The following is a 45207-nucleotide window of genomic DNA, read 5'->3' as shown; positions in this document are numbered from 1 at the left end:
AGACCGCGACGCATGTCAGCAGCGGGCCGGGCACCATGTCGGGGCCCGTCGCCGCAGACCAGCCGGGACCCGGCGGGCCGGGCGGGCCGGGTGGTTCGGCCGCCGACGACACGGACCTGCAGGAGCTGGTGTCCTCCGCCGACAACCGCTGGGCCGCTGCCAGCGTGGGGTCGATGAGTGCGGGCGGTCTCGAGCTGCAGACGGGTGCGTCGGTGATGGCGATCGGTGGTTTCAACGGCGGCGATGACGCGCCCACCCTCGAACAGTTCCAGGCCTATGTGGCCGACGGGCAGGTTCGCTACTTCATCGCCTCCGATGGCCCCGGCGGCCCCGGTGGGCGAGATGGTCCCGGTGGTGCGGGCGGGGGTGGCAGTGCGTCCAGCCAGATCACCGCATGGGTGCAGCAGAACTTCGTCCCGATGGAGGTCGGCGGCGCCACGGTCTACGACCTGCAGGCCTGAGTAGCCCGCGAGACTGAGCTTGTGTGCGAGAAGTCCGCCCGATTTCGCACGCAAGCTCAGTCTCGGCTGCGTTGACAGGCAGGCCCGGCCCAGCAATAATCCCCACCAAGATAATAAATCTGGTCAGACGTACCAACTTTACGGGGAAACATGACAGCCACCGACGAGATCGTCCACAACGCCGGGCGCTACGAGCTGAGCCATCTGCGTGCGCTGGAGGCCGAGGCCATCCACATCATCAGGGAGGTGGCCGCCGAGTTCGAACGGCCCGTGCTGCTGTTCTCCGGCGGCAAGGACTCCATCGTGATGCTGCAACTGGCGATCAAGGCGTTCCGTCCCGGCCGGCTGCCGTTCCCGGTGATGCACGTCGACACCGGGCACAACTTCGAAGAAGTCATCGCCACTCGCGACGCTCTGGTCGCCGAGCACGGCGTGCGCCTGGTCGTGGCCAGCGTCGAGGACGACATCGCCGCCGGACGGGTCGTCGACAGCGGCTCATCGCGCAACCCGCTGCAGACCGTGACGTTGTTGCGCGGCATCCGGGAGAACAGGTTCGACGCCGCCTTCGGCGGGGCGCGGCGTGACGAGGAGAAGGCACGCGCCAAGGAGCGGGTGTTCAGCTTCCGCGACGAGTTCGGCCAGTGGGACCCCAAGAACCAGCGCCCGGAGGTGTGGCACCTCTACAACGGCCGGCACCGCAAGGGTGAGCACATCCGGGCCTTCCCGCTGTCCAACTGGACCGAGTTCGACATCTGGTCCTACATCGGCGCCGAGAAGATCACCTTGCCCTCGATCTACTACGCGCACCGCCGCAAGGTCTTCGAGCGCGACGGCATGCTGCTGGCCGTGCACGAGTATCTGCAACCCGGCCCCGACGAACCGGTGATCGAGAAGTCGGTGCGCTTCCGCACCGTCGGCGATGTCACCTGCACCGGCTGCGTGGAGTCCGAGGCGGCCACCGTCGCCGAGGTGATCGCCGAGACCGCGGTGTCCCGGCTCACCGAGCGTGGAGCCACCCGCGCCGACGACCGGATCTCCGAAGCAGGCATGGAAGACCGCAAGCGTGAGGGGTACTTCTGATGAGCGCTTGCGCGAAGAACAGAGGACTTCTGATGAGCGCTTGCGCGAAGAAGCGAGGATTCTGATGAGTACGACCGAAACCCGGGCCGCGGAAGCCACGCTGACCAAGCCCACCGCGACGCTGTTGCGGATCGCGACCGCCGGATCGGTCGACGATGGCAAGTCCACCCTGATCGGCCGGCTGCTGTTCGACTCCAAGGCCGTCATGGAAGACCAGCTGGCCTCGGTCGAGCGGACCTCGCGGGAACGCGGACACGACTTCACCGACCTCGCTCTGGTGACCGACGGCCTGCGCGCCGAACGCGAACAGGGCATCACGATCGACGTCGCCTACCGCTACTTCGCAACCGCCAAACGCAAATTCATCATCGCCGACACCCCCGGCCACATCCAGTACACCCGCAACATGGTCACCGGCACGTCGACCGCGCACCTGGCGATCGTGCTGGTCGATGCCCGCCACGGGCTGCTCGAACAGTCGCGCCGGCACGCGTTCCTGGCGTCGCTGCTGGGCGTCCAGCACGTTGTGCTGGCCGTCAACAAGATGGACCTGATCGACTGGGACGAAGCACGATTCGAGAAGATCCGCGACGACTTCCACGACTTCGCCGCGCGTCTGGACGTCCACGACGTCACGACCATCCCGCTCTCGGCGCTCAACGGCGACAACGTGGTCACCAAATCCGCCGCCTCCCCGTGGTACGACGGGCCCACGCTGCTGAGTCACCTCGAAGACGTCTACGTCGCCGGCGACCGCAACCTGGTCGACGTCCGATTCCCGGTGCAGTACGTGATCCGGCCGCAGACCCGCGACCATCACGACCACCGCAGCTACGCCGGCAGCGTGGCCAGCGGCGTGATGCGGGTGGGCGACGAGGTCGCGGTCCTGCCGGTGGGCCGGACCAGTCACATCGCCGCGATCGAGGGACCCGGCGGCCCCATCGACGAGGCGTTCCCGCCGATGGCGGTGTCGATCAGCCTGGCCGACGACATCGACATCTCCCGTGGCGACATGATCGCCCGCCCGAACAACCAGCCGCGCATCGCGCAGGAGTTCGACGCCACGGTGTGCTGGATGGCCGACGGCTCCTCGCTGGAGCCCGGACGGGACTACGTCATCAAGCACACCACCCGCACCACCCGGGTCAAGGTCACCGGCCTGGACTACCGGCTCGACGTGAACACGTTGCACCGGGACAAGTCCGCGACCGCGCTCAAGCTCAACGAGCTGGGCCGGATTTCGCTGCGGTCCCAGGTGCCGCTGCTGATCGACGAGTACAGCCGCATCGCGGCGACCGGCTCGTTCATCCTGATCGACCCGAACACCAACGTCACGGTGGCGGCCGGCATGGTGCTGCCCTCGGTGACCGCGCGCAGCGCGAGCCCGAACACGGTGCGGCACGAGTCGCTGTGCACGTCCGAGGACAGGCTGAGCAAGGGCAGGATGATCTGGTTCACCGGCCTGTCCGGTTCGGGCAAGTCCTCGGTGGCGATGCTGGTCGAACAGAAGCTGCTCGAAAAGGGAGTTCCCGCCTACGTTCTCGACGGCGACAACCTGCGGCACGGGCTGAACGCCGACCTGGGCTTCTCGATGGCCGACCGCTCGGAGAACCTGCGGCGCCTGGCGCATGTGGCGGCGATACTCGCCGACTCCGGACAGGTCGTGCTGGTCCCGGCGATCAGCCCGCTGGAAGAGCATCGGGAACTGGCTCGCGCCGTGGCACAGGACGCGGGTGTCGACTTCCTCGAGGTCTTCTGCGACACCCCGCTCGACGATTGTGAGAGGCGCGATCCGAAGGGTCTGTACGCCAAGGCGCGCTCGGGTGAGATCACCCATTTCACCGGTATCGACAGCCCCTATCAGCGGCCGAAGAACCCTGATCTGCGGCTCACCCCGGAGCGCTCACCCGACGAGCTGGCAGCCGAGGTCATCGGACTGCTCGAGGGCCGCGACCGGTGAACGATCACGAACTGGCGGCGCGACTGGCCGCCGAGGCAGGCAGACTGCTGCTCGACGTCCGCACCGAATTCGCCGACGCCGAGGCCACTGAGCGGAAAGCGGCGGGTGACAAGCGCTCTCACGACTTCCTGATGGCAGCGCTGGCCGCCGAGCGGCCCGATGACGCCGTCTTGTCCGAAGAAGGGGTCGATGATCCGGTCAGGCTGTCGTCGCAACGGGTCTGGATCGTCGATCCGCTCGACGGAACCAGGGAATTCTCCGAACTCGGCCGCACCGACTGGGCCGTGCACGTCGCGCTGTGGGAAGCAGGCGAACTGATCGCGGGCGCGGTCGCGCTGCCGGCGCAGGACATGACGCTGGCGACTCCCACGGTCGGTGCCCCACCGCCGGCGCCGGAGGTGGCGCGCGTCGTGGTGTCGCGGACCCGGCCACCGGCGATCGCGCTCTCGGTCAGAGACGCACTCGGCGGCGAACTCGTCGAGATGGGTTCGGCCGGAGCCAAAGTCGCCTCAGTCGTGCAGGGACTCTCCGACGTCTACGTGCACGCCGGCGGTCAGTACGAGTGGGATTCCGCCGCGCCGGTCGCGGTGGCGCGCGCCGCCGGACTGCACACCTCACGCATCGACGGTTCGCCGCTGATCTACAACCAGCGCGACTCGAAGCTGCCCGACCTGGTCGTGTGCCGCCCCGAGCTCGCCGAGGCCGTGCTGGCCGTCACCGCCGGCTGATCGGTCGGGGCACGCGCCCGCGGGTGCTTGCGTCACGAGCGACGGGGGATAGAGTCGGCCCGAAGTCTCTCCGCCGCCGGCTTGGTGCGCGGACCGTAAGGGGTGGTGATTGTGCGTTACGCCGTCGCAGCGGTGGTCCTCGGCCTGAGTCTGGCCGGCTGCGGATCCGAGGACGCCGCCCCGCCTCCGTCGCCCGCCGAGTCGTCGAGCACTGCCGCCGAGTCGTCAGCCCCCGAATCGTCAGCCCCGGCTGCCACGGCGGGTTCCGACGAACAGCAGATCCGCGCGCTCGTCGCCGCCCAGACCGATGCCATCGCCGACGGCGACTGGGACGCCCTGGCGGATCTGACCTGCTTGCAGTACCGCGAACAGGCCCGCGACCCGGGAGCCAACCTGGTTCCGCCGATCAGTCAGTTCGGCCCGCGCGAGCAGGTCTCGACGCTGGACCCGGAGGTGGTCGCCGACCAGCTCGGCCAGCAGTTCGGTGGTGGTGCCTCACCGCAGACCCTCGACCAGGTCGCGCAGGCGATCGTCGACTACGACCAGCAGGCCTACCAGGACGGCATGCTCGAGCTGCTGACCCAATCCCTGACGTTGACCGTCGACAGCGTAGACAACATCCAGGTCGCCGGCGACACGGCCAGCGCGGACGTCACCGCCACCCGCCAGATGGGCGACAACCCGCCGCAGACCAGCACCGAGAACACCCCCTATGTCCGCGAGGACGGACAGTGGCTGGACTGCGCCGACCCGTCGGGCGGGGCCTGACGACCTCGCCGACGGCGATCCGGCGACCGGGTGTGGCGCGGCGCGCGCCGACCCGTTCACCGTCGTGGTCCCCGAATCCGCCGACCGACCCGACTAACCTTGGCCCATGCGGATGTCGGCGAAGGCGGAGTACGCCGTCCGCGCCATGATCCAGCTGGCCACCGTGGACGCCGGCACCCTGGTCAAAACCGAGGACCTGGCCAGGGCACAGGGCATCCCGGCGCAGTTCCTCGTCGACATCCTGTCCGACCTGCGCACCGACCGGCTGGTACGCAGCCACCGGGGCCGCGACGGGGGCTACGAACTGGGCCGCCCGGCCGCCGACATCAGCATCGCCGACGTGTTGCGCTGTATCGACGGCCCGCTGGCCAGCGTGCGCGACATCGGCCTCGGGGACCTGCCGTACTCGGGCCCGACCGCCGCCCTGACCGATGTCTGGCGCGCCCTCCGGGCCAGCATGCGGTCGGTCCTGGAACAGACCAGTCTGGCCGCCGTCGCCGCCGGCGAGCTACCCGAACATGTCCGGGGTTTCGCCGCCGACTACCGCAGCCAGGAGGAAGCGCGCGGGCATTCCGACCTCTGAGCCGGCGTGGTAGGAATTGCCTGTGGCGTTCGATGTCCGCGATCTCGCTGCCCCGATCCTCATCGCGCCGATGGCCGGGGGCCCGTCGACGCCCGAACTCGCCGCAGCCGGATCGAACGCTGGCGGGCTCGGCTTCGTCGCCGCCGGCTACCTGTCCGCCGACGCGTTCGCCGAGCGCCTGACCGCGGCGCGCCGACTCACCTCGGGACCACTCGGCGCCAATCTGTTCGTCCCGCACCCCAGCGCGGCCACCCCCGACGCGATCGACCGCTACGCCGGCGCGCTGTCCGGGGAGGCGCAACGCTACGGCGTCACCCTCGGCGAGCCCCGGTTCAGCGACGACCACTGGTCCGCCAAGCTCGACGTGCTGGTCGAACTCGCACCCGAGGTGGTGTCGTTCACCTTCGGGCTCCCCGGTGCCGAGGATCTGTGCCGGCTCAGCGCGGCCGGCATCACCACCGTCGCGACGGTGACCACCCTGGACGAAGCGCGTCGTGCCGCCGGCTGCGGGGTGGATTGCCTTGCTGTCCAGGGGCCTCGGGCCGGTGGGCACCGCGGCACCTTCGATCCCACCGCAACCCCGTCCGATGAGCCGCTCGAGCACCTGCTGGCGGCCGTCGTCGCGGATCTCGACGTGCCGGTGGTGGCGGCCGGCGGGTTGATGAACGCCGAGGACGTGGCGCGGGTCCGGCGGTGCGGAGCGGTCGCGGCACAGCTGGGGACGGCTTTCCTGCTGGCCGACGAAGCGGGCAGCAGCGCCGTGCACCGGGCCGCGCTGACCGACCCGGCGTTCACCGAAACCGTTGTGACCAAGTCGTTTTCCGGCCGGTATGCCCGGGGGCTGCGGAACAGGTTCATCGACGAGCACGACGTCGACGCTCCGTTCGGCTACCCCGAGGTGCACTACCTGACCAGCCCGGTGCGCGCCGCGGCGGTGCGGGCCGGGGATCCGAACGGGGTCAATGTGTGGGCCGGCACCGGTTACGCGAAGGCGCAACCGGCTCCGGCGGCCGCGATCATCCGAGCACTGATCTCTTCCCACTGATGGCTGAGCTGACCCGCCGCGCGTTCGCACTGGGATTCGGTGCGCTGGTGGCCGCGCCGTGGGTGGGGGGATGCGCCGGCGGTGCGCAGGACGGCGGCGCCGACCACGTCGTCGTGGTGGGAGCCGGCATGGCCGGCCTGGCCGCCGCACGGCGGCTGGCCGACTCGGGGGTCGCGGTGACGGTACTCGAGGCGCGCAGCCGGATCGGCGGGCGTACCTGGACGGACACCTCGCTCGGGGTGCCCGTCGACCTGGGTGCGGCCTGGATCCACGGCACCCAGGGCAACCCGCTGACCGAGCTGGCCGCCCAAGCGGGCGCCCGGACGGTCGAAACCGACTTCGACAACGTCGCCGTCCTGCAAGACGGCAGGCCGGTCCCGGAGGCCGACCTGGCCGCCGCGGCCCGTAGCTGGGAAGCCACTATGGGCCAGGTCTATGAGGCGGCCGGGGACGCCGGACCGTACGCGTCGCTGGCGAGCGCGCTGGCGCGCTTCGCCGACCGCGACGATCCGCTGATCCAGTGGGCCATCGCGTCGAGCATCACCGCCGAATACGCCGCCGACCCGGACGAACTGTCGCTGCGCTGGTTCGGCAGCGAGGGTGAGCTCGACGGCCCCGATGTGCTGCTGCCGAACGGCTACGGACAACTCGTCCAACACCTTTCGCGGGGCCTGCAGATCCAGTTGGATACCGAGGTCACCGGCATCGACTACGGCGGCGCCCAGGTCGCGGTGCAGACCAGCCACGGCACGGTCGAGGCCGACCGGGTGATCGTGACGGTCCCGCTCGGCGTGCTCAAGGCAGGTGTCATCGACTTCTACCCGCCGCTGCGGTCAGATCAGCGGCGCGCCATCGAACGGCTGGGATTCGGGGTACTCGACAAGGTCGTGCTGAGGTTCGACGAGGCGACCTGGCCCGAGGACGTCGACGTGTTCGGAGTCGCCGGTCGTGGCCAGCCCGTCTCAGATCTGGTCAACGGCCTGCGCTTCGCCCAGACCCCGCTTCTGGTCGGCTTGCGGGGCGGCGTCGCCGCGCAGACCCGCGAGAAACTCTCCGACCGGGAGGCGGTCGACGAGGTGCTTGCGGCGCTGGGCCTGGGGCAACCCGTCGGCGCGCTGGTGACCCGGTGGGCGGCCGACCCGTACGCGCGGGGCTCCTACAGTTTCCTCGCTGCGGGGTCGAGCCCCCGCGATCAGCGGGCGCTGGCCGAACCGGCGGGGAAACGCCTGTCTTTCGCCGGAGAGGCGACACACGAGGAGTTCTTCGCGACCGTGCACGGGGCCTACCTCAGCGGGCTGCGCGCGGCGGACCGGATCCTGAGTTAGTCCAGCGGCTCGACGACGACGTCGCCGTCGTCCGAGCGGGCCGTGATCACCGACGCGGCGTCGGCGGTGTCACGAGTCTGGGGAACCGTCACCATCGTGGAACCCCATGGCTGGCCGGTCGTCGCGTTCACCACGTACGGACCGGGAGCCGGTACTGCGAGAACGACCTCGCCGTTGCCGGTCTGGGTGTCGACGACCGGTGGTGGCGCGGCGAAGTCGACGCTGATGTCGCCGGTAGCGGTGACTGCGCGAAACGATTCGCTCACCGAGATCGCCGCGCGGGTGTGGACGTCGCCGTGATCGTTGGAGATGTCGATGTGGCGCGCCGATCCGTTGAGCACGACGGCGCCTTCTTCGGTCCTGGCCACCAGCGCGTCGAGGTCGGCATCGGCGAACACCAACCCCATCTTCTGGTTCGTCGTGACAGTGAGGTTGCCAGCCAGCTCGGGTGGCAGGATGACCCGGATCTCCCCGGCTCTGCCCCAGTGCAGCAACGGCGATGCTTCCGACTTGATGCTCACCTGGGCCGTGGCGCCGTCCTCGCTGAGTGCCCACGGTTGTGAGCCCGCTCGGGTGGCGGTGACCATCCGCATGTCGATGCGCGGTTCGGTGGCGTCGCGGTCGCCGATGATGCGGATGGCGACTGGCACCGTGCCGGTGTCGACGGCGAGGGTGCTCATGGTGGCGGGCAGCGCGATGGTGTCGGCGAGCACCCGGAACCTGCTCAGCCCCCACGCCAGACTGGCCAGCGACACCACGACGCCCAGGATCACGGCGCACGCGATGGCGATCAGCAGCACACGCACCGCGGTGCGTCCGCCGGGCGACAGCGGAGGCGGTGGCGAGGCCGGCTCAGGGGGAGCGGCGGTGGGTGCGGTCACAGCAGAGTCCTCTCGGGTCCGTTGTCTACGTTCAGGATTCGAGGTAACGCAGAACGGCCAGCACGCGGCGGTTCTCGCTCTCGTCGGGGATGAGATCGAGCTTGGAGAAGATCGAGGCGATGTGCTTCTCGGCCGACCCGACCGAGATGTGCAGCGCCGTCGCGATGGCCGAATTGGTTCTTCCCTCGGCCATAAGCTGCAGCACTTCGTGTTCGCGGGGCGTCAACGCGTCGAGGACGTTGCGCCGGTGCGACCGGATCAGGATCTGGGACACCACCTCGGGATCGAGCACGGTGCCACCGTTGCCGACGACCTGCACGGCGTCGAGGAAGGCGGGGACATCGGCCACCCGGTCCTTGAGGAGATAGCCGAATCCCTTGGTGTCCGCGGCGATGAGATCGGCGGCATAGCGTTCCTCGACATAGTGCGACAGCACCAGTACCGCGGATTCCGGATTCTGGGAGCGCAGCAGGGCGGCGGCCCTGATGCCTTCGTCGGTGAACGTCGGCGGCATCCGGACGTCGACGATCGCCAGATCGGGACGGTGCTCGTTGACCAGCCGCAGCAGGTTGGTGGCGTCGGGCACCCCGGCGATCACCTCGTGGCCGGCGTCGGTCAGGATCCGTTCGATCCCGGTGCGCAGCAGTGCGGAGTCTTCGGCGATCACGATGCGCATGGCAGCACCGCGGTGATGATCGTGGGTCCGGTGACCGGGCTGGACACCGTGAACGTGCCGCGGGCGGCCCGCACCCGCTCGTCGAGGCCGCGCAGCCCGGTGGCGTCACCGTCGTCGGTGATGTGTGCCCCGCCGTGCCCGTCGTCGAACACGGTGACGTGCAGGTGGTTCGACGCTTCATCGAGCCGCACGGTGACCGCTGCGTGCGTGGCGCCGGAATGTCTGGTGACGTTCGTCAGTGCCTCGGCCACCACGAAGTAGGCGCATGCCTCGATCTCGTCGGGCAGCCGACGCGGCAGCTCCACGCTCAGCGTCGTCGGTACCCCGGAGTTCGCGGTGCGCTGCACCACCGAGGACAGTGCGGCGTCCAGGCCGCGGTCGGACAGGATGGTCGGGGCGATACCGCGCACGACGTTGCGCAGCTCGACCAGGGCACTCTTGGCGTCCTCGTGCGCCTCGGCGATCAGCGACTTCGCCGCGGGGAGATCGCTGTCGAACTTGGTCTGCGCCAGCCCGATCGTCATCGCCAGCGACACCAGCCGCGGTTGGACGCTGTCGTGCAGGTCTCGTTCGATGCGGTGGCGCTCGGTCTGCGCCGAGGTCACCGCGCCCTCCCGGGCGTCGGCCAGCGCACTGACCTGATACTGCAGTGCGGCGGTCGGCGACGGGCTGAGCAGCCAGCGATCGATGGTGGCATCCAAGGCCGGGGCGAACACCAGCATCGTCGCCGCGGCCGCCAGTGCGACGATCGCGAGCGCAACGGCCACCGGGGTCGGTAGGAACGACAGCCCGCTCTCGGGGTCACTGTTGCCGATCGCGATCGCGGCCGCCGGCGCGAGGAAGGTGAACCCCAGCAGCACGAACGTCAGGCCGGTGACCAACCCGTCGTAGATCATGCGCAGGTAGTGGTGGGTCACCGACTTCCAGAATCGGGCGCTGCTGAGGTCGAGCCACAGTTGGTGCGCCCAGCGCGCAAAGCCGCTGTACGGGGAAAGCCGTCTCGGGGGGATGCCGATGTCCATGCCGAACACCGCTTGACTGCGAACCCGTTCGACCCGGTCGACGCCGCGCATCAGATAGATGAACACCACTCCGGCGACCAGGAATCCGACGATGCTGGGTATCGACGAGATACCGATCAGCACGATTCCCAACGGAATCCAGAACCACACCACCGCCAGTGCGCCCCCGGCGATCAACGACGCGGTGGGTACCACGCCGAATGCGCGTGGGCGCGGCTTGGCGGCGTCGGCGGGAACCGTCTCGGCGACGGTGTCCAGATCAGTCACTACGGCCATGCACCCAACCTATGGACCCGCGGGCGCCGGGGACACAGCGTTTTCCCGAGACACGGGTGGGGGTTTTCCTCCAGTGACGGCACGGCGGTGCGACGACACCTTTGTGCACAACCCGAGCCGACAATGGCCATACTGGCACCCATGACCGCCGACACGACCGGCCGACGGCCCACAATACTCGGATACATCGGCCCGAACTGGTTCGCCTCGGTGATGGGCACCGGGATCGTGGCCACCGCCGGCGCCTCCCTGCCTGTGCACGTCCCTGGACTGCGGGCGTTCGCCCAATTGGTGTGGGTGGTCGCGGCCGCGTGGCTGGTGGTGCTCATCGTCGCGACGGTTGCGCATTGGGTGCGTAACTCCGAGATGGCCCGCAGCCACGTCCGCAACCCGCAGATGGCCCACTTCTACGGGGCCGCCCCGATGGCGCTGCTGACCGTCGGCGCCGGGGCGCTGCTGGTCGGCGTGGACCTGATCGGCATGCGGACCGCGGTGAATCTGGCCTGGATCCTGTGGATCACCGGCACCATCGGTGGCCTGTACACCGCGCTGAGCATCCCGTATCTGATGTTCACCCAGTACCGGGTGGAGCCCGACGCCGCGTTCGGCGGCTGGCTGATGCCGGTGGTGCCGCCGATGGTCGCGGCGGCCACCGGCGCATTGTTGATCCCGCACATGGCCGAGGGTGTCGGTCGCGCCACCATGCTCTACGGCTGTTACGCGATGTTCGGGCTGTCGCTGGTCGCGTCGCTGATCATCATCACGATGGTGTGGAGCCGGCTGGCGCACTTCGGCACCTCGGGCACCGCGCGCGTGCCCACGTTGTGGATCGTGCTGGGCCCGCTGGGCCAGTCGATCACCGTGGCCGGACTGCTCGGCACCGACGCCGCGCTGGCCGTCGACGAGCACCTGGCCGAAGGGATGAGCGTGTTCGCGGTGCTCTACGGCGTCCCGGTGTGGGGCTTTTCGGTGCTGTGGATCGCGTTGGCCACCGCATTGACGGTGCGCACGCTGCGCCGGGGGATGCCGTTCGCCCTGACGTGGTGGAGCCTGACGTTCCCGGTCGGCACCTTCGTCACCGGAACCACCCAGCTGGCCGTGCACACCGAACTGCCGGCCTTCCGGTATGCCGCCGCGATCGCCTATCTGGGCCTGTTGTGCACCTGGATGCTGGTGGCGGTGCGCACCTTGCGCTACGGGCTGCGCGGCGTGCTGTTCAACCCGCCGGCCCCCGACCCGATCCGGGCCCGCAAGGATTAGGCGCGAAACGGGAGGGTCGTTCTGCGCGCCGGATCCGCGCGGCATGCCAGAATCGCCGACGTGCGAATCGGGATGACGATGCCGGTGATGGAACCCGATCTGGACCGTACGACGCTGAAATCCTGGGCGCAGCTCGTCGACGGCGGCCCGTTCTCGTCGCTGTGCTGGGGTGAGCGCATCGCGTTCGACAACCCGGAGAGCCTCACCCTGCTCGGCGCGCTGGGCGCCTGGACCGACCGGGTGCGGTTGGTGACCACCGTGGTGATCCCGCAGCTGCACGACCCGGTGATGCTCGCCAAGGCGCTGGCCACCGGCGATGTCCTCAGTGGCGGACGGCTCACCGTCGGTGTCGGGGTGGGCGGGCGCCATGAGGACTACCGGGCCGTCGGCGCCGATCCTGCGACCCAGACCATGCGGCAGATGGCCGATCGGGTGGCGGTGATGAAGCGCGTGTGGGCGGGGGAGAAGGTCACCGATTCGACGCTGCCGGTGGGTCCTGCGCCGGTGCAGGCGGGCGGACCGCAGCTGCTGGTCGGCACGATGGGGCCCAAGACGGTGCGCAGCGCGGCGGCGTGGGCCGACGGGTTGGCCGGCATCACCCTGGACCTCGACGTGGCCCGGGACGGCGAGCTGTTCGACGTCGCCCGCGAGGCCTGGCGGCAACAGGGCAAGGCCGCACCCCACCTGGCGACCTCGTTCTGGTTCGCCCTCGGCGACGGCGACGCCCCCCGCGAGCAGGTGCGCCGCCACCTGCTGCGATACATGAACTGGATACCGCCGGAGGTGGTGGAGGCGATGGCCCCGACCACCGGCTGGGCCGGCACCGAGGACGAGCTGCGCGCCGTGCTGGAACGGTTCGCCGAGGTCGGCACCGATGAGATCCACCTGATTCCGACGAGTTCGGACATCGACCAGGTGCGTCGTGTCGCCGAAGTCGTCGAGGATTTCGGCCGGCTGGGCGACAATCTGCAGACATGACGACAACCTGGCGTGCCCGCGCCGCGCGGACATGGGAGTCGCTGAGCAAGCAGGCTCCGGCACCACTGGCCCCACCCGACACCTATCCTGTGGGCGAGGTCGCGCAGATGCTGCGCGACCTCGGCATCGCGCTGGTGGAGGTCCAGGTTCCCAGCGGTTTCGTGAACTCGATCCTGACCCACGTCGCCGCGCGCTACACCACCGAGCCGGCCCGAATCGTCGTGTTGCCGACGGTGCTGATCGTCCAGGTGGGCAGCACCGCTCACGAGGTGACGACCTCGACGCACGGCACCACGCAACTCGATCGCGCCGGAAAGATCGACAAGATCGTCCGGCTGGCCTCGGCGGGTGCGATCACGCCGACGGACGCGGTGCACGCCGTCGCCGAGGCGCGCACCGCACGGCCCCGCTTCGGCCCGTTCACCACGCTGGTCGGCTATGTCATCACCACCCTCGGGTTCGGCATCGTGATGAATCCGGCATGGACGGCGTTGTGGGCCTACCTGTTTCTCGGTGCCGTGGTCGGGGGCATCGTCGTCGCCGCCGCCAAGGTGCCGACATTGGCCGTCGTCGTGCCGTCGTTGTCCGCGGCGGTGGTGACGACCTTGGCCATCTGGTTCGTCGCCGACGCCGCCGGCGACGAGCTGATCAGGATCATCGCCCCGGCCCTGGTGGCCACGCTGCCGGGGCTGTCGCTGACGATCGGTGCCCTGGAACTTGCCGGCGGCGCGGTCATGGCGGGGTCGAGCCGGTTGGTGTACGGCCTCGTGCAGTTGATGCTGCTGGTGTTCGGGGTGGTGATCGGCATTTCCATCGCCGGGAAGGTGACCCCGCACCCCACGGCGACCCAGATCGGTCCGGTTTCGTTCTACGTGGCCATCGCCGTCATCGGAATCGGCCTTTATTTGTATCTTTCGGCCCCGCGCGGTTCCTTGCCGTGGCTGACGGCCGCCGTGGCGGTAGCCCTGGTCGGTCAGCAGGTGGGTGGCCTGTTTCTGTCGTCGGCACACTCCGGGGCCGTGGGTGCGCTGCTGGTCTTCCCGTTCGCCATGATCGCGGCCAGGATGAAGACCGCGCCGCCGATGTACGTCATGCTTCTCGCCGCCTTCTGGTCGCTGGTGCCCGGAGGCCTGGGCTTCGAATCGCTCAGCGAGGCCACCGCGGGCCACTCGTTCAACGCCATGACGCTGGCCACCACCTTCTCCGCCGTCTTCTCGATCGCGCTGGGCACGCTGCTGGCCTGGAGCATCTTCGACACCATCCAGGCGCGGACCAAGGCCAGGATCCCGGGCGGCGTCGGCACCGGCGGCAAGGTTGTGCTGTGACCGACAGCCGACCGCTGCCGCCGATCGTGTCCCGGTCCGAATGGGATACGGCGCGAGCCGAACTGCTGGTGCTGGAGAAAGAACTCATCCGGGCCAAGGATGCGGTGAGCGCGGCGCGCCGCCGCCTGCCGATGGTCGAGATCGACACCCCGTACGTGTTCGAACACGAATCCGGCCCGCTGACGCTGGCGGACCTGTTCGAGGGCCGCAGTCAGCTCATCGTGCAGCACTTCATGTTCGGGCCCGACTGGGACGAGGGCTGCGCGGGATGCTCGATGATGGCCGACCACGTCGGGCCGCTCTCGCATCTGTACGCCAAGGACACCTCGTTCGTGCTGGTGTCCCGCGCGCCGGTGGGCAAGCTGGTGGCGTTCAAGGATCGGATGGGCTGGGATCTGCCGTGGGTTTCGTCGGGCGGGTCGACGTTCAACGACGACTTCCACGTCACAGTCGACGGACAGGAGCGGCACTCGATCAGCGTGTTCCTGCGCGACGGTGATCGGGTGTTCCACACCTGGCAGACGTTCGACCGCGGCGAGGAACCCTTCATGGTGGTGTTCGACCTGCTCGACCTCACGCCGTACGGACGCCAGGAGACCTGGGAGAACTCACCGCAGGGCTGGCCGCAGCAGCCGCCCTACGAGTGGATCCGGTTGCACGACGCGTACTGAGCGGGGCCCGCCGGCCGGTCGCGGGAGTACGCATTGTGACCAAATTCGTCGATTTTTCGTCAACAAGCGGACGCTCGGCATCGGGAACCCGGTGGGGCGGCGCCGTGTCTGGCCTAGTGTTTAGGGCCGTGTGCACCCGCGTGTTGTGGAACTCCAATGACCTTGCGGTACTGACCGGTCGCAGCATGGACTGGCCGGAATCTACCGAACCGCTGATCGTGGCGTTCCCAGCGGGCCGCGCACGCGATGGCGGCGCACTGGCCGGCGTCGACGTCGTTCCGCGCAATCCGCTGCGCTGGACCAGCCGCTACACCAGCCTGGTCACCACGGTCTACGGGCTGGGCGGCATCGACGGGTTCAACGAGAAGGGCCTGGCCGGGCACGGGCTGTACCTGAAATCCACCGACTTCGGACTGCGTAACCCCGCCGAGCCCGGCGTACACGCGGGCATGTGGCTGCAGTACCTGCTCGATCAGGCCGCCACCGTGGACGAAGCGCTGGCGTTGATGGACGGAATCGACGTGGTGATGGTCGGCGCGCACGGTCACGACGCGACGATCCACCTCGCGTTGGAGGACGTGACGGGCGACTCGGCGATCATCGAGTTCGACCACGGCAACCCGGTGATCCATCACGGCCGCCAGTTCACCTTGATGACCAACGATCCCAGCTATGACGAGCAGCTGGCGCTGCTGGCCGCGCAGGACTTCTCCCACCCGTCCCGGGACATGCCGTTGCCCGGCAACGTCAACGCCGTCGACCGGTTCCAGCGCGCGGCATACTATTCCGCGCTGCTTCCCGATCCTGCGAACGAACGCCAGGCGGTCGCCGGGGTGATGGCGGTGATGCGCAACGTTTCGGTGCCGTTCGGGGCGCCCTATGGCGAATTCGGCGTCTACAACACCGAATACCGCACCGTCTGTGATCTGACCAATCGCGTCTACTTCTTCGAGCTGACCACCAGCCCCAACACCATCTGGGTGCGCTTCGACGGGCTCGACCTCGCCGCCGGCGGCGATCCGCTGGTGGCCAACCCGTACGACGAGACGATGATCGGCGACGTGACGGCCCGGTTGGCGCCGGGCCCCATCGGTTTCTGACGAGGACTCGAGGACGAGGAGGCGCACGTGCTGGAGATCATCTCGAAAGGGTCGGCCGCCGAAGATCATTCGACCCCGTTGCTGTTCGTGCACGGCGCCTGGCACGGCGCCTGGTGCTGGGACGAGCACTTTCTGGACTATTTCGCCGAGCGCGGCTACGCATGCTTGGCGCCCAGTCTGCGGGGGCACGCCGGAAGCCCTGGAATCGAGCGGTTGCGCCGGACTCGGATTCGCGACTACGTGGACGATCTGATCGGGCTGGTCGATTCGCTGCCGGTGCCGCCGGTCCTGGTTGGCCACTCGATGGGCGGTTTCGTCGTCCAGAAGTTCCTCGAGCGCCGGCGGTGCGCCGGAGCGGTTCTGCTCGCGGCGATCCCGCCGGCCGGTGCGCTGGGGGCGACGCTGCGCACCGCGCGGCACCACCCGATGCCGTTCCTCAAGGCCAATGCCGAGCTCCGCTTGGGGCCGATGGTCGCCACCCCGGACCTCGCGCGTCAGCTGTTCCTCTCCGCGGCCACTCCCGACGCCGACGTCGTCGGGTTTCAGCGCCGCCTGCAGGACGAGTCCTACCTGGCCTACCTGGACATGGTGATGCTTGACCTGGTCAGGACGAAACGGGTGGCGTCGGTGCCCATGCTGGTTCTCGGGGCGGAGAACGACGTCATCGTCTCGGTGCGCGAGGTCCGTCGCACCGGTGAGGTGTACGGAACCGAGGCCGAGATCTTCCCGGCCATGGCCCACGACATGATGCTCGAACCACAGTGGAGCGCCGTGGCCGACCGGATCGCCGCCTGGTTGGAGAGCCAGGGCCGGTAGCGCCTAGACCGTCACGACCTCGTAGTCGTCGAGATGGCCGATGAGCACGTGCAGCTGATCCTGCGAGGACCCCAGCGTGTTCTCGATCGCGGTCAGCCGGGCCGCGTAGTGGCCCACCGGGTACTCGGCCGTGACGCCGATGCCGCCGTGCAGCTGAATGGCCTCCTGGCTGATGTGCCGTCCCGAGCGACCGATCTGCAGCTTGGCCCGCGCGGCGATCGTCGGGTCCAGGTTGCCGTCGGCGATCGACATGGCCGCATACAGCGTCATACTGCGGGCCAGCTCGAGTGAGACGTACATGTCCGCGGCGCGCTGGGTCAGCGTTTGGAACGTGTTGAGCGTGACGCCGAACTGCTTGCGCTGGGTGAGGTATTCGGTGGTCAGCCGCAGCGCTTCCTCCATCGCCCCGAGTGCTTCGGCGCACAGGGCCGAGGAGATGCGAACCAGCGCATGGCTGATGGCGGCGGAGGCGTCGACGGCCTCACCGAGGGGCTGGGCGGACACCGCGTCCAGGTCGAGCTGGGCTCCGCGCTGACCGTCGAACGTGCGGTAGGGCTCCCGGCGCACAGCGCCGGCATCGACGAGGAACACCCCGGTGCCGCCGTCGGGCAGCGCGGCGCTGACCACCAGTGTGTCCGCGCAGTCGCCGGCCAGAACGGGATTCTTGCACCCGGTCAGCGCCCACGAATCACCCTGGCGGACAGCCTTCGTCGCGACCTGGCCGGCTGGCAGGCGCATCCCCGGCTCGGAATGCGCGAACGCCAGCAGCCGTTCCCCGGCGGCCACCTCGTCGAGCAGCGCCCGCTGCTCGGCGGTGCCCACCTCGGCGATCAGCGAGCCCGGCCCCAGCGCGGCGTGCACCACGGGCTCGGGGGCCAGGCGGCGGCCGATCTCGGTCAGCGCGGCCTGGATCTCGATCTGGCCGCCCGCGTCTTCCTCGAAACCCAATCCCAGGATGCCGATCTCGGCGAGCTGGCTCCAGACGTCGCGGCTCCAACCGAGTTCACTGTCGAGGACTTTGAGCCGGTGTTCGATGTCGTAGGTGCGGGACACCACCTCCCGGGTGGTGTCCCGCAGCAGGACCTGCTCTTCGCTGAGTTGAAAATCCATGGTGGCGCTCACACTCCGAGGATGGTTGACGAGATGATGGTGCGCTGGACCTCGTTGCTGCCGCCGTAGATCGAGGTCTTGCGGTAGTTCAGATAGTGCGGTGCGCTGTGCTGTGCCCACTCGGGTGAGGTGATCGCCGTCCCCGCCTCGAACGGCAGCGCGTCGGCGCCGGCGACCTCGACCATCAGCTCGGTGGCGAGCTGCTGCAGTTGGCTGCCGCGCAGTTTCAGCACCGAGGACGCCGGGTTGGGTTTGCCGCCCTCCGAGCTCGAGGTGACCCGCATCTGGGTGAGTTCGAGGGCCAGGATGTCGTTCTCGGCCTCGGCGAGCCGGGCGGCGAACAGCGGATCGTCGAGCAGTCCGCTGGCTTTGGCCCGCGCCTTGACGTCGGAGAGCCGCAGCTTGGTGCGCCCGACCTGGGCGATGCCGGTGCGTTCGTTGCCCAGGAGGAACTTGGCGTAGCTCCAGCCCTGGTTCTCCTCGCCGACGAGCTGGTCGGCGGGCACCCGGACGTCTTCGAAGAAGACCTCGTTGACCTCGAAGCTGCCGTCGATGAGTTTGATCGGCCGCAGCGTGATGCCGGGGGTGTTCATGTCGAAGAGCAGGAACGAGATGCCGGCCTGTTTCTTCGGGGCGTTGGGGTCGGTGCGGACCAGGCAGAAGATCCAGTCGGCGTACTGGCCCAGCGTGGTCCAGGTCTTCTGGCCGTTGACGACGTAGCTGTCGCCGTCGCGCAGCGCGGTGGTCCGCAGCGACGCCAGGTCCGAGCCGGCTTCGGGTTCGGAGAAGCCCTGGCACCACCAGATGTCCAGCGCGGCGGTGGGGGGCAGGAATCGCTCCTTGAGCTCCTGGGACCCGAATTCGGCGACCACCGGGCCGACCATGCTGGCATTGAACGTCAGTGGCTCGGGCACGCTGGCCAGCTGCATCTCGTCCAGCCAGATCTGCTTCTGGGTGGGTGTCCAGTCCTTGCCGCCCCACTCGACCGGCCAGTTCGGCACCGCCAGCCCGTGCTCGTGGAGGATCTTGTGGGTGGTGACGATGTCGTCGCGGTCGATCTCGCCGCCCTTGCGGCTGCGTTCCCGGATCTCGGCGGGGATCTCGGTGCGGAAGAACGTCCGAAGCTCGTCGCGGAACGCGGCTTCCTCGGGTGTCAGCGCCAGCTGCATGGCGGCCTCCTGGTCCGGTGGGTGGATCTAGTGCCAGACTAACCACCCGGTTGGTCGGCTGGCACGGGTATATCTCGACGCCGGTCAAACCGGCTGGTCAGCGACTAACTGCGCAGGGTGAACCCCGCGTCGAGCGGCCAGCAGGTGCCGGTGATGAACCTGCCCGCCTCGGAGACCAGCCAGGCCACCGCAACGGCGATGTCTTCGGGTTGAACCAGCGCGATCGGCAGCGCGTTCTGCTGGGCCATCAGCCACGGATCGGCGGCGGCGGCCAGCGCCATCGTCGACTCGTTCATGACCATGTCGGTGGCCACACCGCTGGGGTGGATGGTGTTCACCCGGATCGAGTGCGGCGCCAGCTGGCGCGCCCACCCCTGCATCAGGGCGACCAGGGCGCGTTTGGACGCGGCGTAGGCCTGCAGCCCGGCCCGGTTGGTGTCGGAGGCCCGCAGCCCCTGGGTGGAACTCGTCAGCACGATCGACCCGCCGCGACCGCCCCCGATCAGGGCCGGTATCGCGGCGTCGACGGTGTTCCACGCCCCGATCAGGTTGACCTCGATGATCTCGCGGAAGTCCCGGCGGCGTTCGGCGCTGTCGGTCACCCGGATCACGCCCGCGTTGGCGATGACGATGTCGAGCCGGCCGAACTCCTGGAGACCTTCTGCGACCGCGGCATCGACAGCGTCGGCATCGCGCACGTCGGTTTGGCGGGCGAGGACGCGGCGGCCCCGGGCCTCGACGAGTCTGGTGGTCTCGTCGAGATCGTCGGGGGTGGCGCCGGGGTAGTCGGTGAAGTCGAACCCGGAGCAGATGTCGAGCGCGATGATGTCAGCGCCGTTGCCGGCAAGCTGCACCGCGTGCGCGCGCCCCATGCCGCGCGCGGCACCGGTGACGAGCGCAACCTGGCCGTCGAGGTCACCCATCTTCAATCCCCGGTGCTTTCGCTCCTCGCGTCCGCGGCGGGAACTCGACGTCTTTGGTGACCGCTTCCCACTCGTCGATCGACGCCGAGAACGCGGCGAGCTTGTCCCGCACGGCTTTCAGCACGTCACGCCCGAGCAGTAGCCGCAACGGAGGTTCGTCGAGGGCGGCCACCATCAGCACCGCCTCGGCGACCTTGCGGGGGTCGCCCGGCAGATGGTCGGCGAACTCCTTGATCAGCGTCTTTCGTGAGCCGACACTGTCGTCGTAGTCGCTGATCGGCGTCTCGGACTCCCACATCGACCTGGCCGCCCAGTCGGTACGGAACGCGCCGGGCTCGATCGCGGTCACCTTGATGCCGAACGGCGCGACCTCCTGTGCCAGCGCCTCGGTCAGCGCCTCGAGCGCGAACTTGGTCGACGAGTAGTACGCGTTGGGCGGGTTGGCCACCAGGCCGGTCATCGACGAGATGTTCACGATGTGCCCCGATCTGGCGGCCCGCATGCCGGGCAGCGCCGCCTTGATCATGTCGACGACGCCGAAATAGTTGGTGTCGAACAGCTTTCGGACCTGCTCGTCCTCACCCTCCTCGATGGCGGACAGATAGCCGTTGCCGGCGTTGTTGACCAGCACGTCGATGCCGCCGAACGAGTCGGACGCGGCCCGGACCGCGGCGGCGATCTGGTCCTTGTCGGTGACGTCGAGCGCGACGGTCACCGCACGGCCACCGAACTCGCCGGCGAGGTCGGCGACCGATTCGGTGCGGCGAGCCGTCACCACCACCGAATGGCCGGCCTGCAATGCGGCGCGGGCGATCTCGCGTCCGATTCCGGTGGAACAGCCGGTGATCAACCAACGCGCCATGTCAGATCCTCTCCGGAAGCCGACGCAGGTACGCCGCGCGACGTTCGGCCAGCTCGGTGGCCCGTTCCCGGGCCGACACCCGTTTCAGGGTGGGCACCGTCTTCTCCAATTCGTCCAGAGCGACCACCCGCCCGTGTGCGCCCAGGTCCTCCCGAGGGCCGTGCTCGCCGAACTCGGCCATCCGCAGGGTCAGGATGCCCTCACGCAGTCCGTCGGAGTCGATCCAGTTCGCGACGCCGGGGTCGGTGGGTGAGATCACGTAGGTGTAGGTGCCGTCCTCGTTGGGCACCGACTGTGCCTTGTTGAGGCTGCCGGTGCGGTCGCAGATCTCGAGCGTGGTGCCCCAGATGTTGCTCAGCGGAACGGTGAAGTATTCGGCGCCGCCGTCGCTGACGTCGACGACGAACGCCTCGCCGGGCTTCAGGTCGAACCGGCCCATCACGTAGACCTGATTGCGCATCGCCCCCACCTTGTCGGCCGACCAGGCGAGGTTGAACTGGTTGGCCGGCATCTTGTAGATGCCGTGGCTGAGCTTTCCGGTGAAGTTGGCGAAGTGCGCCATCATCGCCGCGGTCGCATCGGCCTGTTCGTCGAGTGTGCGCGGCGCAGTGCCCGGTTCGGCACCCAGCCGCCGCACTGACAGGTGGTTGGGGTCGTCGCGGTCCCAGTGCAGCAGCACATCGCGGATGTAGAACTCGTGCGCCTCTGCCGTGCTCTGCACGTGGTTGGGCCGCCCGTTCGCCGGGGCGGAGTCGACGGTGATGGTGAACGAGCCGTCGTCCTCAACGGCCATGGTGCGCCCGTTGAGGACGGCGACGGTTCCCATGTCGCCGTTCCAGAGAGTGAAGTAGTTCTCGGTCATCCGGTTGGCGCCGACCCGCCCGCGGATCTCATAACGCTCGTCGCCGGAAATCGGGATGACCCGGTAGACGCTGTCCGGATTGTCGATGCCCCAGCGTGATCCGGGAATCGGGTGGCCCGCGACCGGATGGCTCAAGCGGGTGATGCAGCTGACCTCGGGGCGGAGTTTGTCCTGATTGGACGACCACACCGCCGCGGAGAACATCACTTCGGCGAAGGCGTCGTCGAAACGCTCGCGCATGGCCTGCGACGGCTTGGCCCGGCTCAGCCAGGTTTCGGCCACGCTGCGGTAGGCGGCCTGCACGGTCGGGTGGTCGGTGAGAGCCAGCGCAGCGAGCTCTTGTCGGTGTTGTGACGCGGTCGCCACCGGATCGCCGGTGAACTCAGCCATGAACGTCCTCCTGGCTTGCGGGTGACATCAGATCCTCCTCGAGGTGGTTGCGGCAGCAGCGCGGAACCGGGCGTTGTACGCCGTGAAGCGTTCGGCGATGCGGTCGTCTGTCAGCCCGAAATCCCCGGATCCGTAAGGCGCCCGGGCAGGTTCGCGGGGCCGCTCGATCAGCCAGCGACGCATCGCCGCTTCGGCGTCGCGCGTCAGAGGCACACCGATCGCGTCGTACACCCGGGCGACCTGGCCGATCGGATCGGCGACGGCGTCGGCGAATTCGATGTCGGTGCACCGGGCGGCCTCATCGGACCAGCCGTCGCGGGCCCTCATCGCACGGTCGTTGGCCCAGCCCATCCGTTGCAGCCACTGCGCACCCACCCGGTGACGGTCCACCCCGTCGGCGTGCATGGCGTGCAGCGTGGCGTTCAGGCCGGCGCCCGACGGGATCGTCTCGCGCGGATCGCGATGCATGTGCACCAGGTGCAGATCGGGAAACCGGGCCCGCAGGGTGTCGAGATAGCCGAGGTGGGCCGGGGATTTGAGCACCCAGCGACGGGCGCCGGGATCTCCGTGCCCCGCCCGCTGCTTCTGCCACTGCAGGAACTGCAGCATCCGATACAGATAGTCGTATGCCGGGGTGAAGTCCTGACCGTCGATCCACGACCGGTAGACGGGCAGGTGGGCGCCGGATTCGGGCACGTGGGACAGGAACGCGTCGGAGAGGAAGACGATCTCCTCCTCGGCCTCGCGCGCATACATCGGGTGGATGGCGAACAACTCGGGGGCCAGCTCGCGCGAGACCGCTTCGCGCTTCTCGCTGATGGCGATGCGCGGGTCCTCCGCGCTGGACCAGTCGTGGTCGAGGCGGGGTGCGACTTCGACGACCTCCCAGCCATAGGCGCAGTGGAACCGGTTGTCGGCGGCCAGGAGCCGCTGCAGCAGGGTGGTACCGCTGCGCATCATCCCGACGATGACGATCGGCGCGGCGATCACCTCCCGGGTGATCTCGGGATGGCGGTTGATCCACTCCTGCGCACGGAGTCTCATTCGCAGGCTGTGCAGCAGACCCGACCGCAGGATGTGCACGCCGACATCGTTGAGAGCGGCGCGCGAGTAGTCCTGCGCCAGCACACCCAGCGGTTCGGCGAACGGCAGCGGACCCCAGTCGGTCAGCCCCTCCTTCTGCTGCGCGGCACTCAGCAGCGCCGCGGCATCGAAGGGGGCGGCCACGGCGGTCAGAACTTCAGGTGATGGCTGGTGTCGCCGACCTGGTCGACGAACATGATCCGGGTGTCGAACCACCACACACCGTCGACCCGGTGAAAGGTGTCGCGGTAGTGGCCGGTCACGATCACCTGCAGGGGCAACTCCGCCGTGGCCTGCGTGACGCAGTAGTAGGCACTGCCCTGCGCGGTACCCGCGCTCTCGTCGACGGTGATCCGCACGTTGGTGGTGAAGTGCCTGGTCTTGGGGGTGCCGTCGTCGTAGAGGCGGGTGGCCAGGTCGTACATCTGCCGGACCCGCGTCGTGCCTTCGAACACGGTCTCCGGTGGGCCGTCTTCCATCCCGCAGATCCGGCCGTGCGCGAACAGCGCGGCGACTCCGTCCAGGTCACCCGCGTCGATGCGCTCGGCGTAGGTGTACACGAGGTTCTCGATCTCGCGGGCGGCGTCGCTCACGGCGGTAGACAACCAGCGAAAAAGTGTCATGTCAACGTTTTGGGCCAGCCGGTGCAGCGCTAGCCTCGCACGATGACTTCCGAATGGTCGGTGAACCGACTCGGCGACATGACCGGCACGCGGGCGATCGTCACCGGCGCCACCAACGGCGTCGGGCTGGCGACCGCGACGGCGCTGGCCAGAGCCGGTGCCCACGTGATTCTGGCGGTGCGCAACCTCGAGCTGGGGGCGCAGCGGGCCGCCGGGATGGGTGGCGACACGGAGGTGGTCAAGCTCGACCTCGCCGACCAGGCGTCGGTGCGCGCCTTTCCCGGCCTGTTCGACGGCGAGGTGGACATCCTGGTCAACAACGCCGGTCTGGTCGCCCAGCATCGCAGCGACACCGTCGACGGTTTCGAGATGACGCTGGGAACCAACTTTCTCGGCCCGTTCGCGCTGACCAACCTGCTGTTCAGCAGGGTCCGGTCGAAGATCGTCAACGTCGGGTCCGACGCCCACAAGCGCGCGTCGATAGCCTTCGACGATCCGCACCTACGCACCCGAAAGTGGTCGTCGTTCCCGGCCTACGCCCGCTCGAAGCTCGCGGTGATGCTGTGGGGACTCGAACTCGACCGGCGGCTGCGGGAATCCGGGTCGTCGGTGAGCACGTACCTGACCCATCCGGGCTGGGTGGCGTCGAACCTGGCGAATGTGTCCGACACCCCGATCATGTCGGCGTTCAACTCGGTGGCCACCGCGGCGGCCAACCGGATCGGCAACGACATCGACGCCGGCGCCGCGCCCACGCTGTACTGCCTAACCGAGCCCATCCCGCCGGGCAGCTACGTCGGCATCAACGGCCGCTTCGGGTTCAAGGGCGGCCCGACGCTCAGCGGCCGCACCGCGAACGCGTGTGACTACGCCGACGCCCGCCGGCTGTGGGAGTTCGCCGAACGCGAGACCGGCACCGCGCTGACGCTCTAAACCCTGACGACCGCCGGCGGGTGCCAGAGCCCGTCGAGGATCTCGCGCCGCGGTGCATACAGGCGCATCGTTACGCCGAGGGTCCCCAGCGGTGCGGGCAGCCAGTTGGACACCTTATCGGGGCCGGGGTTGGCGTGCTGCAGGAACAGATCCAGGGACCCGTCGGGGTTGTAGGTCAGGTCGTCGCGGTCACCGAGGGCGAATCGGTCCAGCTCGTTGGCGCTCGGAAAACCCTCTTCGTCGTACATGGTCACCGACCAGAACGCGTCGACCGGCGGCAGCGCGCCGGCATCGAAATGAAGCACGTAGTCGTTGTCGCCGGTCAGCGGCGCTCCCGCGCTGTCGGCCAGCACGATCGGGTACACGGCGTCCTCGGGCGGGTTGGCTCCCAGCCCGATCAGGGTGATGACGGCGCGGCGCAGATAGGCGTTGCCGTAGACGCCCATGCCCTCATTCAGCGTCATCCAGCCGTTGGTGATCGTGCCCATCCTCGGTGTGGCGGCCGGCAGTGCTGCCAGAGCGTCCTGCCTGCCCGCCTCGATCTCGGCGAGCTCGTCGGCCGAGAACCGCGCTGCGTCAAAGGGTTTGCCTTCCTCGATGCCGAGGTTGGCCAGCCGGGCGAGGATCGAGAAGTCGGTCGGATGTGGCGGGTTGACCGCCAGCAGGTCAGCGGCGTATGCGAGGAAGTCCGTGGCCGGCATCTCGTTGACGACGCGCATCGGCTCGGTGGTGCTGTCGTAGCTGGGGTCTCTGGTGAACGGGGTCTGGACTGTGGGCGTGAGCAGGTATCCGTCCTGCACGGCGTGCACCGCCGGATAGTCGGACGGGCCGTTGGTCTGGGTGCGGCCGATGATCCACACATAGGGGGTGGGGGCGGTGATGACCTCGACATCGGGCGGCAGCGACCCGGTGTGGCCGGGTCCGACGATGAGGTACTCCTGCGCGCCGGTGCCAGAGGTGCGTTTGCCGGGGTTGGCGAACACGTCGGTCCACATGTCCAGCATCGGCAGCATGAAGTAGCGGTCTGCGGTGTCCGGGACCGTCATCGTGACCGGCCCTTCGGTGAGGTCCAGCCAGGCCGAGGAGTACAGCGTGTCGAAATTGGGCCGCACCACCGCCCGGAAGTTGGCGTCGGGGTAGGCGCGGATGTGGTTGAAGACATTGGGTGGCGCGGACATCGAGGTGGCCCCGTTGAGGGACTGCAGTCGCGTGACGTCCATCGTCACCAGCGGATAGAAGTACAGGAACGCCTCATGGCTCAGCGTCCGCAGATCGGCCGACAGCGTGCTCACGGTCACCCTCCTTGCTTGGGGTGTCGGGGGAGAGCCGACCTTACCGGCTGTCGGTGTCTGGACGGGGACCAACCGCGACCGCGGTGAAGCCCACGTGCGCGGAGCCGGGGTGCCGTTAGATTCGGTGCATGACGGACACGGTGTGGAACTTCGACGCCTCCGACAGCGAGTTGCAGCTGGAAACCGGAGTGACCGGGAGAGCGGCCGCCATGGGGCACCGGCTGACCATCGCGGTCGGTGACTGGCAGGCGGTGCTGCACTGGGCGCACGGGCAGCCCACCGAGTTGGAGCTGACGGTGCAGGTGGACTCGCTCGAGGTCGTGCACGGTGAAGGCGGGGTGAAGGGGCTGTCGGGTCCGGAGAAGACGCTGGCCCGCTCGAACGCTCTGGGGGTGCTGAAGGCCGGCAAGTTCCCCGAGATCTGCTTCCGATCCGCCGACATCGCGGCCACCGAGGGCGGATACCGCATCGCCGGGACGTTGGAGATCTGCGGCACCGCGCGTCCGCAAGTGGTCGACCTGCAGGTGACCGATGCCGGTGAGCAGTGGCAGCTGTCTGCTCGGACCGAGGTTCGGCATTCCGATTTCGGGCTCAAGCCGTACTCGATGTTCCTCGGCGCGATGAAGGTCGCCGACGCGGTGAGCGTGTCGTTCAGCGCGCGGCGCGACAATCCCGATCGCAACTGACAGCCACCGACATCCAGGCCGCTCGCCCGGCCGGGGCCGTGGCCCCGGTGACGGTCGGGCGATCCCGGCGTTTGCCGAGCTAACAGCCTGGCAAAGCGCTGCGGCGGGGGCGGTGGCCGACCCCGGCAAAACAGGTTGCCGCACATCTGCCAGCAAACATAGTGACACTTCGGTTCCTGCGCTGTTGCGATCGCAAACGTGTGCTAGCGTCCGGTTCGAGCATGCCGTTGTGGCGGGCTACCTCAACGACTATTGCTGGAAGTGGCAACCCACGGTGTCTTCATTTGTCTCCGATGAGCAGGTGTCTTCGCCGCCCCCGCGTGGGACGTTGGCGTCTGGGCGCCTCCCTCGAGTGGTGCCGCCGCTGCACCGGGTCCGTCGTACCTTCCGCTCCACCCGGGAACGCTGGCAGGCCACATATGCAAAGAAGGTGTTTTTCAGCGACCTCGTTGTCATTTGCGTGGCCGTCTTCACCGCGCAGATCATCCGGTTCGAACGGATCGGCGACACCACTGACTTGGACTGGGAACTGCGCGCCGGCATCGACTACACGGCCGTGTCGATCGCCCTGGTGGTCCTGTGGATGGCGCTGCTGGGGTTCGTCAACGGTCGGGCCCCGCGCATCCTCGGTCGGGGTGTGGAGGAGTACCGCCGGGCGGTCTCGGCGACCTTCATGTTCTTCGGGGTGCTGTCGATCTTCTTCGCGTTCGTTCTCAACGTCGACTTCGACCGCGCCTACCTGGCCATCTCGCTGTCCATCGGTCTGGTCGGCCTGCTGCTCAGCCGGGGAATGTGGCGGGTCTTGGCGGCGTGGGCGCGCAGCAACGGGAGGTCGCAGACCTCGGTGCTCGTCGTCGGGAGCGAACCGCTGGCCGCCAGCATCGCCGAGAACTTTGCCGGCGAGCACAGAATGGGATTCCGGGTGGTCGGGATCTGCACACCCCGAGGGCCGAGTGCCGAGACACCCGCCCTCGACGTCGCGGGCGCACCGATACCGATCGTCGGCACCGACACGACCATCGTCGATGCGGTGAAGATGACCGGAGCCGACACGGTCGCCGTCGCGCCGACCCAGCGGCTGGGAGCCGCTGAGACGCGCCGACTGATGTGGGACCTGGAGGCGCTGGGCGTCGACCTGATCCTCACCGCGGGGCTGATCGACACCGCCGACAACCGCATCACCTGTCAGCCGGTGGGCCACATGGCGGTGCTGTATGTGGAGCGGCCCCAATACGATCGCGCGAACTCGTGGTCCAAGCGGGGGTTCGACATCACCTTCGCGCTGGGCGCGATGCTGGTGGTGGCCCCGGTGATGATCGCCGCCGCCGTGGCGGTCAAGCTCGCGAGTCCGGGGCCGATCCTCTACTGCGCCGAACGGATCGGCATGGACGGGCGCACCTTCCGGATGTACAAGTTCCGCTCGATGTACGTCGATGCCGAGGCCCAGCATGCCGCGCTGATGCGGGCGGCCGGCGCCGACGCGCTGTTCTTCAAGGTCAAAGACGATCCGCGGGTCACTCCCGCCGGCCGGATCATGCGCAAATTCAGCATCGACGAGCTGCCGCAGTTCCTCAACGTCCTCAAAGGCGACATGAGCGTCGTCGGGCCGCGCCCCCAGGTCCAGCGAGAGGTCGAGTCCTACGACGACCTGATGGGCACCCGGCTGTTCGTCCGCCCCGGCATCACCGGGCTCTGGCAGGTCAGCGGTCGCTCCGATCTGTCGGTCGAGGACTCCATCCGGCTCGACATGTCCTATGTGGAGAACTGGTCGATGGCACTGGACCTGGCCATCATCGTCAAGACGCTGCGTGTCGTGGTGATGGGCGACGGCGCCTACTGAGCGATTCCCGAGCCTCGCCGGGACATCGGACTGGCGATCCAGCGTCAGCGTCACCTGTCAGACCAGGTTGTGTGGGGTGCCCCCGGCAGGATTCGAATTAGCTGCTCCGATGGTTGCCCAGTTCTTCCAGGACCAGCGCAAATGGCCGGTTACCTGCTGTGATGGTGAACCTACACTAGTTGCAGGAGTTCGTAGGACAAAGCCGGAGATGACACGCGGATAACACGCGAATAGCACGGCAGCGGCCAGTAGTCTGCTCACGTGGTCGGCAAGAAGGGGCATCGAGGGTGGGGCTGGATCCGGCAACTCCCGAGCAAGCGTTATCAGGCGTCGTACGTCGGTCCCGATCTGGTTCGGCACAAGGCGCCAACCACGTTCGGCGCCCGAATCGATGCCGAGGGATGGCTGTCACAGGAACGGCGCAAGATCGAGCTCGATACCTGGACCCCGCCGGCGCAACGGGCTGCGGAAGTGAAGGCGAAAGCTGTCACGCTGGGGGACTACGCGTCGAAATGGATCGAGCACCGAAACGTCAAGCCACGGACCCGATCGGCCTACCGCGACATCTTCCGGCTTCACATCGAGTCGCGGCTGGGTGGCCTGGCGCTGAAGAACCTGACCGGTGAGGTGGTGCGTTCTTGGTACGCGGGACTCGGTACGGACCACCCTCGCCGCAACAGCCACGCTTATGGGCTGCTGCACGCCGTGTGTTCGACGGCCGTCGCGGACGGGCTTCTCCCGTCGAACCCGTGCAACATTCCGCGAGCGATGAACCCTCCGCGCCGCCGGGAGCCGGTGATCCTCGCCGTGCCCGAAGTCGCAGCCCTCGCCGATGCCATCGAACCGCAGCGGCTCCGATGTCTGGTGCTTCTGGCGGCTTGGTGTGGCGTGCGTTGGGGTGAGGTGTCGGAGCTGCGTCGCAAGGACGTCGGCGAGGGCAGCGAGGTGTTGTACGTGTCTCGTGCAGTCACGCGGCGGGACGGGGTGTATCGCGTCGACACTCCGAAGAGCGGGAAGGGTCGCACCGTTGTGATTCCGCCGCATGTCCGTGCGGACTTGACCGAGCACCTGGAGTCCAACGTGGGCCGGAACCCTGAAGCCCTGCTGTTCCCGGCTGCGCGCGGGGGTCACATGAACGACCGGGTGTTTAGCCGCGAGTACTTCGCCGATGCGTTGGAGGCGATCGGTCGGAAGGGTGTCCGTGTGCATGACCTGCGCCACTTCGCTGGCACGCAGACAGCGCGGGTCGCCAATCTGTCGGAGTCCATGGCGCGGCTCGGCCACAGCACCGTCAAGGCGAGCCTGATCTACCAGGGCTTGGTGACGGGCCGGGATGCTGCTATCGCTGAGGCACTTTCACAACTCGCAGCGGGAAGCTGACCAGACTTTGAGAGAGGGAGTCGAACTCCAACATGGGGGGTGTGTGCGGGGTCGTCGATGTCATCCCACGCCAGCAGCGGATACCACCCAGATCGGGCGGCCCGGGCCGCGGTGATCCGCGAAGGTTCGGCCCGCGACCTCATGCCTCTGCTGGGCTATGAGCGGTGGGAGCGCTTCGCCGATGCGATCGGACGCGCCAAGGTCGCCGCCCACAACGCCGGATACATCGTGGCAGAGCAAATTCCCGGCGCCGCGAAAATGGGTCAACACCGGCAGCGGCGCGCGCCGCCGGATCGAGCACTACCACCTGTCCCGCTACGCCTTGGCCATGCTCAGGGGGTCTGGGACGTGGGCTTTTGAACGCCCCCGACGACACAGAAGGGTGCACGACTGCGCAGCGCCCTGCTACTGTCGATTTTCGTACCGGATCCACAATCGGGCGCACGCAACGGCAGCCCTTCGGTCACCAGACATCCGGCGGAACCACGAGCGCCGAGGCGATCAGCCAGACACAGCAGCGGATAGTCGCTGCGCAAACGCGCTTAATTTGGCACACGTGCGCTCGACGTCGCACACGTGTGCTAACGTTGAGTCCGTCTCGGAGCTATTGACAACGTATGCCCAAATTGGCGTTTGTCCTTGGGGTCCCGGCGTAACGACGTCGCCGGAGTAGGTAGCAGATGGTGGTTCCACGGCACCGGAACGAGAGTCAACAAGTTGCGATGATTGCTGTCCGCTAGCCGCGAGTTAGTTGGCAATCACTCGAAGCGCTCCCCGCCGATGTTTATTGGCGAAGGGGGCGTTTCTCGTTTCCAAACGCAAGGTTCGAAAGAAATGGGAAGGTCGGCGATGGCTAAGAAACTGAAAACCTTGAAAGAGACCGCCGAGGCGTTCGGCGTCACCCACCACACGGTCCGTAGGTGGATCGCAGAGGGCCGACTTCGAGCATATCGCGTGGGGGCGAGGGCAATTCGCGTTGATGCGGATGACGCCGCAGCGCTTCTGGAGTCGATGACGATAGGCGGTGGCGCCGCCTGACGATTCAACAGCGCAACTGGATGCACCCCGGCGAGTTCCGGGGATTTTTTATGCCCGAAATAGGAAGAGACCCACCTACCGAAAGCGAACCATCCCCATGCCCGATTCCGAAACGCCCAGCACAAATGCGGCCGTCACCGCAGCCGACGCCTTGAAGTACGCGGCCGCGCTCGCCCGCTACACGTCCGAGTTCCCGGTCGACTCGATCTCTGGCTCTTGCTGCGACGGTGACCACGACGCCGAGCTCGACGCGGTGCACGCCATGGTTGATGAGATCGAAGCGCTGGCCGGCAGGTTCGGACATCCGAATCTCTATACCGATGGCCGCCGGGTGCGGACCAGCGCCTGGATCCTGGACAACGAGCTTCGCACCACTCACGTCTGGCATCCGGACCCTTCGGCCGAGGAGCCGCGCTCTTGGCGCGGCCATCTGTCGTCCGGAGGCCCCGGGCTGCCATCTCCGGGTGTCTACGAGGTCACTACTGACCCGGTCACGCAACAGATTCATAGCCGTGTCGTTCGGGTGAGTTCGTGAGATCCCCCCTGGGAGGCCGCGGCCTGATGGCTTCGAGCACTCGCCGGTGCGACAACAGTCGGTCACATCGTCCGGATGTGTGTCTTGTTGCAGGCTCTCCGGATTCATTCGGGGTGGGTTCGACGTCCCTTGGGGTACGTCGCCGTGACGAACGCTACGCCCCCAGTCAACAAAGCTACCGGTCGATCGCTGCGCCGTACGGCCTGAACAAGTTCCGTGTTGGTGCCATTGCGCGGCGGCAGATCTCGGGCCCGCGTCGCATGCCTCAGTCTTATCATCCCGACTGCGCGATCGCGCGAGAGGTCGCCGAGTAGTGGCGCAGAAGGACCGTCGTCTCTACGGCAAGTTCACGCTAGATATGCCGAACAACCAGAAGATCGCGATCCTGTCGGATGCGGCGTTTCGGTGCCTTGTCGAGGCGACGTTGTGGTCCCGGGAACAGCTGTCTGACGGGTTGCTAGCGCGTCGCTACGCGGTCGCTAGGTGGGGGCTAGACGTTTTGCAAGAACTCTGCCACAACGATGACGAGAATCCGTCCCTGATCGAGGTTGAAAAGGGTTGGATCATACATGATTACGCCTATCATCAGGACACTAGGGCAGAGGTCGAGGCCAGGTCTGAGCGCAACAAGGCGGCAGGTCAGAAGGGTGGCCTAGCGAAGGCCAGGCGGCCTGCCAAGCGCGGAGCTAAGCGACCCGCTAGCGCGACGCTGAGCGAAAACCTAGCAGAGACAGAGACAGAGACAGAGACACATGAAGAACCCCCTAGCGGGGGTTCTTCCCGCGCGAAACAGCCGCAGCGGCTACAGCCGTCGTTCACCGAACAGCTCCGCGGCGAACCCGATACGCCGCCACCCACACCGCCAGATGACCGCCAACACCGCCCGGTCGCCTCCACGGCCGCCGCAACCATCGTCCGTGAGGTCATCCCCGCCAACAGCTACCCGCCGGCCGTCCTGACCGAGCTGAGGCTGCGCGTCAGCCTGATGCTCAACGAGGACGCCCCCGAGCACCTCGTCCGGGAAGCGCTGCGCCTCTGGCACGAACGCGACGGCGGACCGGGACTCCTGCCTTACATGCTCGCCGACGCCGCCAAGAGCCTCCGCCCGACTCCGCGCGCCGGCCCCAACGTCACCGCACCCGGCGAGGCCAAGGTCCTCGGCTGGGCGGAACTCGGCAACCCCAACCCCGACACTCGAAAGGCCATCGGACAGTGAACGACGCCCACGACACCGCAGCCAAGGCCCTCGCGAAATGCGCCGCCTACGACCCGTGGTTCCCCCAACCCAACCGGGCCACGGTGCAGGCGTGGGCCGAACAGATCACCCGCTACGAGATCGACCTGCCCGACGCGCTCGCCGGGGTCACGAAGATGTACAGCGACCACGGGTCGGGATTCCGGCCGCTGCCCAAGGATCTCACCGATGCCGCTCGGGCTGTCCGGATCGACCGCCGTCAGCGCGAGCCTGAGTCCGCTCGCAGGGCGCACGAAGCGGCGATCGACGCGAAAGCCGAAGGTCGCGTGAGATCCATCTCGGAGTTCACCGAGAAATTCGGCGGGCTGACAGCTGTCGAGTGAACGATGTCCGATGAGCCGACCGTTTGCTGGTGGTTCGGGTCGGGGTCAGGCTCGGCGGTGTCGACGCTGCGCGAACGACGAACTCAGACGTGCGAATCATGATATGCGGTCGTGAGCGGACGCCGGAGGACGCGAACGACTACAGCCCGCTTCAGGCTGTCACCGGCCAGCCGCTCGGCTGGTACTCGGGTGACGACGGCGAGGTCTGCCCGGAGTGCATGACCAAGACGATTCGGGGGCAGTGATGAGCACCGAAACCTTGGACCGCCCGGATACCGTGCCGGCCGACACGGACAGTGACCGCCCGAAGGTGTTCCACTACGTGAAGAAAGACCAGATCGCCCAGTCGGCGGTTGAGGGCACTCATGTGGTGGCGTTGTGCGGGGAGACGTTCCCGGTGACGAGGTCGGCGAAGCCGGGTTCGCCGGTGTGCCCGGACTGCGAGCGCGTCTACAAGGCGATGAAGAAATGACGGCTGACTCAGTGGCGGGCACGACCCCGCAGTGCAGCTACATCGGCGGCCACGCCGCTGGGTTCGATCCCGAATGTGCCTGGTGCTATCGGGCCACCCTCGTACAGCGTGCGAAGGGTGCGTTGTCCGGTGTCACCGAGGGGGAATGGAGTGTGCAATACGAATGGTGCGACTGCGGCGGCGGCATGCCATGCAGCCACGGCCGCTACCCGTACGCCATTCACGGACCGGCCGACGAGTCGACGCTCAACAGCAACAACTGCAGCGACGACTACAAGCGGGAATACGGGCACCAGATCACCGAGATTGTGGGGCTGTCTGACGCAGACGCGGAGTTCATTGCTCAGTCCAGGTGGTTGGTTCCCGAGCTGGTTTCCGCGTTGGAGCGCGCGAACCTTGTGACCGCAGAGCTGCGGCGCCGTGACGAGTCGGCATCCCGTGTCATCGCGGTACTCACCTCCGAGGCTTTTGACCGACGATTTCGTGCCGATGAGGTGGCCGACGCGTTGTTGGGGGCCGAGGAGGTACTTGAGGTGTTACACGAGCGGGGGACTCGGGGCGTCGAAGCGTCCTGCAGCGCAGGACGTATCGCCGATGTCGGGCGCCCCGGCTGGCGATGGGGTTGGCTGCCGGTCAGCTGGCCTGGTCGGTGGTGAAGCGACTGCACGGCGCGGCTCGGGAGCGGTCGACGTTCACGGTGAAGGTGTTGTCCACCGACGACGTGTACGACGACTTGCACGAGTGGGTGCTGAGCTTGTTGCCGTCTGAGCGGCAGCGAGCGTTGGTGGCGTGGACGTCGAAACGGGACGATCACAGCATCCCGATGCCGGAGGATGGGCCCGTTCCGCCGCCGCGGGTGCGGTTGCGCTACGACGGTTCCCGTGAGCAGACGGTGTCGATCGGCGGGCATCGGGTGCGTGTGGTGGTGGCCGACGGCGACCAGGAGGACCGCGGGAAGAGGTGGAAGCCCGCCGAGATCGTGTTCACGGTGTCGTCGTTGGAGGCGCAGCGGGCGCTGATCGGCGAGATCGGAGAGGTGGCGGTCCGCTGCCGGGAGTCGAAGCGCCGGCCCCGGTTCCGCATGCTGACCGAGTGGGGTGACTGGCAGACGTTGGACGAGTTGCCGTCCCGCGACATCGACTCGGTGATTCTCGCGGCCGGGCAGCTGGACCGCCTGATCGCCGACGTGGAGGGCTTCCTGGCCGCCGAGCAGGACTATCTGCGGCGCTGCATACCATGGCATCGCGGCCACCTCTACGAGGGCCCACCGGGGACGGGGAAAACGTCGGTTGCGCGGGCGCTGGCCAGTCACTTCGGGTTGGACGTCTTGAGGTGAGCCCCTCGGAGTGGTCCAGTCGTTGTGGGACTCTGTTGCTCGAGTGTTCGGGCAGGAAGAATCGGCAACGACATGACATCGAAGAAGCGCCGCCGGCACACCCCGGATCAGATCATCCGCAAGCTCGCCGAGGGCAACAAGCTGCTGGCGGCGGGCCAGGAACTCGACGAGGTGTGCCGTCACCTGGAGATCGCCGAGTCGACCTGGCATCGCTGGATGGCGCAGTACGGCGGCATGAAAGCCAACGACGCCAAGCGGCTCAAGGAACTGGAAGCCGAGAACGCCCGGCTCAAGAAAATGGTGGCCAACCAGGCCCTCGACATCGACATGCTCAAGGAGATCTCGGCGGGAAACTTCTAACCCCGAACCGCAAGCGCAGCGCCGTGACGATGCTGCGCGACCGGTTCGGGGTGTCCCAACGGCGCGCCTGCACCGTGGTAGGCCTACACCGCTCCACGATGCGCCTGACGCCACCGCCGATCAGCACCGAGGAGGCTGAGCTGCGTGCCTGGCTGCGCCGGTTCTCCACCGACCGGCCCCGCTGGGGATGGCGCCGAGCAGCCAAAATGGCCCGCCGAGCGGGCTGGCAGGTCAACAACAAACGCATCCGCCGACTCTGGCGTGCTGAGGGCCTGCGGGTGCCCGAGCGTCGCCGTAAGAAGCCGTTGACCGGCATCGGCGTCGTTGTTGGGGCGATGTCGCCGATCCGGCCTAACGTGATCTGGGCGATGGACTTCGCATTCGACACCACCGCCGACGGCCGCACGCTCAAGATGCTCAACGTCATCGACGAGTTCACCCGCGAGGCGCTCGCGATCGAGGTCGACCGATCCATCAACGCCGACGGCGTCGTCAACGTGCTGCACCGCCTGGCCCTCACCCACGGCGCACCGACCTACGTGCGCTTCGACAACGGACCTGAGTTTGTGGCTCACGCCGTCAACGACTGGTGCCGATTCAACAGCGCTGCTTCATTATTCATCGATCCCGGCTCACCCTGGCAGAACGCCTGGGTCGAATCGTTCAACGGCCGGCTGCGCGACGAACTGCTCAACGCGTGGCGATTCGATTCCTTGCTCGAAGCCCGGGTGATCATCGAAGACTGGCGCCGCGACTACAACGCCAACCGACCCCACAGCGCCCACGGCGAACTCACCCCCACCGAGTTCGCTCTACAGTGGACCACGACCCACCAACCCCAAGTCGCATAGCGACTGGACCACCATTGGGGTCCCTCTCAGTCTGGTATCTGCCGCTGTCGGATGTGAAGAAGGACTGCAACCTGCTGGCGGCGATGGCCCGCATAACACCGCGGTCGATGCTGCTGTTGGAGGACGCCGACGTGTTCCACGCGGCGACGAACCGCGAGGACGGCGCCGGCGTCACCTTGTCGGGGCTGCTGAACGCGTTGGACGGCATCGCCACCCCGCACGGCCTGCTGACGGTGTTGACGACGAACACCCCGGAGATCCTCGACGCGGCGGTGGTGCGGGCCGGACGCGTGGATCTGGTGGAGCACTTCGGGTTGGCCGACAACGACCAGGTGACCCGCCTGCTGGCCCGCTGGTACGGACAGCCCGTCCCGGCGGCCGGTGTGGACGCAGTCTCCCCGGCGGAGGTCATCGAGGCGTGCAAGCGGCACGACGACCCAGCAGCAGCCCTGGCTGATCTTCGCGGACGCACCGTGCCGGGAGGGCAATAGTTGGTCGAGATCGAAAGAGAAAAGCACAGAGTGGGCGTCGTTGATGCGCAACCATATGACGATGCAAGATAGTGACTGGTCTGATGCCGACTACCAAACTTACCGAGAAGCCGTGGAAGCGGCTAGCGAGGTCACCGTGGTTCGCCCTATCGGACCGCCCACAGCTTCGGGTCGCGACGCGGCAATCGTTTTGGTGTTGGACACTCCGGTGAAGATGACCCAGCCGTACCTCAGACTCGAGCTCGACGACACCCTTGGGCCGTTGGACGAATCGAATCAATCGACGTCGGTGCCGTTCACGACTTCAGGTTTTGGCAGTGGAAAGCTAGCCTGCGGCGGTACCAGCGGCAATTCCTGGATTGATCTCATTGTCTGGATCTCCACTGCTGCGTCTAGTGGCGTGGTCGGTGGTGCAGCCTGGGAGGGAATGAAAGCTCTAGCGTCGCGAGTGGGAGCTATCAGGGAACAACCACTCGCACTCGCCGCTCTTACGGCACAAGAGGCAGAACAACGCGCGCGCACCATGGCACATAATTCGTTCCCTCGCCACTCGGCCGGTCTTGTCGTCGTCTCTGTGACCCTGGATGGGGCGGACGCAACGGTAGTAATGGTGGCCGAAGACGGCTCGACGTTTACGGCGAAACCGACCCTTGTGGATGGCGGCTCACTAGGTGTGATTACACGAGTGCACCCGCAGCGTCAGCCGGATTGACGGAGACGAAATCGTGGGTGTCCGTCTCGCTCGGGAATGCCTGCATCGCAGATCGAGGTGTAGCGAGCGGGGCAACACGCCAAATTTGATTGAGACTCCAGCAGTAGCGCCGAAGGACGCCTGATTCACCGCGAAAACCGCCAGTAGCGCATGGTTATCGGCATAGTGGGGACATGAATGGTGCAAAATTCATCACCGTGGAGCGTGGCCCCACGACTTTCGTGTACCGGATCGACGGCACTAAGACCCACCCCTTGACGGGGCGTATCACGTTCAATATGACTGCACTGGAAGCTACGATAAGACCTGTGCCGCTCAAGTTTCCGGCACCGTTGAGAGAACTTGGCAGTAAGCCGGAAGGATTCGACTTCCACTGGGAATCATTGACGTACTTGTTCGATCTCGCCGACCCGGCCAAATTTCCCGTCGTACGGCCCGCGCTCGATGCCGCGGAACATGCGCTCGCTGGGCGATTCGTCACCACCTGCAGGAATTTGGCCACCTATTCGGTCATAAACGATGCGGGAAAGATGACCTTCTCAGCAGATCCCAATGGGGGGCGGAAGGTGACTGCCGACATGCCAAGCCACGAAGCGTTTGCCGGGTTCTCTGTGACGTTCCGTCAGATTCACAACGCCAAGGATGAGGCCAGCTTCTCAAAGGTCGTCAAGGTGATCGAGCGGGCAACAAGTCAACTTGACGGAGTGCAGGCAACGGAAGCCAAGGACACGCTGAGGCGCTGGCAGAAGGCGCGGGGAACATTAATGAACAAGATGGTGGCGACTCTGGTATGTGAGCGGCTCCAGCCTCCGAACCGCCCAGATATACCAAAGAGCTTTCAAGGTGTGAAGCCTGATGAAGTTATCCTCAACTTCAACTACGGCGACACTCTCCACTGGGGAGCGCATAAAGAGCCTTTGGCTGCAATGACCGATGACCCGGACGATGAAGTTTTCTACAAGCACGCTTGCATTGTGGCGATGATTCAGTTGAGCCATCTTTACTTCGGGTTCGCGCAGCTGGTTTTATCTGCGCTGGGTCAGAATGGACAGCAGGCCACGTCAACGACGTGACTCGGCTTGCACCACGCTCAACTCGACGTTTAGGGGTGCTGCTACCGGCGAGTATCAAGGCTCTGAAAGGTCCTGAATGACATCGCTGTAAGTCTGTGCTAGTTTTGAGTCCGTCCAGGAGCTACTGACGACGCATGCGTAGGCTCCGATTCGAGGCCCGCCGACCAGGGGAAACGCACCTGATCGTGGCGGGCCTTTCTCGTTCCCGTTGAGCGGAAGCTGCACCTGATGAAACCGCCCGCCACTGTCGACGTGCCTTGCCCGCACTGCACCCGGATGATCGTGTGCACGCTGCAGATGTCGCCGCGGCCGCCGAAGCCTGGCGGTCGGGACGCCGAGTATCGGGCGACTGTCCCGGATCTGGCTGACCAGTTCGCCGCGCATTACCGCGACGCCGGCCACGTATGACCCGTCGCCGGGTCCGAACGTTCTACATCTCCACGGACCCGATGGGTGTCGGGCGCCGCTTCTGGTTCATCCTGCGGGTGTATCCGACGACGAAGCAGATGCAGGCCGCCGCCACCCGGTACAGCCCGCGTGAGGACTTCACCAACGCGGGCGGAGTGTTCCACGGCCGGTTCTCGTCGTGGCGGAACAACGAGACCGGCCGGCTGACTCGGCACCCGTCGACGGCGTTCATCGGTGTGATGCGGCTGTCACGCCAGTACCTCGAACCGCATGTCGTGATCCACGAGTCGACGCACGCGGCGATCACTCTGGTCCAGGCGCAGAACCTCGTCGGGGAGCTGCGGTTGGGCCGCACACGGGTGCAGATGGACCGCACCGAGGAGCCGCTGTGCCACGCAGTGCACGAGATCTCCCAGGCGGTGCTGCGCGCCACAGACCTGATGCCTCAAGGGGGGTGACGACGTGGCCGACACAAGCCCTGGTGATGGCCCGGCGGATCGCCTGAAGCGTTATTGGGCGTTCGGTGAGGGCGCGGTGAAGATCCGTTGGAACACCCCTGGTGACTTCAACCGCTGTGTACGCAAGCTGCGCGGCAAGCTCCGTGACCCGGAGGGCTACTGCAACGTGATCCACCAGATGGCCACCGGACACCCGCCGGGAACGCATTGAGATCAGGTCGACAAATCGGTCGGCTTCCGCCACGACTCTTTAATCAGCAACTGGATGAATGCGACAGCCGCGCTGCCAGCAATGCCGAAAAGAATTCCCGCCCAGAAGAAGTTGATGGAGTTCTTCTCGACGAGATGATTCCGCACCCCGAAGGCCGGTGGAGGTGGCAAGATCGATTTGGTGGAGTCGGCGCCCCCAAGGCTGTACTCCCACAGTCCACCCTCGCTATTCAAGACAGCAGGTTCCGTGCCTGACCAATCGAATTCCTCGGCATCCGGAAGGGATACCTGGCTCCTGACGCGAACCGCTTCATCTGGGAGGAACCAGATCCCCGTATACGATTGACCCGGCAGGAAAGTTTCGTTCAGCGGGAGCCCGACGTACGGGAATCGGAAGGCAGCTCGGGAAGCATTCCACCCGACCGTGAGCCCATCACTGGCGCCACGTAGATCTACCGTAAAGCCGAAGACGTACTCGTTCTCCGGCAGGTGGCGAGTTACCTCGACAACCTCTCGTGACAAGATTTGCTCAGCAGGCGGCCGCTCGATCATCCGTGGGCGACAAACGGAGCCAGGTGCCTCGCACTTGTCGAACGAGACGCCTGGAGGCAAATTTAGCCTTACCACGAAGTCATCCGCCGGAGAGGCCCGGAAGGTGACGAGAACATTTACCCGGGTGACGTTGTCCGGGACCGGGTCAGGAAGCCTATCTTCAGGCGGCACGTCTACGGGCTTGTAGTACTCTAAGTCCGGTCCTGTCGAGCCCTCATGTAGCTCCAACCACTGAACCTCCGATATCTGAACCTCCGGTATCCCGCTCGGCCCTCCGAAGGAGGCTGGTATCTCGATAACCACACGGTCCGGCAACCGAATCTCTGGGTCGACGTCAGGAATACGCTCACGGCCCCAAAGCGACAAACCGACACTCAACACAAACAGCACAACAAGTTGAGCAGCGAATCGCCAACGTCGAGAAAACCAACGCTCAAGTTTTCCTGGCTGCGGGGGAGCGATACCCCATAGAACCCGCCGACTTCTGCTGATGCCCGTTCCCCGCGCGGCGCACATGGGCAAAGGATAGACACACATGGTCGGCCAGGACGGACGAAGGCGAACACGATGCCCCGCGCACCCCGCCGCTGCCCAGGAGGCAACGGCAACTGCACTGAGCTGATCACCGACACGCGATACTGCGACGAGCACACAGTCGCGTGGAAGGGTGAACGCACAGCGTCGAGCCGAGTAACGTCGGAGCGGCGGTGGAAAGAGCAGGTCCGCCCGAAGGTCCTGCGCGACGCCGGATACCAGTGCCAGATCCGATACGAGGGCATCTGCACCGGGTACGCCGACACGGTCGACAAGATCGAACCCGCAGCGCGGCGCCCAGACCTCGCACACGACCCGTCGAACTGGCAGGCAGCATGCGACGCCTGCAACGAGCACAAAGCCCGCACAGGCGATCGTGGCCGCAGCAATCGGCATCCCTGAGCCGGTCCCAGCGCGCCGCCCAGACCCCCTGGCCTCCACCCCCTCCCCCGGGTAAGACCGGGACGCCGCGTAGTTCTGTGAAAAATGCTCTGTACGGGTTAGGGAAAAATTCGGGGTGCGGAGCACTGGCGGCAATTCAACTGCCCCGCAACAGCTTTCAAAGCGTCGTAATTCGTTGCGGCGCAATGCCTTTCCCGCCATGGGAGCTGCATCTTTCCTGACATAGGAGCCCCGCATGCCCGGACCACCTGCGAAGGACGCCTCTACTCGCGGTCGGCGCAACAAGACGACGACCCGCGCAGTGATCAGCAAGCCTGACAAGACGGCCGACGATGTTGCCGAAGAACCCGCTGGGGATGACGAGGCACCGCCGAAGCTGCCGTCCAGCATCGAGTGGTACGACGAGGTCCAGGCATGGTGGGACGACCTGTGGGAGTCCGAGCCGCGCAGCGAGTGGATCGACGTCGACATTCACCTGCTCTACGTCGCGGCGCGGCTGTATCAGATGATGCTCGACCCGCGCACGAAGGCCACGACGGCGAAGGCGCTGGCCGGCGAGTACCGGCAGATCCTGGTGCAGTTCGGCCTGACGCCGATGGCGCGCCGGTCGTTGCAGTGGGAAGTCCAGCGCAACCCCAAGACGCCGGCGCGCAAGGCGGTCGGCCAGTCGACGTCATCGGCGAAGGCGACCCCAGGAGCGGCAGCGCGCACTGATCCTCGCAAGAGGCGCCTGCAGTCCGTGAAGTAGCCGCCGCGTGGAGCTGATCGTCCCCCCGGACACGAAGGTGCTGTGGCCGACGCTCGGCGAACAGGTCTGCGACTTCCTGGAAGCCCACTCTGTGTTCGGACCGGGCGACCTCAAAGGTCAGCCCTACACGATGGCCGAGGACTGGCAGTACGTCACCTACCGGTCCTATGAGCACTGGCCGAAGGGGTCGAACCGTGCTGGCCGGCGCCGGTTCCAGCGGACGAACGTTTCGATCCGAAAAGGCGCGGCCAAGACCGAGTTCCTCGGCCAGATCGCGTTCGCGGAGCTGCACCCGCATGCGCCAGTGCGTTTCAACGGCTACAACCGCAACGGTTCCCTGGCGCCGGGGCGGCCGGTGGTCGATCCGTTCATCCCGCTGCTGGCCAACGCCAAGATCCAGGTCGAGGAGCTGGCCTACGGCGCGCTGAAGGTCATCTGCGAGAACTGCCGGATTGCGCGGTGCTTCTGCCCGGAGTGCGACGGCGATCGGTGCCACTGGTGCGGCGAGGACTGCATCGGGCCGGACGCATTCGACATCGGCGTCGACCGGATCATCCGCAAGGGCCCGGACGGCAAGGCCGACGGCAAGTGCGTTCCGGTGGCGACAGCACCGGATACGAACGACGGCGGCCGCACCACTTTCAACGGCTACGACGAAACACACCGCCTGTACCTGCCGTCTGAAAAGTCCGCGGTGACCACCATGGACGAGAACCTGGGCAAGAGGTACGCCCAGGACCCGTGGGGCATGGCGGTGACCACCGTGGGTGAGCCCGGCCAGGAATCCGTGGCCGAGGACGACCACTTCGAGGCCGAGGCCATCGCCCGTGGTGAGGTCGACCGGCCGGACGTGTTCTACTTCCACCGCCAGGCCGGCGACAACTGGGACATGCGCAAGTTCGCCGACCGTGTCGAGGCGATCCGCGAAGCCTCCGGGCCGGATCTCGCCTCCCGCACCGATCTCGAGCGGATCGCCGCGCGGTGGGACAAGCCGAAAGCCAACAAGGCCTATCTCGAGCGGGTCTGGTGCAACCGGTGGCTGCAGCAGTCGGCGCAGGCGTTCGACATCGAGCGTTGGAACACGCTGTTCGTCGAGGACGTGATCCCGCCGAAAGCGTTTGTCACGATCGGGTTCGACGGGGCGCGGAAGCGAGACGCGACCGGGTTCGTCGTCACCGACGTCAAGACCGGTCTACAGCAACGCGAAGGCATCTGGGAGAAGCCCTCCAACGCGGGCCCGGAATGGGAAGTCGACCAGCTTGAGGTCAACGAGAAGCGCAGGGAACTGTACCGCCGGTTCCGTGTGCTCAAGCTCTACGCCGACCCGCCGCACTGGAATGACACCGTGGGCGAGTGGTGGGCCGAACACCCAGACACCGTCGAGGAGTTCTGGACCAACCAGCGCCGCCGGATGTTCAAAGCCATCCAGGCCTACGAAGATGCGATCGCGTCGGGCAGCGTGAAGCACAACAGCCCGACAGGGGACAACGACGGCGACCTGGCCGCGGTGGGGGACCTGACCCGCCACCTGCGCAACGCCGGCCGCCGCTACACCAACCTCGTCGCCGACGAGGAAACCGGTGAACGGGTGTGGATTCTGACCAAGATCCACCCCGACCGGAAGTTCGACCTGGCGATGGCCGCGATCCTGTCGTGGCAGGCCCGCATGGATGTGCTGCCCCACGTGCCGAAGCCGAAGAAACGCGTGTTCGCTCGAATCAGATAGGGAGGGTGAGGACTTGGCTGATCTCTCCCCCCAGGATTGGTTCGACAAGCTCAACGCCCGCTTCACGAAGGCGACCCGCCCACAGTGGTCGGACAAGCTGCACCGACCGGTCGCGATCAGGCCCCGGAACGAGGTCCTGGACACGCTGTGGTCGTACAACATCGGCGATGCACCGCTGCCGCAGGTCGCCGACGGCTACGAAGACGCCTTCCGTGACGTGATCCGGCAGGGTCGCTGCAACTACGCGCCGATGTGTGTCGGCGCGATGCTGGACCGGATGGAGTTGCACGCAGTCTCCACGCTGATCGACAACGACGCCGGCGGCGACGACATTGCGGCCAAGATCATGGACGAGTCCGGCTTCAGCGCGATGGCCAAGGACCTGTTCGGCTATCAGTTTTCGATGGGCGAAGCGTTCGCTATGGCTGTCGACAACGGCGCCGACACGCCGACGGCGCATGCGATCGACCCGCGCCGCTGCATCGGGATACCGGATAGCACCAACCCGATCCGTCTGCAGGCGGCGGTGGTCAAGGACTACGACCCCGTCCAGGAGGTGGAGAAGGCTCACCTGTTCCTCCCGGGAAATCGCTGGGATGTCGAATACAACGGCACATCTTGGACAGTGCTCAAACCGGATGAGCCCGAATTGGTTCGGGTGCCGAAGAAGCTGGGCGGTATCCCGATCGTGCGGTTTCTCAACCCGCACGGACTCGGCGAGTACGAACGCCACCTCGACCTGCTGGACCGGATCAACGACATGACGTTGAAGCGGCTGATCATCGTCGCTTACCAGGCATTCCGGCAGCGAGCGATCATCGGTGACGACAAGACCGAAGACGACGATGACGATGACACCGACGACGTCGTCGACTGGGACGCGCTGGCTGCCACCGTGTTCAAGGCCAACCCGGGTTCGCTGTGGAAGGTCCCCGACGGGTTCAAGTTCTGGGAATCCGCGGCGATGGACCTGGGGTCGATCCTCAACGCCAAGCGTGACGACGTCAAAGAGTTCGCCGCCGTCACCAGCACCCCGCTGCACCTGATCACCCCGGACGCTGCGAATGGCTCCGCAGAGGGCGCGGGACTGATGCGGGAATCGGCTACGTCGAAGATCCGGGACCGCCGGGCGAGGGTGACGCCGCAGATGAAGCTGTTGTGGCGGATCCTCTTCGCGTTCGCGGGCGAGGCGGACCGGGGGACGGCGGTGAAGCTGCACTGGGGTCCGATCGAGTTCCGCACCCTGGCGGAGAAGGCTTCGGCTGCGTCGCAAGCGGTGGGCACCCTGTCGCTGCAGCAGCGCTGCGAGCAGATCTTCGAGATGACGCCGGAGGAGACCGAGGCGAACATCAACCAGATGGCCGCGGAGCAGATCCTGCTGCCGAACGCCCCGACCACTCCCACATCCCCGACGACCCCGCCGCCGGCGGCCGAGCAGGCGGATGTCGACGCCGCTTAGCGCGCCCACCACCTACCAGCAGGCGCTGGCCATGGCCGCCGAAGCGGCAGCGGCGAAGTCGTCGACCTCGGCCGCCGAGCACGCCCTGGCGGTCACCGCCGTAGCGGCGGACGGTGTCATCGCCGCCCGGGACCGCGCGGCCGCCCACGCCAAGCA

49 protein-coding genes are annotated in these 45207 nt (G+C 66.9%); 37 read left to right on the top strand and 12 right to left on the bottom strand.

What is annotated here, in order from left to right; all coding sequences use genetic code 11:
* The 8 genes from ACXAID_RS09710 to ACXAID_RS09675 all read left to right on the top strand — a co-directional run.
* Positions 1-461 (top strand): mannosyltransferase YkcB-related protein (locus ACXAID_RS09710; RefSeq protein WP_475021990.1); only part of this gene is annotated, 461 nt, incomplete at its 5' end.
* Positions 462-611: 150 nt separating this feature from the next.
* The gene (gene cysD, locus ACXAID_RS09705; protein WP_475021989.1) at positions 612-1541 is read left to right on the top strand and encodes a sulfate adenylyltransferase subunit CysD; all 930 of its coding nucleotides are present in this window, start codon (positions 612-614) and stop codon (positions 1539-1541) included.
* Positions 1542-1605: 64 nt separating this feature from the next.
* Entirely contained in the window at positions 1606-3501 is a 1896-nt protein-coding gene (gene cysC / locus ACXAID_RS09700; protein ID WP_475021988.1) for an adenylyl-sulfate kinase, read from the top strand.
* On the top strand, positions 3498-4229 hold the full coding sequence (locus ACXAID_RS09695) for a 3'(2'),5'-bisphosphate nucleotidase CysQ (protein ID WP_475021987.1): 732 nt from the start codon (positions 3498-3500) through the stop codon (positions 4227-4229). The genes cysC and ACXAID_RS09695 overlap by 4 nt, the downstream gene beginning before the upstream one ends.
* 111 nt (positions 4230-4340) lie before the next feature.
* Positions 4341-4997, top strand: a complete 657-nt coding sequence (locus tag ACXAID_RS09690; RefSeq protein ID WP_475021986.1) for a hypothetical protein — start codon at positions 4341-4343, stop codon at positions 4995-4997.
* A 106-nt stretch (positions 4998-5103) separates the two neighbouring features.
* Complete coding sequence (locus ACXAID_RS09685) at positions 5104-5580, top strand: Rrf2 family transcriptional regulator (RefSeq protein ID WP_475021985.1); 477 nt, start codon at positions 5104-5106, stop codon at positions 5578-5580.
* 22 nt (positions 5581-5602) lie between these two features.
* Positions 5603-6625, top strand: a complete 1023-nt coding sequence (locus tag ACXAID_RS09680; protein ID WP_475021984.1) for a nitronate monooxygenase — start codon at positions 5603-5605, stop codon at positions 6623-6625.
* Positions 6625-7950 (top strand): flavin monoamine oxidase family protein, encoded by a 1326-nt coding sequence (locus ACXAID_RS09675; protein WP_475021983.1) that lies wholly within the window; start codon positions 6625-6627, stop codon positions 7948-7950. The genes ACXAID_RS09680 and ACXAID_RS09675 overlap by 1 nt, the downstream gene beginning before the upstream one ends.
* On the opposite strand, the gene ACXAID_RS09670 is transcribed toward ACXAID_RS09675, so the two are convergent.
* The 3 genes from ACXAID_RS09670 to ACXAID_RS09660 are packed head-to-tail and all read right to left on the bottom strand — an operon-like array spanning position 7947 to position 10805.
* On the bottom strand, positions 7947-8831 hold the full coding sequence (locus tag ACXAID_RS09670) for a DUF4097 family beta strand repeat-containing protein (protein ID WP_475021982.1): 885 nt from the start codon (positions 8829-8831) through the stop codon (positions 7947-7949). The genes ACXAID_RS09675 and ACXAID_RS09670 overlap by 4 nt on opposite strands.
* A 31-nt stretch (positions 8832-8862) precedes the next feature.
* On the bottom strand, positions 8863-9507 hold the full coding sequence (locus ACXAID_RS09665; RefSeq protein ID WP_475021981.1) for a response regulator transcription factor: 645 nt from the start codon (positions 9505-9507) through the stop codon (positions 8863-8865).
* Positions 9495-10805, bottom strand: a complete 1311-nt coding sequence (locus tag ACXAID_RS09660; RefSeq protein ID WP_475021980.1) for a sensor histidine kinase — start codon at positions 10803-10805, stop codon at positions 9495-9497. The genes ACXAID_RS09665 and ACXAID_RS09660 overlap by 13 nt, the downstream gene beginning before the upstream one ends.
* A 123-nt stretch (positions 10806-10928) precedes the next feature.
* Between ACXAID_RS09660 and ACXAID_RS09655 the strand changes: the two genes are divergently transcribed.
* The 6 genes from ACXAID_RS09655 to ACXAID_RS09630 all read left to right on the top strand — a co-directional run bounded on the left by ACXAID_RS09655 (position 10929) and on the right by ACXAID_RS09630 (position 16955).
* Positions 10929-12065: a TDT family transporter gene (locus ACXAID_RS09655; protein WP_475021979.1), complete on the top strand. Its 1137-nt coding sequence runs from the start codon at positions 10929-10931 to the stop codon at positions 12063-12065.
* Between the two features lie 78 nt (positions 12066-12143).
* Complete coding sequence (locus tag ACXAID_RS09650) at positions 12144-13043, top strand: LLM class flavin-dependent oxidoreductase (protein ID WP_475021993.1); 900 nt, start codon at positions 12144-12146, stop codon at positions 13041-13043.
* Positions 13040-14368, top strand: a complete 1329-nt coding sequence (locus ACXAID_RS09645) for a threonine/serine exporter family protein (protein ID WP_475021978.1) — start codon at positions 13040-13042, stop codon at positions 14366-14368. The genes ACXAID_RS09650 and ACXAID_RS09645 overlap by 4 nt, the downstream gene beginning before the upstream one ends.
* On the top strand, positions 14365-15039 hold the full coding sequence (locus ACXAID_RS09640) for a DUF899 domain-containing protein (protein WP_475021977.1): 675 nt from the start codon (positions 14365-14367) through the stop codon (positions 15037-15039). The genes ACXAID_RS09645 and ACXAID_RS09640 overlap by 4 nt, the downstream gene beginning before the upstream one ends.
* 128 nt (positions 15040-15167) lie before the next feature.
* Positions 15168-16139, top strand: coding sequence for a linear amide C-N hydrolase (locus ACXAID_RS09635; protein ID WP_475021976.1), 972 nt, complete (start codon positions 15168-15170; stop codon positions 16137-16139).
* 27 nt (positions 16140-16166) lie between these two features.
* The gene (locus tag ACXAID_RS09630) at positions 16167-16955 is read left to right on the top strand and encodes an alpha/beta hydrolase (protein ID WP_475021975.1); all 789 of its coding nucleotides are present in this window, start codon (positions 16167-16169) and stop codon (positions 16953-16955) included.
* A gap of 3 nt (positions 16956-16958) precedes the next feature.
* Here ACXAID_RS09630 and ACXAID_RS09625 read toward each other — a convergent pair whose 3' ends face one another.
* The 7 genes from ACXAID_RS09625 to ACXAID_RS09595 all read right to left on the bottom strand — a co-directional run bounded on the left by ACXAID_RS09625 (position 16959) and on the right by ACXAID_RS09595 (position 23947).
* A complete protein-coding gene (locus ACXAID_RS09625) occupies positions 16959-18065 on the bottom strand; it encodes an acyl-CoA dehydrogenase family protein (RefSeq protein WP_475021992.1) in 1107 nt (368 codons plus the stop codon).
* Between the two features lie 8 nt (positions 18066-18073).
* Positions 18074-19234, bottom strand: coding sequence for an acyl-CoA dehydrogenase family protein (locus ACXAID_RS09620; protein WP_475021974.1), 1161 nt, complete (start codon positions 19232-19234; stop codon positions 18074-18076).
* 104 nt (positions 19235-19338) lie between these two features.
* Positions 19339-20157, bottom strand: coding sequence for a mycofactocin-coupled SDR family oxidoreductase (locus ACXAID_RS09615; RefSeq protein ID WP_475021973.1), 819 nt, complete (start codon positions 20155-20157; stop codon positions 19339-19341).
* Positions 20150-21019, bottom strand: a complete 870-nt coding sequence (locus ACXAID_RS09610; RefSeq protein WP_475021972.1) for an oxidoreductase — start codon at positions 21017-21019, stop codon at positions 20150-20152. Before ACXAID_RS09610 ends, ACXAID_RS09615 begins: the two co-directional genes overlap by 8 nt.
* A gap of 1 nt (position 21020) precedes the next feature.
* On the bottom strand, positions 21021-22271 hold the full coding sequence (locus tag ACXAID_RS09605; protein WP_475021971.1) for a hypothetical protein: 1251 nt from the start codon (positions 22269-22271) through the stop codon (positions 21021-21023).
* Positions 22272-22298: 27 nt separating this feature from the next.
* On the bottom strand, positions 22299-23498 hold the full coding sequence (locus ACXAID_RS09600) for a sulfotransferase family protein (RefSeq protein WP_475021970.1): 1200 nt from the start codon (positions 23496-23498) through the stop codon (positions 22299-22301).
* 5 nt (positions 23499-23503) lie between these two features.
* A complete protein-coding gene (locus ACXAID_RS09595) occupies positions 23504-23947 on the bottom strand; it encodes a nuclear transport factor 2 family protein (protein WP_475021969.1) in 444 nt (147 codons plus the stop codon).
* Between the two features lie 72 nt (positions 23948-24019).
* Here ACXAID_RS09595 and ACXAID_RS09590 point away from each other — a divergent pair, with 72 nt between their 5' ends.
* Positions 24020-24910, top strand: coding sequence for an SDR family NAD(P)-dependent oxidoreductase (locus tag ACXAID_RS09590; RefSeq protein WP_475021968.1), 891 nt, complete (start codon positions 24020-24022; stop codon positions 24908-24910).
* Here ACXAID_RS09590 and ACXAID_RS09585 read toward each other — a convergent pair.
* Positions 24907-26202 carry a DUF1254 domain-containing protein gene (locus ACXAID_RS09585; protein ID WP_475021967.1) on the bottom strand — a complete coding sequence of 432 codons (1296 nt, stop codon included), beginning with the start codon at positions 26200-26202 and terminating at the stop codon, positions 24907-24909. The two genes, ACXAID_RS09590 and ACXAID_RS09585, sit on opposite strands and share 4 nt — an antisense overlap.
* A 128-nt stretch (positions 26203-26330) precedes the next feature.
* Here ACXAID_RS09585 and ACXAID_RS09580 point away from each other — a divergent pair, with 128 nt between their 5' ends.
* The 18 genes from ACXAID_RS09580 (at position 26331) to ACXAID_RS09495 (ending at position 39631) form a co-directional block, all read left to right on the top strand.
* Entirely contained in the window at positions 26331-26888 is a 558-nt protein-coding gene (locus ACXAID_RS09580; protein WP_475021966.1) for a YceI family protein, read from the top strand.
* 301 nt (positions 26889-27189) lie between these two features.
* Positions 27190-28728, top strand: a complete 1539-nt coding sequence (locus ACXAID_RS09575) for a sugar transferase (RefSeq protein ID WP_475021991.1) — start codon at positions 27190-27192, stop codon at positions 28726-28728.
* 261 nt (positions 28729-28989) lie between these two features.
* On the top strand, positions 28990-30108 hold the full coding sequence (locus tag ACXAID_RS09570; RefSeq protein ID WP_475021965.1) for a tyrosine-type recombinase/integrase: 1119 nt from the start codon (positions 28990-28992) through the stop codon (positions 30106-30108).
* 141 nt (positions 30109-30249) lie between these two features.
* On the top strand, positions 30250-30468 hold the full coding sequence (locus tag ACXAID_RS09565) for a hypothetical protein (RefSeq protein ID WP_475021964.1): 219 nt from the start codon (positions 30250-30252) through the stop codon (positions 30466-30468).
* A 489-nt stretch (positions 30469-30957) separates the two neighbouring features.
* Complete coding sequence (locus ACXAID_RS09560; protein ID WP_475021963.1) at positions 30958-31146, top strand: excisionase family DNA-binding protein; 189 nt, start codon at positions 30958-30960, stop codon at positions 31144-31146.
* Positions 31147-31243: 97 nt separating this feature from the next.
* The gene (locus ACXAID_RS09555; RefSeq protein WP_475021962.1) at positions 31244-31681 is read left to right on the top strand and encodes a hypothetical protein; all 438 of its coding nucleotides are present in this window, start codon (positions 31244-31246) and stop codon (positions 31679-31681) included.
* 313 nt (positions 31682-31994) lie between these two features.
* A complete protein-coding gene (locus tag ACXAID_RS09550; RefSeq protein WP_475021961.1) occupies positions 31995-32897 on the top strand; it encodes a hypothetical protein in 903 nt (300 codons plus the stop codon).
* Entirely contained in the window at positions 32894-33259 is a 366-nt protein-coding gene (locus ACXAID_RS09545) for a hypothetical protein (RefSeq protein WP_475021960.1), read from the top strand. The genes ACXAID_RS09550 and ACXAID_RS09545 overlap by 4 nt, the downstream gene beginning before the upstream one ends.
* A 244-nt stretch (positions 33260-33503) precedes the next feature.
* Positions 33504-33731 carry a DUF3039 domain-containing protein gene (locus tag ACXAID_RS09540; protein WP_475021959.1) on the top strand — a complete coding sequence of 76 codons (228 nt, stop codon included), beginning with the start codon at positions 33504-33506 and terminating at the stop codon, positions 33729-33731.
* A complete protein-coding gene (locus ACXAID_RS09535) occupies positions 33728-34387 on the top strand; it encodes a hypothetical protein (RefSeq protein WP_475021958.1) in 660 nt (219 codons plus the stop codon). The genes ACXAID_RS09540 and ACXAID_RS09535 overlap by 4 nt, the downstream gene beginning before the upstream one ends.
* Entirely contained in the window at positions 34384-35067 is a 684-nt protein-coding gene (locus ACXAID_RS09530; RefSeq protein WP_475021957.1) for an AAA family ATPase, read from the top strand. The genes ACXAID_RS09535 and ACXAID_RS09530 overlap by 4 nt, the downstream gene beginning before the upstream one ends.
* Positions 35068-35139: 72 nt before the next feature.
* A protein-coding gene (locus ACXAID_RS09525; RefSeq protein ID WP_475021956.1) for an IS3 family transposase occupies positions 35140-36278 on the top strand; the annotation gives its coding sequence in 2 pieces (ribosomal slippage) (positions 35140-35410 and positions 35410-36278; 1140 coding nt in all).
* A 14-nt stretch (positions 36279-36292) separates the two neighbouring features.
* A complete protein-coding gene (locus ACXAID_RS09520; RefSeq protein WP_475021955.1) occupies positions 36293-36769 on the top strand; it encodes an AAA family ATPase in 477 nt (158 codons plus the stop codon).
* Between the two features lie 61 nt (positions 36770-36830).
* Positions 36831-37481 carry a hypothetical protein gene (locus ACXAID_RS09515; protein ID WP_475021954.1) on the top strand — a complete coding sequence of 217 codons (651 nt, stop codon included), beginning with the start codon at positions 36831-36833 and terminating at the stop codon, positions 37479-37481.
* A 173-nt stretch (positions 37482-37654) separates the two neighbouring features.
* Positions 37655-38554: a hypothetical protein gene (locus ACXAID_RS09510; RefSeq protein WP_475021953.1), complete on the top strand. Its 900-nt coding sequence runs from the start codon at positions 37655-37657 to the stop codon at positions 38552-38554.
* 228 nt (positions 38555-38782) lie between these two features.
* Positions 38783-38962 carry a hypothetical protein gene (locus ACXAID_RS09505; protein WP_475021952.1) on the top strand — a complete coding sequence of 60 codons (180 nt, stop codon included), beginning with the start codon at positions 38783-38785 and terminating at the stop codon, positions 38960-38962.
* Positions 38959-39420 carry a hypothetical protein gene (locus tag ACXAID_RS09500; protein ID WP_475021951.1) on the top strand — a complete coding sequence of 154 codons (462 nt, stop codon included), beginning with the start codon at positions 38959-38961 and terminating at the stop codon, positions 39418-39420. The genes ACXAID_RS09505 and ACXAID_RS09500 overlap by 4 nt, the downstream gene beginning before the upstream one ends.
* A gap of 4 nt (positions 39421-39424) precedes the next feature.
* Positions 39425-39631 (top strand): hypothetical protein, encoded by a 207-nt coding sequence (locus ACXAID_RS09495; RefSeq protein ID WP_475021950.1) that lies wholly within the window; start codon positions 39425-39427, stop codon positions 39629-39631.
* Between the two features lie 2 nt (positions 39632-39633).
* Here ACXAID_RS09495 and ACXAID_RS09490 read toward each other — a convergent pair whose 3' ends face one another.
* On the bottom strand, positions 39634-40572 hold the full coding sequence (locus ACXAID_RS09490) for a hypothetical protein (protein ID WP_475021949.1): 939 nt from the start codon (positions 40570-40572) through the stop codon (positions 39634-39636).
* A gap of 177 nt (positions 40573-40749) precedes the next feature.
* Between ACXAID_RS09490 and ACXAID_RS09485 the strand changes: the two genes are divergently transcribed.
* The 4 genes from ACXAID_RS09485 to ACXAID_RS09470 all read left to right on the top strand — a co-directional run bounded on the left by ACXAID_RS09485 (position 40750) and on the right by ACXAID_RS09470 (position 45051).
* A complete protein-coding gene (locus ACXAID_RS09485; protein WP_475021948.1) occupies positions 40750-41118 on the top strand; it encodes an HNH endonuclease in 369 nt (122 codons plus the stop codon).
* Between the two features lie 235 nt (positions 41119-41353).
* Positions 41354-41866, top strand: coding sequence for a phage terminase small subunit (locus ACXAID_RS09480; RefSeq protein WP_475021947.1), 513 nt, complete (start codon positions 41354-41356; stop codon positions 41864-41866).
* 7 nt (positions 41867-41873) lie between these two features.
* Positions 41874-43592 carry a terminase gene (locus ACXAID_RS09475; RefSeq protein WP_475021946.1) on the top strand — a complete coding sequence of 573 codons (1719 nt, stop codon included), beginning with the start codon at positions 41874-41876 and terminating at the stop codon, positions 43590-43592.
* A gap of 13 nt (positions 43593-43605) precedes the next feature.
* Positions 43606-45051 (top strand): phage portal protein, encoded by a 1446-nt coding sequence (locus ACXAID_RS09470; RefSeq protein ID WP_475021945.1) that lies wholly within the window; start codon positions 43606-43608, stop codon positions 45049-45051.
* Positions 45052-45207: the final 156 nt, after the last annotated feature.

It is taken from the genome of Mycobacterium sp. ABE4_509 (assembly GCF_056160785.1).
Note: the sequence above shows the minus strand (reverse complement) of the source record. Positions and strands in the feature narration are given on the sequence as shown.

What these genes read in the sequence shown, in the direction of transcription:
- cysD (WP_475021989.1), top strand. Translation starts at nt 612, where the DNA reads ATGACAGCCACCGACGAGATCGTCCACAACGCCGGGCGCTACGAGCTG.
- cysC (WP_475021988.1), top strand. Translation starts at nt 1,606, where the DNA reads ATGAGTACGACCGAAACCCGGGCCGCGGAAGCCACGCTGACCAAGCCC.
- ACXAID_RS09685 (WP_475021985.1), top strand. Translation starts at nt 5,104, where the DNA reads ATGCGGATGTCGGCGAAGGCGGAGTACGCCGTCCGCGCCATGATCCAG.
- ACXAID_RS09675 (WP_475021983.1), top strand. Translation starts at nt 6,625, where the DNA reads ATGGCTGAGCTGACCCGCCGCGCGTTCGCACTGGGATTCGGTGCGCTG.
- ACXAID_RS09665 (WP_475021981.1), bottom strand. Translation starts at nt 9,507, where the DNA reads ATGCGCATCGTGATCGCCGAAGACTCCGCACTGCTGCGCACCGGGATC.
- ACXAID_RS09660 (WP_475021980.1), bottom strand. Translation starts at nt 10,805, where the DNA reads ATGGCCGTAGTGACTGATCTGGACACCGTCGCCGAGACGGTTCCCGCC.
- ACXAID_RS09655 (WP_475021979.1), top strand. Translation starts at nt 10,929, where the DNA reads ATGGCCATACTGGCACCCATGACCGCCGACACGACCGGCCGACGGCCC.
- ACXAID_RS09650 (WP_475021993.1), top strand. Translation starts at nt 12,144, where the DNA reads ATGCCGGTGATGGAACCCGATCTGGACCGTACGACGCTGAAATCCTGG.
- ACXAID_RS09645 (WP_475021978.1), top strand. Translation starts at nt 13,040, where the DNA reads ATGACGACAACCTGGCGTGCCCGCGCCGCGCGGACATGGGAGTCGCTG.
- ACXAID_RS09625 (WP_475021992.1), bottom strand. Translation starts at nt 18,065, where the DNA reads ATGGATTTTCAACTCAGCGAAGAGCAGGTCCTGCTGCGGGACACCACC.
- ACXAID_RS09620 (WP_475021974.1), bottom strand. Translation starts at nt 19,234, where the DNA reads ATGCAGCTGGCGCTGACACCCGAGGAAGCCGCGTTCCGCGACGAGCTT.
- ACXAID_RS09615 (WP_475021973.1), bottom strand. Translation starts at nt 20,157, where the DNA reads ATGGGTGACCTCGACGGCCAGGTTGCGCTCGTCACCGGTGCCGCGCGC.
- ACXAID_RS09610 (WP_475021972.1), bottom strand. Translation starts at nt 21,019, where the DNA reads ATGGCGCGTTGGTTGATCACCGGCTGTTCCACCGGAATCGGACGCGAG.
- ACXAID_RS09605 (WP_475021971.1), bottom strand. Translation starts at nt 22,271, where the DNA reads ATGGCTGAGTTCACCGGCGATCCGGTGGCGACCGCGTCACAACACCGA.
- ACXAID_RS09590 (WP_475021968.1), top strand. Translation starts at nt 24,020, where the DNA reads ATGACTTCCGAATGGTCGGTGAACCGACTCGGCGACATGACCGGCACG.
- ACXAID_RS09580 (WP_475021966.1), top strand. Translation starts at nt 26,331, where the DNA reads ATGACGGACACGGTGTGGAACTTCGACGCCTCCGACAGCGAGTTGCAG.
- ACXAID_RS09565 (WP_475021964.1), top strand. Translation starts at nt 30,250, where the DNA reads ATGCCTCTGCTGGGCTATGAGCGGTGGGAGCGCTTCGCCGATGCGATC.
- ACXAID_RS09560 (WP_475021963.1), top strand. Translation starts at nt 30,958, where the DNA reads ATGGCTAAGAAACTGAAAACCTTGAAAGAGACCGCCGAGGCGTTCGGC.
- ACXAID_RS09555 (WP_475021962.1), top strand. Translation starts at nt 31,244, where the DNA reads ATGCCCGATTCCGAAACGCCCAGCACAAATGCGGCCGTCACCGCAGCC.
- ACXAID_RS09540 (WP_475021959.1), top strand. Translation starts at nt 33,504, where the DNA reads ATGAGCACCGAAACCTTGGACCGCCCGGATACCGTGCCGGCCGACACG.
- ACXAID_RS09535 (WP_475021958.1), top strand. Translation starts at nt 33,728, where the DNA reads ATGACGGCTGACTCAGTGGCGGGCACGACCCCGCAGTGCAGCTACATC.
- ACXAID_RS09515 (WP_475021954.1), top strand. Translation starts at nt 36,831, where the DNA reads ATGCAAGATAGTGACTGGTCTGATGCCGACTACCAAACTTACCGAGAA.
- ACXAID_RS09510 (WP_475021953.1), top strand. Translation starts at nt 37,655, where the DNA reads ATGAATGGTGCAAAATTCATCACCGTGGAGCGTGGCCCCACGACTTTC.
- ACXAID_RS09505 (WP_475021952.1), top strand. Translation starts at nt 38,783, where the DNA reads ATGAAACCGCCCGCCACTGTCGACGTGCCTTGCCCGCACTGCACCCGG.
- ACXAID_RS09500 (WP_475021951.1), top strand. Translation starts at nt 38,959, where the DNA reads ATGACCCGTCGCCGGGTCCGAACGTTCTACATCTCCACGGACCCGATG.
- ACXAID_RS09485 (WP_475021948.1), top strand. Translation starts at nt 40,750, where the DNA reads ATGCCCCGCGCACCCCGCCGCTGCCCAGGAGGCAACGGCAACTGCACT.
- ACXAID_RS09480 (WP_475021947.1), top strand. Translation starts at nt 41,354, where the DNA reads ATGCCCGGACCACCTGCGAAGGACGCCTCTACTCGCGGTCGGCGCAAC.